56 protein-coding genes (2 of these 56 cut by a window edge) are annotated in these 57,671 nt (G+C 33.5%); 23 read left to right on the top strand and 33 right to left on the bottom strand.

All coding sequences use genetic code 11. The features are described 5' to 3' along the window. From LZZ90_RS08325 to LZZ90_RS08260, 14 genes are all read right to left on the bottom strand, one after another. Window positions 1-226: the 5' end (the start) of a PBSX family phage terminase large subunit gene (locus LZZ90_RS08325; RefSeq protein WP_237790230.1), read on the bottom strand. 944 nt of this gene lie to the left of the window's left edge; the window shows 226 of its 1,170 coding nt (coding positions 1-226); it begins with the start codon at window positions 224-226; the stop codon falls past the left edge of the window. Further along, a complete protein-coding gene (locus tag LZZ90_RS08320) occupies window positions 226-777 on the bottom strand; it encodes a hypothetical protein (protein WP_237790229.1) in 552 nt (183 codons plus the stop codon). Before LZZ90_RS08320 ends, LZZ90_RS08325 begins: the two co-directional genes overlap by 1 nt. A 97-nt stretch (window positions 778-874) precedes the next feature. After that, on the bottom strand, window positions 875-1,384 hold the full coding sequence (locus LZZ90_RS08315) for a hypothetical protein (protein ID WP_237790228.1): 510 nt from the start codon (window positions 1,382-1,384) through the stop codon (window positions 875-877). Between the two features lie 48 nt (window positions 1,385-1,432). Next, on the bottom strand, window positions 1,433-1,768 hold the full coding sequence (locus tag LZZ90_RS08310; protein WP_237790227.1) for a hypothetical protein: 336 nt from the start codon (window positions 1,766-1,768) through the stop codon (window positions 1,433-1,435). A gap of 4 nt (window positions 1,769-1,772) precedes the next feature. After that, on the bottom strand, window positions 1,773-3,374 hold the full coding sequence (locus LZZ90_RS08305) for a hypothetical protein (protein WP_237790226.1): 1,602 nt from the start codon (window positions 3,372-3,374) through the stop codon (window positions 1,773-1,775). Next, entirely contained in the window at window positions 3,374-3,898 is a 525-nt protein-coding gene (locus LZZ90_RS08300) for a hypothetical protein (RefSeq protein WP_237790225.1), read from the bottom strand. The genes LZZ90_RS08305 and LZZ90_RS08300 overlap by 1 nt, the downstream gene beginning before the upstream one ends. After that, window positions 3,891-5,252, bottom strand: coding sequence for a hypothetical protein (locus LZZ90_RS08295; RefSeq protein WP_237790224.1), 1,362 nt, complete (start codon window positions 5,250-5,252; stop codon window positions 3,891-3,893). The genes LZZ90_RS08300 and LZZ90_RS08295 overlap by 8 nt, the downstream gene beginning before the upstream one ends. Next, window positions 5,252-5,662 carry a hypothetical protein gene (locus LZZ90_RS08290; RefSeq protein ID WP_237790223.1) on the bottom strand — a complete coding sequence of 137 codons (411 nt, stop codon included), beginning with the start codon at window positions 5,660-5,662 and terminating at the stop codon, window positions 5,252-5,254. Before LZZ90_RS08290 ends, LZZ90_RS08295 begins: the two co-directional genes overlap by 1 nt. A 103-nt stretch (window positions 5,663-5,765) precedes the next feature. Next, complete coding sequence (locus tag LZZ90_RS08285) at window positions 5,766-6,338, bottom strand: hypothetical protein (RefSeq protein WP_237790222.1); 573 nt, start codon at window positions 6,336-6,338, stop codon at window positions 5,766-5,768. Between the two features lie 82 nt (window positions 6,339-6,420). Then, the gene (locus LZZ90_RS08280; RefSeq protein ID WP_237790221.1) at window positions 6,421-7,467 is read right to left on the bottom strand and encodes a hypothetical protein; all 1,047 of its coding nucleotides are present in this window, start codon (window positions 7,465-7,467) and stop codon (window positions 6,421-6,423) included. 31 nt (window positions 7,468-7,498) lie between these two features. Next, a complete protein-coding gene (locus LZZ90_RS08275; protein ID WP_237790220.1) occupies window positions 7,499-8,644 on the bottom strand; it encodes an ATP-dependent Clp protease proteolytic subunit in 1,146 nt (381 codons plus the stop codon). A gap of 102 nt (window positions 8,645-8,746) precedes the next feature. Beyond that, on the bottom strand, window positions 8,747-9,514 hold the full coding sequence (locus tag LZZ90_RS08270) for a methyltransferase (protein ID WP_237790219.1): 768 nt from the start codon (window positions 9,512-9,514) through the stop codon (window positions 8,747-8,749). A gap of 29 nt (window positions 9,515-9,543) precedes the next feature. Next, window positions 9,544-10,008 (bottom strand): M15 family metallopeptidase, encoded by a 465-nt coding sequence (locus LZZ90_RS08265; protein ID WP_237790218.1) that lies wholly within the window; start codon window positions 10,006-10,008, stop codon window positions 9,544-9,546. 5 nt (window positions 10,009-10,013) lie between these two features. Continuing rightward, the gene (locus LZZ90_RS08260; protein WP_237790217.1) at window positions 10,014-10,433 is read right to left on the bottom strand and encodes a hypothetical protein; all 420 of its coding nucleotides are present in this window, start codon (window positions 10,431-10,433) and stop codon (window positions 10,014-10,016) included. 826 nt (window positions 10,434-11,259) lie between these two features. Here LZZ90_RS08260 and LZZ90_RS08255 point away from each other — a divergent pair. The 3 genes from LZZ90_RS08255 (at window position 11,260) to LZZ90_RS08245 (ending at window position 12,962) form a co-directional block, all read left to right on the top strand. Then, on the top strand, window positions 11,260-11,736 hold the full coding sequence (locus LZZ90_RS08255; RefSeq protein ID WP_237790216.1) for an NUMOD4 domain-containing protein: 477 nt from the start codon (window positions 11,260-11,262) through the stop codon (window positions 11,734-11,736). A gap of 274 nt (window positions 11,737-12,010) precedes the next feature. Next, window positions 12,011-12,739, top strand: coding sequence for a helix-turn-helix domain-containing protein (locus tag LZZ90_RS08250; protein ID WP_237790215.1), 729 nt, complete (start codon window positions 12,011-12,013; stop codon window positions 12,737-12,739). Window position 12,740: 1 nt separating this feature from the next. After that, the gene (locus LZZ90_RS08245) at window positions 12,741-12,962 is read left to right on the top strand and encodes a hypothetical protein (protein WP_237790214.1); all 222 of its coding nucleotides are present in this window, start codon (window positions 12,741-12,743) and stop codon (window positions 12,960-12,962) included. A gap of 89 nt (window positions 12,963-13,051) precedes the next feature. Here the strand turns inward: LZZ90_RS08245 and LZZ90_RS08240 are convergent, their stop codons facing one another. The 7 genes from LZZ90_RS08240 to LZZ90_RS08210 all read right to left on the bottom strand — a co-directional run bounded on the left by LZZ90_RS08240 (window position 13,052) and on the right by LZZ90_RS08210 (window position 21,392). Beyond that, window positions 13,052-14,050 carry a hypothetical protein gene (locus LZZ90_RS08240; protein WP_237790213.1) on the bottom strand — a complete coding sequence of 333 codons (999 nt, stop codon included), beginning with the start codon at window positions 14,048-14,050 and terminating at the stop codon, window positions 13,052-13,054. A 26-nt stretch (window positions 14,051-14,076) separates the two neighbouring features. After that, window positions 14,077-15,126 carry a hypothetical protein gene (locus LZZ90_RS08235; protein WP_237790212.1) on the bottom strand — a complete coding sequence of 350 codons (1,050 nt, stop codon included), beginning with the start codon at window positions 15,124-15,126 and terminating at the stop codon, window positions 14,077-14,079. 32 nt (window positions 15,127-15,158) lie between these two features. Continuing rightward, on the bottom strand, window positions 15,159-16,115 hold the full coding sequence (locus LZZ90_RS08230) for a hypothetical protein (protein WP_237790211.1): 957 nt from the start codon (window positions 16,113-16,115) through the stop codon (window positions 15,159-15,161). Window positions 16,116-16,313: 198 nt separating this feature from the next. Next, window positions 16,314-17,030: an imm11 family protein gene (locus tag LZZ90_RS08225; RefSeq protein ID WP_237790210.1), complete on the bottom strand. Its 717-nt coding sequence runs from the start codon at window positions 17,028-17,030 to the stop codon at window positions 16,314-16,316. Between the two features lie 3 nt (window positions 17,031-17,033). Next, window positions 17,034-19,058, bottom strand: a complete 2,025-nt coding sequence (locus tag LZZ90_RS08220; protein WP_237790209.1) for an AHH domain-containing protein — start codon at window positions 19,056-19,058, stop codon at window positions 17,034-17,036. Window positions 19,059-19,335: 277 nt separating this feature from the next. Continuing rightward, the gene (locus LZZ90_RS08215; RefSeq protein WP_237790208.1) at window positions 19,336-20,229 is read right to left on the bottom strand and encodes a DNA-processing protein DprA; all 894 of its coding nucleotides are present in this window, start codon (window positions 20,227-20,229) and stop codon (window positions 19,336-19,338) included. Next, window positions 20,226-21,392: a phosphoribosyltransferase gene (locus LZZ90_RS08210; protein ID WP_237790207.1), complete on the bottom strand. Its 1,167-nt coding sequence runs from the start codon at window positions 21,390-21,392 to the stop codon at window positions 20,226-20,228. The genes LZZ90_RS08215 and LZZ90_RS08210 overlap by 4 nt, the downstream gene beginning before the upstream one ends. Window positions 21,393-21,571: 179 nt before the next feature. On the opposite strand from LZZ90_RS08210, the gene LZZ90_RS08205 reads away from it, so the two are divergent. Both LZZ90_RS08205 and LZZ90_RS08200 read left to right on the top strand, forming a co-directional pair. Further along, on the top strand, window positions 21,572-21,712 hold the full coding sequence (locus LZZ90_RS08205) for a hypothetical protein (protein ID WP_237790448.1): 141 nt from the start codon (window positions 21,572-21,574) through the stop codon (window positions 21,710-21,712). A gap of 273 nt (window positions 21,713-21,985) precedes the next feature. Then, window positions 21,986-23,686, top strand: coding sequence for an RluA family pseudouridine synthase (locus tag LZZ90_RS08200; RefSeq protein ID WP_237790206.1), 1,701 nt, complete (start codon window positions 21,986-21,988; stop codon window positions 23,684-23,686). Here LZZ90_RS08200 and LZZ90_RS08195 read toward each other — a convergent pair. Further along, window positions 23,683-24,708 carry a low specificity L-threonine aldolase gene (locus LZZ90_RS08195; protein ID WP_237790205.1) on the bottom strand — a complete coding sequence of 342 codons (1,026 nt, stop codon included), beginning with the start codon at window positions 24,706-24,708 and terminating at the stop codon, window positions 23,683-23,685. The genes LZZ90_RS08200 and LZZ90_RS08195 overlap by 4 nt on opposite strands. A 48-nt stretch (window positions 24,709-24,756) precedes the next feature. On the opposite strand from LZZ90_RS08195, the gene prfB reads away from it, so the two are divergent. Further along, window positions 24,757-25,852, top strand: a protein-coding gene (prfB, locus tag LZZ90_RS08190; protein ID WP_237790204.1) for a peptide chain release factor 2 whose coding sequence is annotated in 2 segments (ribosomal slippage) — window positions 24,757-24,819 and window positions 24,821-25,852 — 1,095 coding nt in all. Because the reading frame shifts where the segments join, the coding sequence is not laid out codon by codon here. A 27-nt stretch (window positions 25,853-25,879) separates the two neighbouring features. After that, on the top strand, window positions 25,880-27,121 hold the full coding sequence (locus LZZ90_RS08185) for an outer membrane beta-barrel protein (RefSeq protein WP_237790203.1): 1,242 nt from the start codon (window positions 25,880-25,882) through the stop codon (window positions 27,119-27,121). A 73-nt stretch (window positions 27,122-27,194) separates the two neighbouring features. Here LZZ90_RS08185 and LZZ90_RS08180 read toward each other — a convergent pair whose 3' ends face one another. Together LZZ90_RS08180 and LZZ90_RS08175 are read right to left on the bottom strand one after the other, a co-directional pair. Beyond that, complete coding sequence (locus tag LZZ90_RS08180) at window positions 27,195-28,280, bottom strand: inorganic phosphate transporter (protein ID WP_237790202.1); 1,086 nt, start codon at window positions 28,278-28,280, stop codon at window positions 27,195-27,197. 26 nt (window positions 28,281-28,306) lie between these two features. Continuing rightward, entirely contained in the window at window positions 28,307-28,951 is a 645-nt protein-coding gene (locus LZZ90_RS08175; protein WP_237790201.1) for a DUF47 domain-containing protein, read from the bottom strand. A 180-nt stretch (window positions 28,952-29,131) separates the two neighbouring features. Here LZZ90_RS08175 and LZZ90_RS08170 point away from each other — a divergent pair, with 180 nt between their 5' ends. From LZZ90_RS08170 to LZZ90_RS08155, 4 genes are all read left to right on the top strand, one after another. Continuing rightward, a complete protein-coding gene (locus tag LZZ90_RS08170) occupies window positions 29,132-30,775 on the top strand; it encodes an acyl-CoA carboxylase subunit beta (protein WP_237790200.1) in 1,644 nt (547 codons plus the stop codon). Window positions 30,776-30,819: 44 nt separating this feature from the next. Next, window positions 30,820-31,950, top strand: a complete 1,131-nt coding sequence (locus LZZ90_RS08165; protein ID WP_237790199.1) for a DUF1566 domain-containing protein — start codon at window positions 30,820-30,822, stop codon at window positions 31,948-31,950. Between the two features lie 63 nt (window positions 31,951-32,013). After that, entirely contained in the window at window positions 32,014-33,642 is a 1,629-nt protein-coding gene (locus LZZ90_RS08160; RefSeq protein WP_237790198.1) for a M1 family metallopeptidase, read from the top strand. Between the two features lie 113 nt (window positions 33,643-33,755). Further along, window positions 33,756-34,178: a DoxX family protein gene (locus LZZ90_RS08155; RefSeq protein WP_237790197.1), complete on the top strand. Its 423-nt coding sequence runs from the start codon at window positions 33,756-33,758 to the stop codon at window positions 34,176-34,178. Window positions 34,179-34,272: 94 nt separating this feature from the next. Here the strand turns inward: LZZ90_RS08155 and LZZ90_RS08150 are convergent, their stop codons facing one another. Together LZZ90_RS08150 and LZZ90_RS08145 are read right to left on the bottom strand one after the other, a co-directional pair. Next, window positions 34,273-35,304 carry an AMP-binding protein gene (locus LZZ90_RS08150; RefSeq protein ID WP_237790196.1) on the bottom strand — a complete coding sequence of 344 codons (1,032 nt, stop codon included), beginning with the start codon at window positions 35,302-35,304 and terminating at the stop codon, window positions 34,273-34,275. Beyond that, window positions 35,304-36,218, bottom strand: a complete 915-nt coding sequence (locus LZZ90_RS08145) for a CPBP family intramembrane glutamic endopeptidase (protein WP_237790195.1) — start codon at window positions 36,216-36,218, stop codon at window positions 35,304-35,306. Before LZZ90_RS08145 ends, LZZ90_RS08150 begins: the two co-directional genes overlap by 1 nt. 101 nt (window positions 36,219-36,319) lie before the next feature. Between LZZ90_RS08145 and arsC the strand changes: the two genes are divergently transcribed. Next, the gene (gene arsC, locus LZZ90_RS08140) at window positions 36,320-36,661 is read left to right on the top strand and encodes an arsenate reductase (glutaredoxin) (protein ID WP_237790194.1); all 342 of its coding nucleotides are present in this window, start codon (window positions 36,320-36,322) and stop codon (window positions 36,659-36,661) included. A 96-nt stretch (window positions 36,662-36,757) separates the two neighbouring features. Next, entirely contained in the window at window positions 36,758-39,310 is a 2,553-nt protein-coding gene (locus tag LZZ90_RS08135; RefSeq protein WP_237790193.1) for a TonB-dependent receptor domain-containing protein, read from the top strand. 59 nt (window positions 39,311-39,369) lie between these two features. On the opposite strand, the gene LZZ90_RS08130 is transcribed toward LZZ90_RS08135, so the two are convergent. Beyond that, window positions 39,370-39,531, bottom strand: coding sequence for a hypothetical protein (locus tag LZZ90_RS08130; protein WP_237790192.1), 162 nt, complete (start codon window positions 39,529-39,531; stop codon window positions 39,370-39,372). Window positions 39,532-39,669: 138 nt separating this feature from the next. Between LZZ90_RS08130 and fumC the strand changes: the two genes are divergently transcribed. After that, on the top strand, window positions 39,670-41,052 hold the full coding sequence (fumC, locus tag LZZ90_RS08125; protein WP_237790191.1) for a class II fumarate hydratase: 1,383 nt from the start codon (window positions 39,670-39,672) through the stop codon (window positions 41,050-41,052). On the opposite strand, the gene LZZ90_RS08120 is transcribed toward fumC, so the two are convergent. Then, on the bottom strand, window positions 41,053-41,748 hold the full coding sequence (locus LZZ90_RS08120) for a DUF1003 domain-containing protein (protein ID WP_237790190.1): 696 nt from the start codon (window positions 41,746-41,748) through the stop codon (window positions 41,053-41,055). It abuts the gene before it with no gap. Window positions 41,749-41,759: 11 nt separating this feature from the next. Then, the gene (gene corA / locus LZZ90_RS08115) at window positions 41,760-42,842 is read right to left on the bottom strand and encodes a magnesium/cobalt transporter CorA (protein ID WP_237790445.1); all 1,083 of its coding nucleotides are present in this window, start codon (window positions 42,840-42,842) and stop codon (window positions 41,760-41,762) included. Window positions 42,843-42,912: 70 nt separating this feature from the next. Between corA and hutI the strand changes: the two genes are divergently transcribed. Then, complete coding sequence (gene hutI / locus LZZ90_RS08110) at window positions 42,913-44,148, top strand: imidazolonepropionase (RefSeq protein WP_237790189.1); 1,236 nt, start codon at window positions 42,913-42,915, stop codon at window positions 44,146-44,148. Window positions 44,149-44,212: 64 nt separating this feature from the next. On the opposite strand, the gene LZZ90_RS08105 is transcribed toward hutI, so the two are convergent. After that, a complete protein-coding gene (locus LZZ90_RS08105; protein ID WP_237790188.1) occupies window positions 44,213-45,088 on the bottom strand; it encodes a hypothetical protein in 876 nt (291 codons plus the stop codon). A 108-nt stretch (window positions 45,089-45,196) separates the two neighbouring features. On the opposite strand from LZZ90_RS08105, the gene LZZ90_RS08100 reads away from it, so the two are divergent. From LZZ90_RS08100 to LZZ90_RS08090, 3 genes are all read left to right on the top strand, one after another. Further along, window positions 45,197-46,228 carry a formimidoylglutamase gene (locus tag LZZ90_RS08100; protein WP_237790187.1) on the top strand — a complete coding sequence of 344 codons (1,032 nt, stop codon included), beginning with the start codon at window positions 45,197-45,199 and terminating at the stop codon, window positions 46,226-46,228. A 63-nt stretch (window positions 46,229-46,291) separates the two neighbouring features. Continuing rightward, window positions 46,292-47,554, top strand: a complete 1,263-nt coding sequence (locus LZZ90_RS08095; RefSeq protein WP_237790186.1) for a DEAD/DEAH box helicase — start codon at window positions 46,292-46,294, stop codon at window positions 47,552-47,554. A gap of 9 nt (window positions 47,555-47,563) precedes the next feature. Next, window positions 47,564-48,343 (top strand): phosphatase PAP2 family protein, encoded by a 780-nt coding sequence (locus LZZ90_RS08090; RefSeq protein ID WP_237790185.1) that lies wholly within the window; start codon window positions 47,564-47,566, stop codon window positions 48,341-48,343. Window positions 48,344-48,348: 5 nt separating this feature from the next. Here LZZ90_RS08090 and LZZ90_RS08085 read toward each other — a convergent pair whose 3' ends face one another. Continuing rightward, a complete protein-coding gene (locus tag LZZ90_RS08085; RefSeq protein WP_237790184.1) occupies window positions 48,349-50,586 on the bottom strand; it encodes an ATP-binding protein in 2,238 nt (745 codons plus the stop codon). 118 nt (window positions 50,587-50,704) lie between these two features. After that, window positions 50,705-52,396 carry an energy-dependent translational throttle protein EttA gene (gene ettA / locus LZZ90_RS08080; RefSeq protein ID WP_237790183.1) on the bottom strand — a complete coding sequence of 564 codons (1,692 nt, stop codon included), beginning with the start codon at window positions 52,394-52,396 and terminating at the stop codon, window positions 50,705-50,707. Between the two features lie 191 nt (window positions 52,397-52,587). Between ettA and LZZ90_RS08075 the strand changes: the two genes are divergently transcribed. From LZZ90_RS08075 to LZZ90_RS08065, 3 genes are all read left to right on the top strand, one after another. After that, window positions 52,588-53,340: a hypothetical protein gene (locus LZZ90_RS08075; protein ID WP_237790182.1), complete on the top strand. Its 753-nt coding sequence runs from the start codon at window positions 52,588-52,590 to the stop codon at window positions 53,338-53,340. Window positions 53,341-53,448: 108 nt separating this feature from the next. Further along, on the top strand, window positions 53,449-53,922 hold the full coding sequence (locus LZZ90_RS08070; protein WP_237790181.1) for a DUF1572 family protein: 474 nt from the start codon (window positions 53,449-53,451) through the stop codon (window positions 53,920-53,922). 177 nt (window positions 53,923-54,099) lie between these two features. Continuing rightward, window positions 54,100-55,347, top strand: a complete 1,248-nt coding sequence (locus LZZ90_RS08065) for a T9SS type A sorting domain-containing protein (protein WP_237790180.1) — start codon at window positions 54,100-54,102, stop codon at window positions 55,345-55,347. A 94-nt stretch (window positions 55,348-55,441) separates the two neighbouring features. Here LZZ90_RS08065 and LZZ90_RS08060 read toward each other — a convergent pair whose 3' ends face one another. Further along, window positions 55,442-56,200 carry an oxygenase MpaB family protein gene (locus LZZ90_RS08060; protein ID WP_237790179.1) on the bottom strand — a complete coding sequence of 253 codons (759 nt, stop codon included), beginning with the start codon at window positions 56,198-56,200 and terminating at the stop codon, window positions 55,442-55,444. 108 nt (window positions 56,201-56,308) lie between these two features. Between LZZ90_RS08060 and LZZ90_RS08055 the strand changes: the two genes are divergently transcribed. Both LZZ90_RS08055 and LZZ90_RS08050 read left to right on the top strand, forming a co-directional pair. Continuing rightward, window positions 56,309-56,593: a hypothetical protein gene (locus LZZ90_RS08055; protein ID WP_237790178.1), complete on the top strand. Its 285-nt coding sequence runs from the start codon at window positions 56,309-56,311 to the stop codon at window positions 56,591-56,593. A 137-nt stretch (window positions 56,594-56,730) separates the two neighbouring features. Further along, window positions 56,731-57,671, top strand: partial view of a carboxypeptidase-like regulatory domain-containing protein gene (locus tag LZZ90_RS08050; RefSeq protein WP_237790177.1) — the 5' portion only. It continues 586 nt past the right edge of the window; the window shows 941 of its 1,527 coding nt (coding positions 1-941); its start codon is at window positions 56,731-56,733; its stop codon lies off the right edge, out of view.

Below are 57,671 nucleotides of genomic sequence, written 5' to 3'. Positions count from 1 at the left end.
ACAAACCCATCTTGATGATTATATCTTGAAAGTCTTTATAAGCCCCACGTTTTAATACTGGGATTGATTCAGCAACAATTGAAATTAGTACTTCACGCTTTAAAGCATAAAGTATCAAATAGTGAAGTATGGAATATGTTTTACCCGCTGATGTTCCACCTTGCACTACCCTTATAGGTGCAGTCATTCCAGCAATTTTGGTAAATGCTGATGTAGGTGTAATCATTAGAATGGCAATTCATCATCTTCATTGTTATCAGTTGGTTCAACTTCTTTTTTAATTGGTAATGCTTCTGGTTTGATTTCAATGAACTCAGTATTCATTATTGATTCAATCAGTTTCTTTTGTTCATCAGAACTGGCAATGATATTGATTGTCGTTTGCTCATTTTTATTTGTGTGTTCAGAAATGTGTTTCAAGTTTAAATCACTAAACTTTCTTTCAAGTAACCATGCATATTTTGTCCAAGTCATGTTATTTTCATCTAACATTTTTTGACCTAAAGCTTGTTTCTGTCTGATATGTGCATACTCCATAAGTTCCAAAAATTCTTCACCAATTTCTTCATCTGGTGCAAACTTCCCGCCCTTCCAATTAATGAAGGTTCTTTTGTTAATTCTTTCATTTTTGGGTAAAAGTCTGTTTACAAGGAACAAAAGTTCGTTATCAGTTAAATATCTTAAATCTTCATTGTCAAGTACCGCTTTAAGTGCTGGTAACCAAACTTTCATTTTGAAAGGTCTTCCCTTTTCATTTTTATTTAAATTATCGTTCATATTTCCTTAAGCATTAAGTGCTTATTCAGAAAATATACCTTCTGAACTGCTGAATGTAAAGACAAAAAAAGACCGCTATTGCTAGCAGTCTTTAATGTTATTCAGATTTGTCATCTTCTTTTTTATCTTTTTCATCCTTCTTATCATCATTCAATTCATTTAAGTCTTTTTTGAATCCTTTTAGTTTTGAAATCATTTCTTTCAAGATTACCCAAATTGAACGATTACCATATTTCATACTGGTTTCATCCATGCTTTTGATTTCAATGTATATCCAAGCTCCACAAACAATCCTTGTAAATAGATTAATAGGGTCAAGAATTAAGAATTGATTAATCATAAACGCTAGTAATATTGTGGACATATAGAAAAATGATTTCGGTACAATATTGAATAATGAATTGCTTTTATAGGCTTGAATACCACCTTGTTTAACAGCAACGTAAATGGCAAATAATGTATCAGCAGCCACAAATAATGATGTGGTGATTAGCATTCCAGTAATTGGAGTTATGAATACTAAAAAAGTAGCAAATAACGGTGTTAATATTACTTTAGATTTATAAATTAGGGCGAAGAAAATATCTTGAATTGTTTCAACATTCATTGGGGTTTTAAAGGTTAATTTTGGTTTGTTATTATTCTAAAATAAATTTTAAATTAGATTTATTATTTGTCTATTTGACTGTCTATAAGCCGAAACATCAATACCTAATGCAGCTATTTTGTCGTTGCATTCATTTCTAAGGATATTTCGTTCATCGAGAATATTTTGAGGTATTTCCGTTCCTTCAATTATATGTTTTTGAATATGAACACGTAGTAATTCATCAATCTTCATTTCATATTCTTGTTCAATACTTGCAACAATATTTTGCAAATTTTGATTTATCTCATTTTCAATGATTTCATAATTTGCATCTTCTGGGATTTCTTCAAATGAAGCAACTTCATAATATCCCCCACTTGTTATGTATATTTTGTATTTCATACTTTTAAAAGTTTAATAAAAAATTAGGCTTTTCTGCTCCAAAACCAACATAATCCAAAACCAAAAGAACATCAGCTGAACCAGTTGAAATTGTTCTTTTTGATTGTACACCAAAAGCACCAAAAGAGTATGATGGTGCATTATTGGTTGTTATTGATACATTTAAAATGACGGTATTTGTTGATAGCTTTTTTAGCTTAAAATTTGTTTGTGTAGCACTAACAAAATCTATTAATAGAGCATAAAATTGGTCATTAATTAATGCCTCAGAAACAAATGAAGATGCAGTAGCAAGTCCAGTAGCAGCATTTTTACAATAAGCATAAGTACCAGTACTATCTGTTACCAAACAAGCTTCATTACCATGTACCCCTTGTAACCATCCTATTCTTGTATCTCTTTCTGTGAAAGTTCCATTGTGCATAAATTCACAATAAAATGACCCGCCAATTGGTCTAGCATTATACATTGACCAAAGTTGGTAACCAGAATTTATAGTTGTTTGGTGTTTAATTAAACCAGCTCCCTTTGTACTATAACTTTGTAAATTTTCAAAAGCCCCACCAGCAATAGAAGTCCCATTAAGTATGCCATTTCCTTGAGCTATGTAAAAATCTGAAAAACTCCATCTTGATTGTGTTAACGTTGTTGCTGGTGTAGGTTCGCTAATGCTTCTAAATACTTCATTAAACCCAGAACCATTAAATTGAAATCTAATCCTTCCATTGTTTTTTAACGTTGTATTGACTTGGTCTGTTAAAAAGAAAGGCAATTCAGCAGAAGTATCATTTTGTTTAAAAATAACATCGTGACCAGTATAGTTATAAAATAAATACTCTTTACCAAGAAATGGCGTTTGGTCAATCTCATGAACAAACTCATAATGAAATCCAGATACGGAAGTTAAACCAGTGCTAGTTAGTACAATTGTTGATTTTCCATTCACTTCAAATGATAATGATACACTACTCCCACTAATTGGTTCAACATAACTTCCCAAATATGATTTTCTTACATATTCAGTTCCAACATATATTGGTGTAGGTTCACCAACATGATTATCAGAAGCAGTAATCTGAGTTATATAAATAGCGTTTAATGGTAATACTGGAGCAGTACCAATATCTTCATATTCCACCCCAGAATATCTAACAATCTGATTATATTCATTGGCAATTATTAAATCTATTCTGCTTTTTCCAGAAGCAGCAAAGGGAACGTTAATTATTGAATTTAAAGTAGTTTGATAATTAGTACCGTTAATGTTCCATTGAGCTGGTTCAACCGTTAAAGTGTTACCAGTTAAGCTTATATTACCAATACTTAGTAATTGATTTTGACCATTAATTTGACTTAAATAATTAAATTGTTTAGCATAAATTAATGTTGCTAAATTATCCATCAAATCAGCTTGTGATGTATGATTAACCCCATTAACTTGAATTTGATTAAAATGGGTTGAACCCATCAATTGAAATCTTGTATCATAAGCGTTATGAATCGCAATTGATTCTGAACCTTGTTTGATACACATGAAATTCTTTGGATATGTTAAACCATTATATTTAAAAGTATTAGGGTTATTAGTTGTTTGAAATACTTGCATTATATTTTACGAATTCTAAATCTTCTTTCACTTACGGAAGTTGAACCACCACAAGTGTTATTTTTTCCCCATTTTGGAAACAAATCACTATTGCTATCCAAATACAGTTTTATAATCTCCCAGCGACTTCCAGCCAATTGCATTTGTTGTGTTGAAATGTCTTTCAACGTATTTCTATCAACTGGTTGTGAATCGTTTGAAAGCTTTGTAGTTGCTCCAAATGGTGTATGATTCACATTTGTAAGCAATACATATTTTGACATGAAATAATCAGCTGTAAGGGCTTTTAATCCATCTTGGTAATACTCAATACCATTATGGGTAAAAGTGCTTCCAGAAAGCAAATTTTGATAGTCTGGATTAGATAAATTAGCCAACACATCAAAGAAGAAATCAGACCCTAACCTATCTTTCAATTCAGTGATTTGGGCTTGTTCAATGATTGGGTTAATTTTCTTTTCATCAATCTTTTCACCAACATCTTTATAGGTTTTGATTTCCGTTGCCGTTACTATTTTATTCATTTGTTGGTTGAATTGGTTCTTGTGTTATTTTTGGGTTTCCAAGCATTTGTCTAGCTAATGAACTTTCAATTCCAAAGATTTCAGAAATGATTACAATACCGCTTTCAAGGTCTGTTAACCCTTGTGAAACTGATTGCTGGATTTGTAGTAATGCTTGAACACCACCGACTGAACCTTTTAATTGTGCTTGTGCTTCAAGTCTTTTTGCTTGCACTGGGTCAATTGATTGCGTATTTTCAATCTGAATAATTGGTATGATATTCCAATTTTTAGTTGGATTTATCGGTTGATGGAACTTGTTGAAGATTAATTTGAATGCTTCACAAATGATGTTTCTTTCTTCTTCTTTCTTTTCCCATTGTGTTAGTTTGGCTTCTTTAAGAAGTTCACCAGAATTTCCAAAAATTGAATTATCTGATTTGTTCACTAAAATTGCGTGAACATCAAATGCATCAATTATTACTTCCTTATTGGACTTATCAGTATATTCAAACTTCTTATCATCAATATTTGAATCAATATTTTGAATAATTAACTGTTCACTCAATACATCAGTTTCATTTTCTGCTTCCAAATGAAGAACCCCAGAACTATCTTCAGCACCTTTCAAATCTTCAATTGTTTTTACAAAATCATCACGTTCATTATCATCATCAAATGGCTTTGTTATAAACAATTTTGCTCCGAAAAATCCCTTTCTAAGACCCCCATTTTTAAATACTGAAGACTGATATTGTGAATCAGCATCAAGAATTACACAATCAATATCTGAAAGACTGTATAAATCACTGAAATCAGCCGTTAAATGAAGTATTTGACCTTTATATTTTGACCATCCACCAGCAGCTTCAACTTGTGCTTCAATAACCGATTGATTTGAGTTGAAACGGTCAATCAAAGTGTAATCATCCTTGTTGGTTTTCTTTGATTTCGATTTATCCCAGTTGTTGTAAACAACATATTTACCAGCGTAATTTTTTGAATCAGTTTTACCAATTCTAACATCAGTTGATGGTAATAAATCAACACTTATTACTTCAAATAATGCATTATAATTAACGTGTAAAAAGATGTTGTTTTGTTCCGAAAATTCCCTTGAAGTAATCCTAAGTAACTGGTTAATATTCAAACCTTTTTTACTTACAATTGGAGCATTATCTTTAGCAAATTCAAACCCTTTACCATAAATGTATTTACTGTTAATATCAACACATTGTTTAGCGGTAACACTAGACCCTATAATTGATTTTACAAGGCTTGGATAAGCATTATCATCACCCCAATTATGGATTCCATCGGTTTGGTTATATTTTATTGAAAGTCGATTATCGACATCTATTAATTTGATACGCATTATTCACCATCATCTTCAATTTTCATGTTATTGATAAGTTCCTTCCAATTTGATGGGTAGCTTTCAAACATTGAAATTCTGTTTGGGTTAACCGCTAAAAATTTCAAGCATAAATCAGCTGGTGCATACGTTGGTGAAATGAATTCATCAGCACCAAAATTGATTTGAACAACACCAATATTTGCTCTTAATTTGAATTCAGTATCATCAACTGGCTGTAATAGGATTTCCAATTTGGCAACACCATTTACAGCAAGCTTTTTATAGTAAGTTGGGAACTTATCTTTACAGCTTGCACACGTTTTGAATCCGTAAACAAACTTGTAATATTCAATTAGTTCTGTTTTATCTTCTTTGGTCAATTCATCCATTGGAATTGCCAATAATTCTGTTAGTCTTTCTACTGTCATATCGTCTATTTTTTTAATAAAAAAAGGTAGGTAGCTATTATGCTGACCTACCTTTAATTATACCTTCTGAAATACCTTTTGTAAAGGTAGATTTCAGTTATTGTTATGATAATTTGTTATCAAATTTTGCTTTAGTTGTTGAATAGTTGGTTTCATTCCAAATTAAGAAAGGATATGATTCACCGTAGTTTTCAACGCTTGCTAATGTGAATAATAATGCACCATCATTTTCAGCACTTGAATATGTACCTTCAGACATTTTAAGTCCGTTTTCAAGTCCAAATACTTTGAAAGCATCAACATTACCAGTACCTTTGAATTTAGTTTCAACGATTACCACATATTCACCTTCTAAAAGTTCTTTCATTCTTTCTGCATCATCAGCACCAGAACCAAAAATTCTACCAGCGAAATTGTGTGTGAACGTATCTAAACCATCGTTGATACTTACTTCTGACCCGACAGTTCCCAGCTGCTTAATCCATTCGATACCGTACCCAGTCGCACCGCTCATTAAAGAAACGTTTGTTACTGTAGCACCAGATTGAGTTACTGAAGTCCAATCAATATCAGCTCTATTTATTAATACTGCGCTTGTTTCTAACCCACCCTTTGCACGGTTCGCTGGGGTACAGTCATAAGCAATGTTTGCAGTTAGTTTACCTATACATGACATCTTATTTTAAAGTGTTAATAATCTTGTTATTTTGTGTAAAGTCGTTGGGGCTTGTTAGCCCCATCAACTTTGGTTTATTTTTTTAGTATGCTACAGAAATGAAGTAAGGTTCTAATACTTTAGCATCTAAACTGAAGATGTTTTCGCTGAAAACTTTTCTATCAGTTTTGTCATACCATACAGCCAATTCTTTGAATTCACCTTGTGAAAGTGTACCTACTGGAATGTTGCTTGGAATAGTGTAAACAATACGGTTTGGTAAGTTGTATTTTGTACCGTTATCCATGTAAGCAGTAATGTTTCTATCCATAAAATCAGCAACGATAATTTTCTTACCTCTATAAGTCATAACACCATCATTTATAGCTAATTGACCTACTGCATTTAAACCAGAAATTTCAAGTTTATCTAAGAAGTTATCATATACAGATTGAGTTACGATGAACATACCATCAGCGTGGTTTTTCAATCTTGAATCTGATTGATTGTAAACTTTTCTCATTGCTACCAAAGCTTCACCTTCAGCTAATTCTTGTGTAGTGTAAGTAGTTCCAGTGTTAGCTGCAATTGTTGCTCTTTGAATATCACCAGCAGTTACACCAGCAAAGATTTGTTTCCAAAGACCATCAACACCCTTGAAGAAAGAAGTATTAACACCGTTAGTAATTGTACCACCAGAAACAATGTTTTGTGCTGATTTATCCCCAAACCAAACTAATCTTAAAATAGTTTCATCCAATGCTTCTAACAATTTAGCACCTAAGAATTTGATTTCTTCAGAACCTTCAGCATCGTATTTGTTTGATTTAGTACCAAACGCTTTTAATAATTCTGGTAAGTCTTTTACACAGTAAGGAATTCTTACTTCGATTTGGTTATTTTCCCAATATTTTTGGGTGAAAACAATACCAGCTTCAGAATCTTGTGGTGTACAAGTACCGTTTGCTGGTAAACCTTGTAAGCCCATTGCTGATGCAAGTAAGATTTGGGTCTTCATGTCAATACCTTCAGCTACAGTGTGCATTGCTGAAAGTGCTGGATTAGAGAATACAGTTTCAAAGATAACTTTGCTTAATTCTTGTACTTCTCTAGGTGATAACGTTACGTTATCTAAGTTGAAATTTGCCATTTTTCTATTTCATATATTTAGCTTTTCGTTATTATTTTCTTTTGAAAGAAATTGTTGGTTTTTCTTGTTCTTTTGCCTTGATTGTTGGATTGTTTTCACTTGTAGTAGTTGTGTAATCTGAACCAATTGATTTTGCAAGGGCTTGAAATTTTGCTTCCAATTCAGCTTGTTTTTCAAGTGATTTATCAAATGCTTCTAAAAGGTTTGAAGCATCGGCTGAAGTCATCATTTCATCTAATTTTGATTGTAATTCAGCAACTTTAGCTTGAAGTTCTTCAATCATTTTATCCTTTTCAGCTGGGTCTGCTGGAATTTCATCAGCGTTTTCAATTCTTGCATCAGCTTCAGCATTTTCTGCTGGGTCAGTTGGTTGTGCATCTTCAGCTGGTTTGATTTCAGTTACAACACCACCTTTAGCAACCACGGTTGAACCATCTGGCATTAAGAAATCACCTTCAGCTGGTTGACCATCGACTGTTACTTTAGCATCAACACTAGCAACATCACTTGCTTCAAGGTCTGGAAATACTAATTCAACACCAGTTGCATCTTGAAGAACCAATTCAGCTTTGATACCATTCAATTTGTTCCAAATAGCATCAAGTTTTTTGGTTAATTTGTTCATTAAACTTTCGTTATTTTCATTTTCGTTATTGTGCAGTTTAGCCACCGCTTTAAGTGGTACTTCTAACCCAGTTGCAATGCCAAAATCAAGGCATTCATCAGCGTTTAAGTATGTTTCATTTTTAAGAAGTGAATGGATTGTTCCTTTATCGATTGATAAGGCATCAGTGTAGAAGTTAATAAGCCTATTTTCAGCATCTTTTAATCCATTCAAGTAATCATTGATAACAATTGAATCACCAACAACTTCCATCCACGGCAAGTGAATCATATACACTTGATTTGCGTTGTTTGGTATCAATCTTGTTGAACCAGCCATGAAGACTACGCTGGCAATGCTGTAAGCCATAGTTGTAGAAGTTGTAACTGGCTTTTCTTTGTCAAGGTTTTTTAAATAATCGTAGATGTCAAAACCATCTTCAACATAACCACCTTCAGAATGTACCTTTACAAGAAATGAAGTAGCAAGCGGTTGATTCTTTACTTGACGTACCACATCAACTAAAGTCGTATCAACACCAATTACACCGTTTATATAAATTTTTCCAATCATATAAACAACTGTACAGCCGTAATGGTCAGATGTAAAGGTTATGAGTTACTTTACATAGAATTTCTTATGTAAAACCGTAAAAAAACCAGCAAAAAGCTGGTTTTAGTTTTTGAAGTCGAAACATACAATTTCACATATCGGTGAAACACCCTTCCAATGGTCTTTATAAAAGCTGGTATCAATCCCACAATTGAATTCATAAATCAATCCCGTTTCTTTGATGAACTTTTCAACCTTTTTGGGTAATGATTTATAATAAGGATTGTACCCTTTAGATTTTTCACGTAAATCTTGATAAAATGGCTGTCCAGAATATAAGAATGGTGTTGAAGCTTGTGGTAATATGAAAACGCCATAATCAGCAATTTGTGAAGCAATATCAATGGTCATAAGGTCGAATTCAGAACCCTTATATTTCAAGTTTAAATCTGTTGGTAATCCAGTTTTGATTTTACCAAACGGTGGGTTGCTGATGGCTTGTTTAAAATGTCCAAATTCTTTGTAATCAAAGATTGAAGCGTTAATCCAATTAGCTTCTGGCAATAGCTTTTTACCAACTTCAACGTAGTTGGCATTCAATTCAACACACGTTATATCAGTACATCCGTAATAGTGATACGCAATGAATGATAACATTCCAATTCCAGCACACAAATCAATGGTTTTGGCGTTTCTATACATTTCAATTCCAAAATCCCTTGCAAGCCCAAACGGTGTAAAGAAAGCACCAGCTTCAGCATTGTTGTTATTTGCGCCTTCATTCCAGTTTTCAAAAACGAAAAGCTTTTCATCAAACGTTAATTCATCTTTTTGAAGATATTCAACCGCTTGATTGTGTTGTTTTATCTGTTGTTTGGTAAGCTTTGCCAATTCTCATAATCGTTAATCTTCTTGTTATTTTAAATAATCACATAACCGTTTTTATCTCGTTTGTATTTTGAAAGAATACGCCAGTTATTGAAGCCGATTTTATCAAAATGTGGCATATCTTTGAATCCACCAGTCCAATTACCGCCCCATGACCAGCCATGTTTGGCAAAAATCTTTACGCATTCATCCCAATCAGCAACTTTATCACCATCCCAATCTTTTGCAGTGTCCCAACTTGCTGTTTTGCCGTCAATTATTAGGACAATGTCCACGGCAAAACCATAGTTATGTACCGATTGACCGCCTTTAGCGTTGGTTACTTTGGGTTTTTGGTTGAATAAAGCATCTTGTTCAGCAAATGTTCTAAGCCCTTGTGAGATTCTAACTTGTGAACGTCCGTTTAAAACCTTGTTACATTCGTCAATAATGGTGTTCATTTCTTGACGTACCAATGGATGCAACAACGCAATTCTGTTTTTTGTTACGCTATCCATTGTGATTATTGAGTTATGAAGATTTCAGCCAAAACCATTGAAGAAATAAGTTCAATTGTTGGTTGTAATTGATACGTTGAAGCGTTTTGAACTGGTTTTTTGAAGACAATGGACATTTCAACACCAGCTTCAAGAGTGTTGTATTGTCTGTTTAAGATTTTGGTAGGTTTTAAATTTAAAGAGTACTCAATTTCACTTGAATCATGTCCAGTTAATTCAGTGTAGTCTTTCAACTGGTTATTTATGTTGATATTGATTTCAAGTTCAATTTCTTTATCTAATTGGTCAAAGTAATTGATGCAACCATACCCCACTATATCCAGTTGAATGGTTTCATTGTCAATTTCATCGTATGTTATGCTGAAAGGTTTGTATTTACCAACGTTTGGTAAGAACATTTGCCCTTTTGAAGTTGTCTTAATCATAAAGTATTCATTTATGATAAAACTTACACTTGAATAGGCTGTATGTAAAGTCTTTTTAGACCTTAATTTTCAAGTTGAAGGTACTTTTGTGTTTTTGGGTTGAAGTTGTCTTAAACAGCCTTATTTTCATTCTACGAATGGCTGGCGGGCTGGGTTTCCTTCCCGTAGGGGTTGAAGTTAGCTTTACCTTCGGCAGTTGATGTGGTGTACTATTTTTCAGTTGATATGATGAAGGCTTCGCCATATATCCCTTCGGGAAGTTGAAGTATGTTTTTAGTTGAAATGGGATATTATCTAAAGTTGATAATATGAAGCTACGCTTCTAAATATTAAGTAAGTTGAAATGAGATTAGTAAAATTGAATAAATTCTATTTTAAAGAAATTGATATGAAGAAACACATTTCAACTTAAATGTAATTTGTAGTAATTTGTTTATATAAAAGTTATTTAATATTTATCTAATTATTTTCTATTAATAATCTACTCTTTATCTACTTATGAAGAATCATTTTTGACAGTACCCCGAATCATTTTTGACAGTACCCCGAATCATTTTTGACAGTACCCCGAATCATTTTTGACAGTACCCCGAATCATTTTTGACAGTACCCCGAATCATTTTTGACAGTAACCATTCTGAATTTAAAACACCCATTTCAACTGGAACAAATAAAAAAAATTCAATTTACCTTGATGCGCTTTAATAAAAGTAGTAAGGTTGCCAAATCAAGAATATTCAACTTGGAAACTAGAACTTATAATAACATTTTTTGAACTTATACTTTACATATATGATATCAGATAGTATACTTATAAAAAAAACTTATGAAAGAAATTTGGTTACCAATTAATGGATATGAAGGGTTATATGAAATAAGTAATCTGGGTAATGTTAAATCAATTAGATTTAATAAAGAAAAAATATTAAAAGCTAATGATGATAGTAGAGGTTATTTATATGTTGGGTTACATAATAATGGTGTTAGTAAATATGTTAAAATACATAAATTAGTTTTTAACACCTTCAATAATATTTTAGAATCACCAAAAGGTTTTGTTGTTGACCATATTAACAGTGACAAATCGGATAATACACTAATAAATTTGAGATTGATTTCAATTAGGGATAATATTAGTAAAGAAAGAATAAATAATACTGGTTATAAAGGTGTTGTAAAAAAGGGTTCAAGATTTGCAGCAAAAATTGGTATAGGTAAAAAAACAATTCATCTAGGTACATTTGATACACCCCAAGAAGCGAATAAAGTTTACCTTGAAAAAATAAAATTATTAATGAATTAATGATTAACACTTTTTAGATTGAAATAGGATTGACAAAAATTGAAATTAGAAGTAAAATTGAAAATATGGGGTAACTAATTAGTACTGGCGATTACGTAGGAAAAATTTTTTATCAAATTATTTTTCATTTTTTGGTTTTTTGGAAAAAACCAAATATTTATTAAATACAAACAGTAAAGTTTTAAAAATCCTTGGGTGCTGATAGGTAGCTCCTATCAGCTTTCCTTACCAAGTAAAAATTAGGAGCATAACAAATAAGGAAATATGATTATGAATGAAAACATTTACCAACAATGATGAATTAACTTTCACAAAAAACTACACAAAAATCTTAGCTTGTAAAGCATTATGTCCAACTGAGAAACTTATAATTGCACGTGTTTTATCGTGGCAACAAAATGATTTGATATGTAAACAATCAAATGCTACTTTAGCCAAAGAACTAGGGTTAAGCATAAATACTCTAAAAGGCGCAATCAAAAGATTAAATCGAACACCATTTTTCAAATCTGAAGAAACTTCTGCAACCAATGAATATGATTCTTGGATAAATAGCAAAGAAATGATTATTGATGAAGTTGCTTTATTTGAATTTGTTTCATCTGGTGCTGCTAAACCTAAAGCAAAAAAACAAGCCAAAACACAAGAAACAATTAACCCAGCTGTTAATTCAATTGAAGACATGGCTGACCATCAACCAGAAAATCAATCAATACCAGAACAAATTCAACCAAAACAAGTTGAACAAGAAGATGATTTTAAAGCGGAATTGGATGCTTCTGAAGATATTTACGTAAGAATAAAAAAACAAGGATATTCAGATATTGAGTTTAAAAATAATTATGGTCAAGTCTTTTATATTCCAAATATGTTTTTAGAAAATTGGAAAGACATTTCAACAAAAAAAGGTCTAATCAATAAGATTAAAAATAGCAATAGTAATCTTCAAAAGTACTTTGATTATGACTTATACAAAATAATAGATAATTATTACCAATCTTAAAATGGAATCTTATGAAAAACTAAACCGATACCATCAATTTCTTTCAGAATTTGATTTTGATAAAATGGATAAACTGGATTTTATCTTTTATCAAACGTTCAATAAAGACCTATACTCTAAAGAAATTGAACCGCTACTTAAAAAGCTAACTGAAGCCATCGATGATGCAAAATTTATGATTGAAAAAGATTGTCAGAAAGCATTAAAAAATTATAATAATTAAGATGGATTTTGATTACCGAACGTTAGCAGTTAATTCAATTATAATTTTTCTTGAATCGGATGAAAAAACACATTCTCTCGAAAAATAAATTAAATTTCATGTACATCATTTTCATTTTCTAAAAGGTAATAATAATATCCAATTCCTTTAGGGGTAATTATAACATTACTAGAAGTATAAACTTGTACTTCATCATTATTACCTTCATAGAATGTTATTAATTCTAAATTTTCTAAAGATATTGAATTAATAAGACTAAAATTTGTGGTCTTATCAATATCGCCTTTTAAGACAGTTGAAACCATATTAATAAAAAAATTCTCTTGTTTATTTATTTTCATAATTTCAATATCACTCTGTTGTACATGAAAACTACCGTCAATTTGTTTGCCAATATATAAATCAAAATTTTTTAGTTGCAAACTAGTTTTAACATTACGATGAAAATAATAAGTATTTGAGCTTCTTAACGATATCGTTTCTTTATGCAAATTTTGAATTTCAACATCTTTAGCTATTAAATTTTCGTTTATTCTTTCAGTACTATTCTTTAGCGATTCAATATCAGAATCTTTTTGATTAATTAATTCATTAGCAATGATATATTTTTGGTTTGCACCATCTAAACTTAATGCAAGTTGTTCTTTATCATTATACAATACAGTATTTGAATTTTTTAATTCTGTAACTTCATTAAAAAACTTATCTCTATTTATTATTACATCATCATATAATTTTCTTGTAACATATAATTTGCTTAACGACTTGAAATACAATTCTGGTATAATTCTATTTTCAACCCTATAAACAAACCATCTTGTGATTACAATTAACCCATAAGATATAACCATAAATAACAAAGCAAGACCAACGTTTATTAATAACTCAATCCAGAAATTATACTTTGCACTGAAATAATTCCAAATAAAAATTTTCTTATCTATTAAAGTACAATCTTCATCAAAATTGACTAATGTGTATAATAATTCCCAGTTTCTATAAGCCCAAACTATAATCAATGTACCAAAAAATGGATTGGTAAATTTGCTTCTTATGTTTGAAAATAAAGATTGTAAAGCTTCATTCATGTTATTAAATTTAAATTGAGATTGAACTACTTGGATTTTATTAATTCAGTGTTTAAGCAAAAACCAGTTTCTTCATTATAATCTTTAATAAATTTGATTTTCGTCCATGTTCTATATCGTTTTTCAATAGTAATTTCAATACCAATTGGAAGTGTTGCAACAGTCTTAGATGTTTTATCACCTCTTTTTTTCACATGAATTACTTGTTCAGTTAATATAGTTTCACTTTTTGGTATTATCTGTTCGGTTTTAACTTCATTGACGTTACTACTTGTCTCTATATTTTTAACTATAAAGTAAACTATAAGTCCAGAAATAATACTAGAAATGATACCTACTGTTAATCCAACGGTGTATTGATTATATACAAACTTTTCAAGCTTTAATAAGAATTCATTATAAATTTCTTCATAGGATGTCTTTCCTTGAAATAATTCTTCTATTGTTTGATTAGCAATTGAAAAAATTTCTTCATTTCCTTTTGTTAATTCAGCTGCTTCAATATCTGAATCTAAATTTACTGAGAGAGCAACGCCATCGACTAGTGTTGAATTTTCATCAATTATAGATAAACCTATCAATTTATCTAAGTTATCATTGAATTTAGAATACTCACTAGAACCTTCAATTTTTTTCTCTTTAGTAAAAAATTCTGGATACGTTTCACGCCAATTAAAAGTATCAAATTTAGCACCGCTAGTTATTAATGTCTTAATCTTTGTAATATCATGATGTGATTTTAAAGCTTCTTCATGATTTTTTAAAAAATCACGAACAATATCAATCATTGATTTACTAATTGGATTAGAAACTGGCTTATAGAACTGCATTTGATTCATCATTTCTACTACCCTTCCATAAGCAACCTTTACTGAAGAATCAAAATCTTGGGTTCTTAAAGAATTAGCCATTGCTGTTACTGCTGGAACTCTATAATCAAAAGCAGATAAGTTTCTTTGCGTTACTAAATCAATCGGTGATTGTGATGAAAATGCACCAGCTAAATCAGCAATACTTTTTGCTCTATTAAATTCCCCAGTTGATTCGCCAATTTTTCTTAAAAACTCTTCATCCATAACCAATATATTTTAATCTTTAAAAATACGTTTTATTTAACAACCTTCTGTTTATTTACATTTGTGATTGAATCAGCAATTTTATTTTCTTTTATTGCTTTGACTTTATCAATTGAATCTTTAATTCGTTTGGCGTTTTGAAGATTAGCGATTGAATCTTTAACAAACAGCTTTCTTTTTTCTATCTCATTACATGAATTATCATCAAGCAAATCTTCAAACTTGAAAATTCTAATATCAGTTAGTTCTGTTCTACCTTCTTTTTCTTTAGATGGTTCCCTATGTCCCACAAATATGTATTTATCATTTGCGTAAAGAATTTCCATCTTTAACGTAGGTTCAACGCTTTTAATTTTGCATTCCAAATTTTGAATATTATTCAATTCTTTCGGTAACATAAACGCATGATGGAATGCTACTATAAAATATAAAAAACACATAAATTCAACCAGTATATAAAGTAGAATAAGTAAATCTAATTCCTTTAATCTTTTTTTCTTATCAAGAACCCAATTTTCTTCAAAATAATGCCATGATACAAATATCAAAAATGACAATAAAATATTTACTGGTAGAAAACCGAATATTGAAATTGTGTATTCAATGTTATTAATAAAATAACTAGATACACGTACCAACAAAAAAATCAACCCAATGTATATAGCAAAATAAATTACACCTTTCCATTGGCGTTTATTGTTCACAACATTTAAACTTGGTTCTTCATCTTTATCAGTTTCTTTTTCTGCTTTTTCTTTTAAAGTTTTAAATAGAAAATATATCCAGTAAACTGATAACGACATAATCGAAAGTATCAACAATACCAGAAGACCATCTGGTATCATTTGAGTCACAGAAAAGAATCGGATAAATGAAAATGAAATACTTGAAAGCTCAATTATTTGCCATAAACCACCTAATAACGGTGGTAAGATTATTATCAAATTCAAATTATCTTTTACAAAATCAAGATGTTTCTTGAAGTCCATTTTAGTATTAATTTTAATTTACTAAAATAAGCCATTTCTTATAAAACTAGAAAATTAATAATAAATGAATTCTGAAAAAATGCTTACAAAAAGAATAACCAAAATTAAATAACAATACATTTTCTACTCTTTTCAATTTTATCAAATTATTTATCCAAAATTGAAATTAAAAAAGGGAGCATTTAGCTCCCTTTCATTTTATGCTTTACCATAAACTTTTTCCCTTTCACCACCTTGAAGCCATTCATTAATTGAAAGTTCTAATGGTTGAAATTCTATACCAGTACATCCAGAATCTTCAATTTCTTTTTTAAAAGTTTCAGAAACTACATATTTACCACCGTCCTTAATAAAAAAGAAATCTTCTTTAACATTCTCATTTATATAAATTTTATCTAACGTGACTACTTCCATTTTATCATAATGAATTTTAGACACTTTAACGAATTCATCTACATTCTGTACTTCAATTGATTTTCTTTCCGTACCCCCACCTTCTTTTTTAACTCCAACACTAATTTTAGTTTGAGTAAAATCAATAATGTCTAAATTAAAGTCATAAACATTTAGCAACCAATAATCCCTATGTTCAATACCATCTTTATAGACCGAACATTGAAAAAATTGCAATCTAGTCTTTCTCTTACTTTCCAATAGATTTTTAAATTTACTACTAATCAATTTTGTAAATGAAAAACCTATAACTGAATTAGTTGATATTAAATCTGTTAAATTAGATTTTGAATGTAACAACGGGTTAGCTACTATTGGTTCTATATCAATCTTTTCAAAATGGAATTTATCAATAAACATGGGGTCTTCCCATACATCACAATGATAAATAACATCTTTAACTTGTGGGTTATGTCCTAATATTTTTTTATCTAAAGAATCTTGTATAGAATAGTACCTCATGTTTTAAAAATTTAACTCGTTTATAGGAGTATTTGGATTGTTTTGAATAGCTGTTCTTACTTCTTGTATTATTTCTGTAACTTTATCATAACACTGGTTTGGCGTAGCGTTTGGAAAGTTAGTTGAAAAATCATTAAGCTTTTGACCAATTATTGCATCATAATGAAAATGACTTCCGTTATGAACTGCACCACTCAAAGGTATTCCATTTAATGCTTCATTCAAATGAAAAGCATTTTCAGATTTAGCAGCCTTTTGAACAACTCTATGAGTTTGCTTATTTAATGGTATGATATGATGTCCCTTATTTGCGTTGCCAGTCAAAAGTCCTAAAGACTTTCTCAATTGCCTTCTACATGTTGATTCACTACCAAAATAAATAATATTATTTGGTAATACTCTCCAAGTTAATTTAACCTTTGAACTTATTGAAACAACATTATCGACCCTAACTGCATATTTTACTCCGACTGCTGCCCAACCAGCAACTGGAACAGAACTTGCTAAACTTAATGTTGCATTTACATTATCACCTTCAATTAAATATAATACTCCATTTGCTAAATCAGCTACTTCACCAACGACTGGTACTAAACCGAACATATCAAGTGTAATATGTACAAACTCTTTTGAAGCATACCAATACACTTTCAGCTCTCTCTGCCAAGCTGGCAAATTATTCCATTCTGGATGCATTGCTCTTACAACAGCACATTGGATTGTAAAATGAATATATAACGGGTCATTAGCTAACATCGCATCATTATAAGCTGCAATGTCTAAATCCATATACCCATCTACAGCATTCAAAAAATTATCATCTAACTCATTATATATTTTATCTTCATCAATTGACTTCTTAACAAATTCAAGTGTATATTCTTCAGAGTTAATTTCACTTTGTGCAAGTGATTTTATTTCTGTAACAACATTTACTGCTTGTTGTGTGGGATTATGCAAATAATAATTAAACGTCCAATACTTAAACCTTGCGACAGAAGTATTAGTCCAATTATACATATTTAAGCTTAATTGAAAAGTATTAAAATTAGTTAAAGAAAAATTAATTGCGTCTTTATTAGCTTGATTTAAAACATTCCCATTATTTCTAACAAAGTCAACAGTAGCCGCATGCATCCAATAATATTGGTTATTAGTTCTATACCCTCTAAAAATTGGATTTAATTGTAAAAAGTAACCTACTTGAGAAGATAATTGAAAATCTTCATTTGATAAATCTGGTTCCCCTTCATAAGGGTTTGGAATAAAAATACCTTCTAAAGGGTCACCACTACTGCCACCACCATTTCCAGTAGTTGGTGGTGGTGTTGTTGGAGTACCCCCAACATTAATTCCACCATTATCTTCAGCTCCACCGCCAGTACACCCTTCCCCAATTAAAACAAAGACTTGTTTCATGAGTTTTTTGCCATTTGAATCAAAACATTCTGGGTTTTCACTTGGTGTAACTAATTCCCCTTCACATTTCTCAACTTCTGTATAATATCCAATTTGAAAACACGTATCTTTTACAAAATTCTGATTACCAAAATCATACTTAAAGACATCAATACTAACAACAGAATCGTTAAAATTTGCATTAGGGTCGATATCCTCAAGCGGTTTATTCAAATTAAACTTTGTTAAAACAACATTAACTGTACCATCTGGATAATTATTAAAAACAATGTTTTCAAAATAGTTTAATCCAAAATCTTGCTTAACCTTAAAGGTGAATGATTGAAATCCATCTTCTCTTTCAACAAGGTTAACGTGCAAAGAGTCTACGGAATAACCAAATAATTCACCTCTAGCATTTACAAGATTCTTTTTTGATTGAATTTTTTCAATTGTTCTGTAAGCTTTGAGATTTATTTTCTCAACTTCTTTAAATGTTATTGTACTAGATTTAAAACCTTTCTTTTCTTTTTGAATTAATTCAACTTCATTATCTCTTTCACAACTTGACAACGCAAGAGATATTATTGAAATAAAAAGCAGTCCAAATAATTTGATTTTTTGTTTCATCTAATTGAGTTTTTACTTTTTCATTTTACATTATTGGGGCTGAAAAAGAATTATTAATACCCTATAATTCCCAAACTAAATTGTAAGACTTTTATTGTTACAAATAAATGAAAAATCTTATAAAAAATAATTTAAAAATTTGACGCAAAGTATTGCTTAAACAAATAAAAGCATATCACTAAATTTAGTGATTAACACTCCCGAAATTTAGTGATATTCAATTAAAATCATATGACACCTCAATAGAGATTAAAGTGAGAAAAACATCACTGAAATTTTAAAGGTCAAAATTTAGTTGTTCTTTTGAATTCAATTTATTCATCATTTCAATAAATGAATCCTTATCACTAAAAATTGATTGTAAACTATGTGGTTTATTTATCAAATAAGTAATTCCAGAATATTGTTCTAATTCACTTAACATTGGTGTTGGTTTGAATAAACCAATTTTTTTGTGGTAACGTTTTGCAAAATCAATTGTGTGCATAGTTCCAGAATCAACACCCATTTCAATTGGAACAACTATATCTGAAAACGCTGATTGAAGTCTATTTCTTTGAACAAAACTTTTATTACCACGATTAACACCAAAGATTAATTCAGATACCAAACAACCACCGCTATTTAAAATATCATTAGCCAGTTTATAATTTGAAGTTGGGTAAATAGTATCTAATGCATTTGGCAAAACAGCCATTGTATATTGTTTATTTTGCACAGCCTTTTCATGTGCATAAGTATCAATTCCTAATGCCAAACCAGAAACAATTCCATATTCTAATTCATTAAACCAATCAACAATTTCATAGGTGATTTTCTTAGCAAACTTGGAAACCTTTCTACTACCAACAACAGCCGACAATTTATCTAATTTTAGAATTCCTTTATAATAAATAACAAGCGGTGAATCATTGATTCTTTTTAAAGATTCTGGGTAATCATCATCGTAAAAAGTAATTGTCTTTACGTTGTAATATTCTAATTTTTCAAGTGCCAAATCAGTTTGCGAATAAGCATCAAGAATATCCTTTTCTGTAAGCAAATGTGTTTGAATCATTGAATGCAATAATTCTTCAAACGTATTATTAACATCAGCATAAGCTTTAATAACTTTGATGTTATAATTCGTTATGTATTTTAAAAGAATTATTTCTTTAAGTTCTAATTTCAAGATACTAAATGTTTTAATGATTCAATTAGTTCATCAGAATAATGTGGGTTAATTGTTCCTCTAACAGTGGTAAAATTACCAATTCTTTTATAAGTATAACCAACTTCACAAACGTCACCATCTAATTCATAATTATAAATTTTATAATCAACCCTAAATTTACCTAAAGCAATGAAAATAATTTTGTTCACACCAGCCTTTTTTAATAAATGTCTAACAGCTTCACAAGATGTTCCATGATTTGTAAAATCATCAATTATACATACATTTTTACCATAAATTAAATGACTGATTGCTGGGTTCACAATAATTGAATCAAATTCAGAATCACAACCATTTTCAACACGCCTAGTTTCACTCATAGTTTTTCGAGCAACAGAAGGTTTATGTCTAATCAAAATATCTTCTTTTTTAGGCGTTGATTTAAAAGACATTCTTAATACTTCTTTGAAGGTTTTTAATTCAACATTTTCAGCAGCTGTTGATGATGGGTAATAACCCCAGTAGTTGATTTCACTTGCTTCTTTAAAAATTTGGTAAACGCTTATCAAAGCATAAATTAAAAATGGATTTCTAAATTCTGTTAGTCCTTCTTTTAAATAATCCCTTAATTTATCACCAATTTGTCTGACCGTTTGATTATTTTCTCTTAAAGTCATTGCGTTTGTTAAACCATAAAGTTTGGTATCTTCATCAACTTGCAAAGTATAATACCATGGTTTATTAATATTAAGAAAATGGTCAATAAAGAATCTTAATCTATCAGCATTTAAAATACAAATTCCGTATTTATTAGCATAAATTCTATCTTCTGGATTATTCTGTTTAGCATAATCAGCAGTTAATAAAATAAGCTTAGAATTTGCAGCTAAAATAAAATCATCTTCTTTTGCCCCTAATACAAGCATATCATTATAGGCTATACCTAACTTGTTATTAATTGCTTGAATCAAACCAGCACCTTTTCTACCACCACCGTTAACTTGAAGTTTATAGAAATCATCTGGAATAGCTTCCAATTTTTGTTTATGAATTGAAAGTATAACAACTTTGTTTTGTTCATCCAAACTTTCAAAATGGTGTAAAACTTCTTTGATTCCATCAAAGTAATTTCCAGTTGCTTTATCAATTATCGCATCAATAGATGTTATCAGTAGTTTCATTATGTCTTTTTTTCAAAAATAAGAAAATATTGATAAATTAATATTAATATGTAATAGTATTTATGGGTAAATTCTAATGAATAATCAATGATTTAATTTAGGCGAACATTAAATAATAATTTGATACTTTTGTAAAATATTTTAAATCAAAATATAAATCGATATTTTATAAAAATAAAATGAATTTACAAGTAATTAAAAATCAGTTAGTTGAAAAATATTTTAAAAACAGCCATTATAAAAATGTAAAAGAGGCAGAATTAGGCGCCGTAGCCAAAGAAGGCATGCCAAATATTCCGGGAATGGATTTGTTTAAATAAATAAAAAAAAGGCCGTCTTAAAAAAAACAGCCTTCTTGATTAACCAAGTCTGAAAAACAAACCTTATTTCAGAACTGACTTTGAAAATCAATTCTTAAAATTGCAGAAAAAAATTAGCTTTATACTATTTGCTCAACAAAAGAAGTCAAGCAGATACAATTTTCCTAAAAAAGCAAAGGTTTTTTTAAAATTCTGGGACACAAGTAGTTTTTCTGGGGACGAGCTGAATTATCACTTAAAAATTCCAACCGGAAAACAAATGCAGTTTGAATAATGGATCAAAACCAGATACAACATAATCCTTGTTTTACATCTTTTCAACAAGATGTTACTTCGTATTCAATTCCGGAGCGATTTACGTTTCCTTTTTATTACGAGCCACATCCATTGGCTGTTTTAGCTTCAGAAGAACTACAACAACACCTTAAAAATCAAGAAGAATGGAGACATAATTTCGGTTTAGATGAAGACCAGAAAGGTTTGGTGATTGGAAAAATGTTTGGAGTTTTGGTAGTCCGTAACAGGCAAAACGAAATTGGTTATTTGGCAGCTTTTTCAGGGAAATTAGCGGGCCAAAACAATCATTCTTTATTTGTTCCGCCTGTTTTTGATATGCTTACAGAAGGTGGTTTCTTTAAAAAAGAAGAAGATATCCTCAATAAAATAAACGCTGAAATTGAAGCGCTTGAAAACAATTCACAATTTATAGCATTGGAACAACTTTTAGCTAAAGAAACTGAACTTTTCAACGTTGAATTGGAAAATTACAAAAAACAAATCAAAGCTTCAAAAAAGGAACGAAAAGCAATTCGTGAAAAGGCAGTAAATGATAATCTGGATTCGGTATCGTTCGAAAATCTTCTGGAAGAATTAAAAAAAGAGAGTTTAAAGCAGGCTTATTTCTTAAAAGATTTTACACGTCAATGGGAAGTTCGGTTAACTGAAACTCAAGAAAAAGTGGAAATTTTCACAAACCGCATTTCATTTTTAAAAGAAGACCGCAAAAACAAATCCAACGCGCTCCAACAACAACTTTTTGAGCAATACAGTTTTTTAAATGCTTGCGGAGAAACCAAAAGTCTTTTCGAAATTTTCAAAAATACTGTTCAGGGAAAACCTCCTGCCGCTGCGGGAGAATGTGCTGCCCCAAAACTTTTGCACTACGCCTATCAGCATCAGTTAGAACCGATTTGCATGGCGGAATTCTGGTGGGGTCAATCCCCAAAATCAGAAATCAGAAAACACGGCCACTTCTACCCTGCTTGTCGCGGAAAATGCGAACCGATTTTAGGACATATGCTTGAAGGCTTAGAGGTTGATGAAAACCCGATGCTTGTTAATCCGGCTGATGGTGTTGATATTGAAACTGTTTATGAAGACGATTACATTGTCATTGTAAACAAGCCTGCAGAGTTTTTATCGGTACCGGGAATCAACATTCAGGATTCTGTCTATGAGCGAATGAGGTTGAAGTATCCAAATGCAACCGGACCTTTAATTGTTCATCGTTTGGATATGTCAACTTCAGGTTTAATGCTTATTGCTAAAAACAAAGACGTTCATAAAGCACTTCAAAGTCAATTCATAAAACGAACAGTAAAAAAACGTTATGTTGCATTACTTAATGGATTAGTTTCAGCAAATGAAGGAGAAATTAATTTGCCTTTACGTGTAGATTTAGAAGACCGTCCACGTCAATTAGTGTGTTACGAACACGGAAAACCGGCAAAAACACAATGGAAAATTGTTTCTCAAAACGAGAATAAAACCAAAATTCATTTCTGGCCGATAACCGGAAGGACACATCAACTTCGTGTTCATGCTTCGCATTCGTTAGGACTGAATTGTCCGATTGTTGGAGATGATTTATACGGAACCAAAGCAGATCGATTACACCTACACGCCGAATGGCTCGAATTCAAACACCCAATAACCAGAGAAATTGTTACGTTTGAAGTAGCTCCAGAATTCTAAAGCTCGAGTTTCTGCAAGGCTTCCATCACGTAATCGTGCATTACTTGTTTATAATCCAAGTGAGTTACGATTCGTAATTTCCCTCTTCCCATAGAACTGATGTAGATGTTTTTCTGTTTTAATTTTTCCATCAAAAGATTCTCGTCAAATTGAGGTTTCACGGAGAAAATAAGGATATTGGTCTCAATCGGTTCCACTTTATCGACCCAATACAACTGCTGTAATAATGCACCAATTTCTTTGGCTCTTCGGTGATCTTCTTCCAGCCTTCCCACATTGTGTTGCAAAGCATATAAACCGGCTGCAGCCAAATACCCTATCTGACGCATTCCGCCACCCAAAACTTTACGGATTCGTAAGGCTCTGTGAATCGTTTCCTTATCACCTAAAAGCAAAGAACCAACCGGAGCGCCCATTCCTTTAGATAAACAAACTGAAATCGTATCAAACAACTCCCCATACTGCTTAGGATGCTGACGTTTAGCCACTAAAGCATTCCACAAACGCGCTCCATCCAAATGGTATTTCAGGTTGTTATCGATACAAACTTTCCTGATTCTTTTTAATTCCTCTATATCATAACAAGCTCCACCTCCTTTATTGGTGGTATTCTCAATACAAACCAAGGAAGTCTTTGGATTATGATAAAATTCCGGATCTGTCAAATGCTCTTCAACTTGAAGTGATGTAATCATTCCTCTGTTTCCATCAACTAAAGAACAGGAAACACCACTATTAAACGATGCTCCACCGGCTTCATACAAATAAACATGTGCCCATTTATCACAAATTAACTGATCGCCAGGCTGAGTATGTAATTTAATTGCTGCTTGATTAGCCATAGTTCCCGAAGGAAAAAACAAAGCCGCTTCCATTCCAAATAAGTCTGCAACCGTTTCCTCAAGTTCCACAGCTGTAGGGTCTTGCCTGTACACATCGTCACCTACTTTGGCACGAAACATATACTGCAACATTTCCGGTGTTGGTTTGGTAACCGTATCACTAACTAAATTTATTTCCATATTCTGAAAAGGAATGTCTATTTTTGTGGGTATAAAATTATGATTTTTATGGTAAATACAGAACAGATTAAGGATATTATTGAGCGCCTTGGTGCGTTAAGGAGGTACCTTTGACATCGATAAGAAGCTTATCGAGATAACCAACGAGGAGGAAAAAACCTTCGCTCCCGATTTTTGGAACAACGCTAAAGAGGCGGAAATCATTGTGCGCAACCTTCGATCCAAGAAAAAATGGGTGGAAGATTACGAAAAAGGCAACACTATGTCTGAGGAACTTCAAATCATTTATGAGTTCTTTAAAGAAGGAGATGCTTCTGAAGAAGAGTTAGACAATCAGTACCACAATACCATTTTACATATCGAGAATCTGGAATTCAAAAACATGCTTTCCGATGAAGGAGACAGCATGAGCGCCGTTTTACAGATTACAGCCGGAGCCGGAGGAACAGAAAGTTGCGACTGGGCGTCTATGCTTATGCGTATGTATTTAATGTGGGGCGAAAAACAAGGGTACAAAATCAAAGAACTGAACTTTCAGGAAGGTGATGTGGCCGGAATCAAAACCGTAACTCTAGAATTTGAGGGCGATTATGCTTTTGGCTACTTAAAAGGTGAAAACGGAGTGCACCGATTAGTGCGTATCTCTCCGTTTGACAGTAATGCAAAACGCCATACCTCATTCGCTTCGGTTTATGTTTATCCTTTGGTTGATGATACTATTGAAATTGAAATCAATCCTGCAGACATTGAAATCACAACATCCCGTTCCAGCGGTGCAGGTGGACAGAACGTTAATAAGGTTGAAACTAAAGTTCAGTTATTTCACAAACCAACTGGGATTCAGATTCAATGCTCGGAAACGCGCTCTCAACAAGATAACAGAACAAGAGCAATGCAAATGCTTCGTTCTCAGTTATACGAAATCGAATTGAAAAAACAATTGGAACAGCGTGCCGACATCGAAGCAAGTAAAATGAAAATCGAATGGGGGTCACAAATACGTAACTACGTTATGCATCCTTACAAATTAATCAAAGATGTTCGAACCAGTTATGAAACCAGCGATGTTGATGGAGTAATGAACGGAAATCTTGACGAATTTTTAAAAGCCTATCTAATGATGATGGGACAAAAAGAAGAGTAAACTCAGCATTAATATTAATAAAAAACAATGAACAAAAACTTTTACCTACTAATTTTATTAGCCCTTTCTAATTTAATCAATGCCCAAACACGATTTGAAAAAGGTTATTACATCGATAATACCGGAAACAAAACCGAAGGCTTGATAAAAAACCTTGATTGGAAAAACAATCCTACATCATTAGAATTCAAAATTACCGAAAGTGATGAACCAAAAGAACTGACAATCAATACCGTTGCTGAATTCGGAATTGATAATGCTTCAAAATTCGTTCGTTTCGACATTGATATTGAACGTTCTAAAACCAGATTATCTGATGTTTCCATTTCAAGAGAGCCTGAATTTAAAAATGAACGTTTATTTTTAAAAGAACTCGTTTCCGGAACGGCAACTTTATACAAATATGAAGAAGCGGATATGGTAAAATTCTTTTTCACATCTAACGGAAGCCCAATAAAACAGTTAGTTTACATTCCTTACAAAGCAAGTTATGAAGACACAAGGAATATTGCAGGATTAGGCATCAATGATATCTTATACAATGAAACCTACAAAAGACAAATCTGGACGTTTGTAAAAAAAGAAAATACTTCGCAAAGAAGTATTGAAAATTTAAAATACAATGAAGATGATTTAACCAAATACTTTTTAGACTATAATGGCATTGATGTTAAAAAAGTAAAAGCCTCTTCAAAAGGAAAAAAAACTTATTTTAATATAAAGCCTTCAGTTGCCTTAAACATGGCTAAAGTTAATTTTAATTATGAGAATTCTAGTGTACTTTACAACGATATTGATTTTGATTTCAAAGATACTCCTTTAAGTTTTGGTTTTGAATTTGAAGCAATCATGCCTTTTAACAACAATAAATGGTCTGTATTTCTTGAACCAAATTATATGAGTTTTAAGTCGAATACAACTGAAAAATATTATTCTTATACATTTGAACGTAAATCTGAGATTAAAATGTTTCAACTTCCTATAGGAATAAGACACTATTTCTTTTTAAATAACAATTCTAAAATATTTGTAAACCCGTTTGCAAATGCTCAGTTTATTAGCAAAAAAAGTTACGTAAGAGATTTAGAAACTCGAACTTTTGATCTTTCATTCGGTCTAGGTTTAGGTTTTGCCTACAAAAAAATGTTCTGTGAATTAAGACATTACTTAAGCTCAAATATTTCTCCATATGTTATTACACAGATGAACTTCAGTAATACTTCTTTTGCTTTAAAATATGAAGTATTCTCTACCAAAAAGAAAAGCTAATTCGCTTTAAATATTTAAAACAAAAAATCCCGATGCAAACACATCGGGATTTTTATTTCATGAAAAAAATATTCTAAATAAATATCTTTAATAAGTAGTACATAATTCCTGCAATGGCAGCTGATACCGGAATCGTTAAAATCCAAGCCCATAATAAGCTGATGGTAACTCCCCAACGTACCGCAGAAACACGTTTTGTAATTCCAACCCCGATAATAGAACCGGTAATTGTGTGCGTTGTAGAAACCGGAACTCCTAAATGCTCTGTAATATATAACGTTGCAGCACCCGCAGTTTCAGCAGCAACACCTTCTAAAGGCGTTACTTTTGTAATTTTAGAACCCATAGTTTTGACGATTTTCCAACCGCCACTCATGGTTCCCATAGCGATTACAACGAATGAAGCTAAAGGCACCCACCACCAAAAATCATCATCAACAAACAATTTAAAACGTTCTTTAGATTCCGCAGCCATATAAACCGCATCACCTAATTTCATTTTATAACAGATAACCGCAGCTCCGATAATACCCATTACTTTCTGAGCGTCATTTCCTCCATGTCCTAAACTAAATAGTGCCGAAGAAACCAACTGCAATTTCTTGAACCATTTATCGGCTTTGTGAGGATTTGCCTTTCGACAGATATTCAGAATGAGTATTGTTATCAGATAGGCCATTATCATCCCGACCAAAGGTGCACAAAAAATAAACAAGAAGGTTGGAATAACTTTTGCATAGTTGATAACATCAACAGTTTCTCCATTGATAACTGCAGAAAGCGCACCGGCATGTGCCAATGCTGCTCCCATAAAACCTCCTAATAAAGTATGTGATGAAGACGATGGAATCCCAAGTTTCCATGTTACTAAATTCCAAACAATTGCCGCAATCAATCCGGCTAAAATAACCTCAAGAGTAATGAAGTTCTCGTCTACCGATTTTGCAATCGTGTTACCAATTTTAAATTCTCCAATCCAATATTTTGAAATAAAGTAAGCGGCAAAATTAAAAACTGCTGCCCACAACACCGCCTGAAACGGGGTCAAAACCTTTGTAGCAACAATCGTAGCAATTGAATTGGCCGCATCATGGAAACCATTGATGTAGTCAAAAATCAATGCTAATACAATGATTATTATAAGTAGTGTAAAATCCATAAGATTAATTTCGAAAAGAAACCCGATTACGAGTGTTTAACAACGATAGACTCCAAAACATTCGCTACACCTTTACATTTGTCGGTAGCTGTTTCCAATGAAGATAACACTTCTTTGTACTTAATGATGTTCTTAGCATCGGTTTCATTTTCAAAGATGTCAGCAACAGCTTTATCGAATACGTTATCCGCTTTGCTTTCTAATTTGTTGATACGTTTACAAGCATCGGTAATTGCTTTCAAATCGTTCATACCTTTCAAATCCTGAATCGCTTTTGAAATTAACTGACAAGCTTCAAGGTTGATCTCCGTTAATTTACGGATGGATTTTGTGATTTTTTCAACTTGATACAAACGCATTCTGCTTGCTCCACCGTGCATATAATCAGCAACATCATCCATTGCTTTAATTAACGCGTGAATATCTTCACGATCGAATGGAGTAATGAAATTGCGGCTTAACTCAAGGTGTGTTTTATGAGTTATTTCCTCAATATTCGCTTCTAATTCTTCAATTTTCTTGTAATAATCTTCTCTTTCGTTTTTTGGAGCATTAACTGCCTCATGAAGTGTGTCTGCCAATAACGTTAAGTTTGAAGCAGCTTGTTCGAACAATGGAAAGAACTTTTTGTCTTTCGGTACCAAAAATTGGAAAATACTGTTTAATGACATGTGTGTGTTAATTTGTTGCTGCAAAAGTACCGGTGCAATGTTAAGTTAATGTTAAGTTAATAACAATTCAAGTTTAATAATACAGGTGAGAAACTGTATCAATTCGCTATTTCACAGAACAAAAAGGTTTTGTATTTTAGCCAACCAAAATTAACAAATCAGTATAAACAACGAACTAAAATGGACTTAAACTTCAACAAAAACGAAGATCATAACAAACTTTTGCTTTCCGATTTAAAACAACGTCTGGCCAAAGTAAAACTGGGCGGAGGTGAAAAACGAATCGCAAAACTTCACTCTGAAGGTAAAATGACAGCCCGTGAGCGCATTGAATATTTATTGGATAAAGGCTCCAAGAGTATTGAAATTGGCGCTTTTGTTGGAGACGGAATGTATAAAGAACACGGAGGTTGTCCTTCCGGTGGTGTAGTTGTTAAAGTTGGATATGTTAACGGAAAACAATGTGTAGTTGTAGCCAATGACGCAACGGTTAAAGCTGGAGCCTGGTTCCCGATCACGGCAAAGAAAAACCTTCGCGCACAGGAAATCGCAATGGAAAACAAGTTGCCAATCATTTATTTAGTGGATTCGGCAGGAGTTTATTTGCCTTTACAAGATGAAATTTTCCCTGATAAAGAGCATTTCGGACGTATTTTCAGAAACAATGCCATTATGAGCAGCATGGGAATTACACAAATTGCCGCTGTTATGGGAAGTTGTGTTGCCGGAGGTGCTTATTTACCAATCATGAGCGATGAAGCGCTTATCGTGGATAAAACGGGAAGTATTTTCCTTGCGGGAAGTTATCTAGTGAAAGCTGCCATCGGTGAAACAATTGACAACGAAACTTTAGGTGGAGCCACAACTCACTGTGAAATTTCAGGAGTTACCGACTATAAAGCCAAAGACGATAAAGATGCATTAGATACTATCAGAAATATTGTTGGCAAAATTGGTGATTATGACAAAGCCGGTTTCAACAGAATTAAAGCAGAAAAACCAGCTTTAGATGAAAACGAAATCTTTGGAATCCTACCAAAATCAAGAGCGGAACAATACGACATGATGGAGATCATCAAACGTATGGTCGATAATTCTGAAGTTGATGAATATAAAGCTGGCTACGGACAATCTATCATCACAGCTTATGCCCGAATTGATGGCTGGGCTGTCGGAATTGTGGCGAATCAACGTAAAATTGTAAAAACAACAGGTTCAAAAACCAAACCAAGTGAAATGCAGTTTGGCGGTGTAATTTACTCTGATTCAGCAGATAAAGCTACTCGTTTTATTGCTAACTGTAATCAGAAAAAAATTCCATTGGTATTCATTCACGATGTAACCGGATTCATGGTAGGATCAAAATCCGAACATGGCGGGATTATTAAGGATGGAGCTAAAATGGTGAATGCTGTTGCCAATTCCGTAGTTCCAAAATTCACTGTTGTAGTAGGTAACTCTTATGGAGCGGGTAATTATGCTATGTGTGGAAAAGCGTACGATCCTCGTTTAATTTTCGCGTGGCCAAGTGCAGAATTAGCTGTTATGGGAGGCGCACAAGCTGCTAAAGTTTTATTGCAAATTGAAGAATCTGCAATGAAAGCCCGTGGAGAAGAAATCACACCAGAGAAAGAAGAAGAACTGTTCAACAAAATCAAATCGCGTTACGACGAACAGGTTTCCCCTTATTATGCAGCTTCCCGTTTATGGACCGATGCCATCATTGATCCGTTAGATACCCGAAAATGGATTTCTATGGGAATTGAAGCGGCTAACCACGCTCCTATTGAAAAACAATTTAATTTAGGGGTGATTCAGGTTTAATCCGTTACTCTATACTTAACCAAATCCAAAACAATCATAATTAGATGAGAAAGCTTTTATTTTTATTTATTATCCCGATATTTTTTTCGTGTTCGAAAGACGAAGCTCCTGCTGCTCCGGAACCTGTAACTTTGACTACAAATCCTGCACAAAACATCAGTGGTTTAGATGCAAAAATTACAGGTACAATTTCTTCAATGAATGGCGTTAGTGGCAACATAGGTGTTTGTTGGAGTGAATCTCCCAATCCAACTTTAGCAGATTATAGCGCTGCTTCAGGCAGCAGTACCAACGAAATCGTGAGCATCATTACTGTAAACAAATCTAACACCTTATATTATGTTAGGGTGTTTGCACAGATCGGGAATGAAATAAAATACGGAAATACGATAACGTTTACCTCTCAAGCTATAATTACTTCCGTATTGGCTACTGATATTTTAACAACTTCTGCATTATTAAGAGGTTATTCAATTGAATCTGCAAATTTTGATATCGCTCAAAGAGGTTTCTGTTACAGTACCCTACCAAACCCTACAATTACCAACAATATCAGATATACCTCGGGTGGTGAAGGATATTATGAAGTAACCGCTACTGAGTTACAACCAAATACCACCTATTACGTACGCCCTTATATCAAAGAAGATTTTGGTGCAGTACATTATGAACAAGAGTTCACTATCAAAACAACAGGTTATACTGGACCTGGAGGCGGTTATGTAGCTTATGACAAAGGGGAATTCACCAATGGCTGGAGGTATTTGGAGATCAATCTAACCCGACTTCATTACAATTATCCAACAACATGGGATGCAGAATGGGGATGTTCCAGCTCCTTTTTAGGACAAACTTCAACTGCTATAGGAACTGGGCTTGAAAATACCCAACGAATTATCAGTACTTGTGGTTCGGCAAATTCAGCTGCAAAGCTTTGCTCCAATGCTGTTCTTAACGGTAAATCGGATTGGTTTTTACCTTCAAGAGATGAAATGTTCACCATAAGAAAGTCATTATTAGGAGTTAACGTAGGTTTTGAAAATTCCTGGACTTCATCTGAAATATCAATTTCAAGTGCCTATGTAATTTATTATGATACTTTTAATTCTGAATACACCTATAGAGACAGTAATAAAAGTTATTCCTGGGCTGTATATGCTGTAAGAAGATACTAAGGTAACGTAACAATATTATTAAATCCGCTACAAATGGTTAGCGGATTTTTTATTTCTGTATCTATGAAAAACATTTTAAGCATTAGCTTTTTAGCTTTAACATTACAGCTTTCAGCTCAAAATTTCACCAGAAAAGACAGTTTACAAGGTGGATTACGACCGGAACGCACAAGTTTCGATGTACAACGTTATGATTTAAACATCAAAATAAATCCAGAAGAACGAACTGTTGCCGGATATAACGATATCACTTTTAAAGTAATAGAGCCTACTTCCAAAATACAAATCGATCTTTTCGAGAATATGAAAGTGGACAGTGTTGTCTTTAACAAGAAACAATTGACTTATAAAAGAGACAATCATGCCGTATTTATAAATCTGCCTGAAAAGCTAAGTCCGGGTAAAGATGGAAAACTTCGCTTTTATTATTCCGGAAAACCGGTCATTGCAAAACGTGCTCCTTGGGACGGAGGTTTTGTTTTCACTACCGACACTCAAAACAAACCTTGGATCGCAGTGGCTTGTCAGGGATTTGGAGCCAGTTGCTGGTATCCTGTAAAAGATTCCCAAAGCGACGAACCGGATTTTGGTGCTACAGTAAAAGTTGCAGTGCCTAATGGATTAATGAACATTTCCAACGGACGCTTTTTAGGTTCGGAGGATTTAAAAAATGGTTATACCCGTTGGGATTGGGAAGTAAAAAATCCTATCAATACTTATGATGTGACCGTAAATATTGGTGATTATGTTCACATAAAAGACAATTACAAAGGCCTGGATTTGGATTATTATGTTTTACGCGCCAATGAAGAAAAAGCAAAAAAACATTTTGAAGCCGATGTAAAACGCATGATGGACTGCTTTCAGTCTAAATTCGGAAAATATCCTTTTACGGAAGACGGTTATAAATTGGTGGAAACGCCTTATTTAGGAATGGAACATCAGAGCGCTGTGGCATACGGAAATAAATATCTAAAAGGGTATTTAGGCATGGACAGAAGCTTTACAGGCATAGGCATGAGCTTCGATTATATCACAATTCATGAAACCGGTCACGAATGGTTCGGAAACAGCATCACAGCCAAAGACATCGCCGATATGTGGATTCATGAAAGCTTCACCACCTATTCCGAATGTGTTTTTGTGGAATGTACCTTAGGGTATGATAAGGCTCAACAATACGTGAACGGTCAAAAACTGAACGTTCGAAATGATCGCCCTATTATTGGAAACTACGGTGTAAACAGTGAAGGCTCTGGAGACATGTACGACAAAGGCTCCCTTATGTTGAATACAATCAGACACATTATTAATAACGATGAGCTTTGGTGGAAACTGCTTCTTAAATATTCCGAAACCTATCGTCATAAAATTATCGACACCAAAACTGTGGCAAACTTTTTCAATAAAGAATCCGGCTTGAATCTGACTCCTGTTTTCGATCAATATTTGCGTTACAAAGATGTTCCGGAATTGGAAGTGCGTCAGAATAAAAAATATGTTGAAGTTCGTTGGAAAACCGATGTTGCTAATTTTTCTATGCCTGTTGAATACACTTATGAAGGAAAAAGAGCAAGAATAAATCTTACCAATTCGTGGACGAAATTATCCAATAAAGCTAAAACAAACTCTATTGAATTTGATAACAAAAAAATGTTTTTTACAATAAAAAAACAAACCATAAACAACTAGTAAACAATTACATACAAAAATTCACTTTGTCGATTTTAACCATTCGTTCAACGAGAAAATTACACCAATTTATTTCTTATTGATAATTTAGGGTAATTCAAATCGACACTGCTATGGATACTGTAAAAAATTTAAACAAGTGGGCCAATGCACATACCAGCTATCCTCTGGATTTATTGCGTATTGCTTTGGGAATTTTTTTAATCATCAAAGGTATTTCGTTCATTACCAACAGACAATACCTGCATGAAATCATGAATCAGATGTACAGTTTCGGAAGCGAAATGCTGATGGTACATTACATCGCCGCAGCCCACATGATGGGCGGATTAATGATTGCATTCGGTTTGTTAACGCGTTGGTCTATATGGGCTCAGCTTCCCATCTTAATTGGTGCGGTTGCCGTGAATTTCATCGGCACCTTTAACGTTCAGAATTTTATTTTAGCTTCAGTTACATTAATACTTTGTATCTTCTTTTTATTCTACGGAAGTGGAAAACATTCGGCAGATTATTATTTTAAGATGCAACAGTAAAAACAATTTTTTTAGGTCTTACTATAACCACAAAGCAAGCTTAACCTTCGTCGTATGGGCGATGTGAACATCAAAAGGCAGCTTTGTGGTTTTTTTATGCAATAGACTCAGCTCGTTTGATTTTACCGGTTTCAGTTTCAATAAATTTGGAAACAAAGATGATTTCTTTTGGCTTTTCATATTTATTCAAATGCTCAAATACCGAATGGTCCAAATTAAAGGATTCGCTCTCAATGACAAGAACAAGCTTTTCTCCTAAAGCCGCATCTGCTTTACCGGTCACAAAAAAACGATTCATAATTTTTCCGGCCAGCTTCTCCTCTATTTGTTCAGGGAAAAGTTTGATTCCGCCGCTGTTCACTACGTTGTCAAATCTACCTAACCATACAAAGTGCTCGTTGTCTGTCAATTCTACAACGTCATTGGTAATTAATTCTTCACTACAAACCCTTGGCGCTTTAATGGTCAAACAATTTCTGTTATCTATTGAAAAAGTAACACCCGGTAATGCAGAAAAAGCTTTTTCCTTAATATTTTTTGCTGCAATATGTGTTATGGTTTCGGTCATTCCGTAAGTTTCAAAAACTTCTGTATCGGAATTTTTCAATTTCTCTGCCAATAACGGATTCAGCTTTGCTCCACCAATAATAATCTTCTTAACATTTGAGAGTTTTTCAAGCGAATTTTCTACCTGAAAAGGCACCATTGCAACAAAATCATAAATAGTATCATTAAAATCCAGAGGATTGGAAGTTGGTCGAACATAATCCAGTTCCCATCCCAAGGCCAAAGCACGAACCAGCATCATCTTACCCGCAATATATTGAACCGGAAGACAATGCAAGGCACGACTTCCTTCATGTACATCAAAAAAAGCACCTGTGGCTTTTGCAGATTCCAACATAGCCACTTTTTTCAACTCAATGTTCTTTGGTTTCCCCGTTGTTCCTGATGTTCTTAAGGTTATTGAATCTGAATCATCAAACCATTCCAGAATGAATTTTCCTAAATGTTGTTCATGTTCATCAGAATAACTAATTAATTTTGAAGCAAAATCACGCAATTCCTCAATAGTGTAATGGGATCCGTTTAATTGAAACTGTGGATGTATTTCATTGATATTCATTATGCTTCATTTGTATTAATAACTTCTTCTTTAATCAATTTACCAAAAAGACGTTCCTGCCAATTATTCCAGTTATACTTTTTAGCAAAAACAAAAAGCAAAATCGGAAAGATTACAAAAACCGGAATAATAACATCAAGCCCTGCTGAAGGTTCTGAGATATCCTTTAAAACAGACGGTGTTTGAAAAGCAGTCCAATCAGCCGTAACTAAAAGCGCAGTAACTAAATTGTTTGCTGCGTGAAAACCAAGTGCAAGTTCCAAGCCTTCGTCCATCAGCGTTAAAATCCCTAAAAAGAAACCTGTACCTATGTAATAAATCAGGATAACATGCCCCAATTTGCCTACTTCAGGGTTTGCAATATGCATTAACCCGAATAAAACGGAGGAAACTACAAACGGAATCAATCTTGTGTTAGATAGAACTCCAAGAAATTGCATTAAGTAACCTCTAAAAAAATATTCTTCAAAACTTGTTTGTAACGGAACTAGTATAATAGCTAAAATCAAAAAAACGAAAAATTTTGAAGTATCGAAATTGACCACAAAATCTTCAGGTTCAGCAAAATAAACTGCAAGAGTCATGATTGCAGTAATAGTTCCCCATAAAGAAAAAGAAAACAAAATACGTCCCCAATCTATTTCTTTTCGAGAAGTTGTTAAACTCGTAATGCTTTGATTATGAATAAATTTAACCCAAAACAATAATCCCAAGCACATTAAAGATAAAGGTCCAACTAAAATCACAAACATTAAGTTTTCACCAAATTGAATTTTCATTTGATGCATTAAATCTTCGGTATTAACATCTTGAGTTGAAAAGTAATTAACGATCATTAAACCGAAAAACCCTAAAAGTATGGGAAGATATAATATGCTGTTGAAATTTTTCTTTTTGATTTGTTCTATAAACATGGAATTCAGTTTGAACTATTAGTAAGTATAAAGTAGATTTTGTCACCTCTAATTTACTCCATTTTTCAATTGATTGCGCTATTTTTGCAAAAATTTAAACCATGATTACCATCTATCATAACCCGAAATGCAGCAAATCTCGTGAAGGCGTTTGTTTTCTTGAAGAAAAAGGAATTGAATTCGAAACGTTTAAATACTTAGACGAGAAAATTACCAAACGTGAGCTTACTTCCATCATCAAAAAATTAAAAATAAAACCAATTGAGCTGGTTCGTACTAAAGAACCGCTTTGGAAAGAACAATTCGCAAACAAAGAACTAACTGATGATGAGATAATTAACATCATGCTAAAAAATCACGTTCTTATCGAAAGACCCATAATCATAAACGGTAGAAAAGCGGTAATTGGTAGACCCATAGAGCGAATACTCGAGATAATTTAGAATGATTAAAGGCTTGTTTTAACAAAGATTTGTGATTTCACCCTTAAACCGCAAAGTAATTTTGCAGTCTAAAGAAGAAATCAAATTAATCATTTCATGAAAAAAATTCAATCAGTAATAGCCATCCTATTGCTTTTGACAAGCTTTTTTTCGTTTGCTCAGCAAAGACCGCAAACCCCAAAAGTAAAAGTTAGCGGTAAAGTAATCGAAAAATCGACCAATCAACCTTTGGAATATGCCAGCATTTATGCACAGAACACAAAAAACACTTCTCTTGTTTCCGGCGGAATGACCGATAACAAAGGAGAATTCACTTTTGAAGTTCCAGCAGGCGTGTACTACATAAAAATTGAATTCTTAGGTTTTAAAACTGTAGAATTTAAAGATAAAGCTATTACTTCTGATTTGAATCTTGGAGCTATTGCAGTTTCTGAAGATACCAAACAATTGGACGAAGTTTTGGTTATTGCTGAAAAGTCTACGGTAGACATCAAACTTGATAAAAAAGTATACAATGTAGGGAAAGACATGACCGTAAAAGGCGGAACAGCTAGTGATGTGTTGGACAATGTTCCTTCAGTTTCTGTAGATGCAGACGGAAATGTTAGTTTACGAGGCAATGAAAGTGTTCGAATCCTAATTGATGGAAAACCATCGGGAATGATTGGAGTAAACGTTGCTCAGGCCTTAAAACAACTTCCGGCAGATGCTGTTGAAAAAGTTGAAGTAATCACTAATCCCTCAGCACGTTACGATGCAGAAGGTGGTGGTGGAATCGTGAACATCATCTTAAGAAAAGGAAAAGCTCAAGGGATAAACGGAAGTGTAACCGGAACGGTTGGTCATTATAAAAATTACGGGTTGAACGGTAATGTAAACTTTAGAGGCGATGGTTTTAACTTCTTCACCAACATTGGTTATCAGAACAGTGAAAACCCTGGAAATACAAAGAAAAATACAGAATACACAAATCCATCGGCTGGTTCTCCTAAATTTATTGATGAATTCAGAGAAAATGAAAGACAGCGTGAAGGACACAATGCAAATTTTGGGATGGAATGGTTTTTAAACAAATCTACAACCTGGACCAACTCGATTTCCTTTTCAAGAAACGACGGTTCTAATCCGGAAGATGTAAATTTCTACAATTACGATGAAAACAGAAATTTGATAAGCATCCGTAATCGTTTTAACAACCAAACGAACAACAGTAGAAACTTAAACTACTCGTCAAATTTAACTAAGAATTTCAAAAAAGACGGTCATAAACTAACGGCAGACATTTCATTTTCAACCAATTACGACAACGATTTATCTACGATTTCACAAACTTCCACAAATAGTGCAACACCTGCTTCTATAACAGGTACGTTCAACAATCAGAAACAAAATAGAAGTCTTTTCCAAACCGATTACGTTTTACCAATTGGAAAAGGTCAATTTGAAGCCGGTTACAGAGGTGATTTTTCAGAAACTTTAACCGATTACAGAGTAGAGGAAAATGTTGATCCTATTACAAATTCTGGTACGATTAACCCTGATTTTACGAATTTCCTTCAATACAAAGAAAAAGTAAATGCATTTTACACACAGTATGGTAGCAAAGTTGGGAAATTCAGTTATTTACTAGGATTGCGTTTCGAGGATTCCAACATCGATGTGAATCTTTTGGGAACCAACGAATTGCACAACAAACGTTATAACAACTTTTTCCCTAGTGCATTCTTAACTTATGAAATTGGCGAAAAAACCAACGTTAGTCTTAATTACAGCAAAAGAATAAACCGTCCAAGAGGAAGATTCCTAAATCCGTTCTCAAACTATTCGAGTGACATCAGTTATTTCAAAGGAAACCCTGAAATCAATCCTTCTTTTACAGATGCATTTGATATCGGATTTATGAAACAATGGAAAAAGCTTACTTTCAATACTTCGGCTTACTTTAACAGAACCAGAGATTCTTTTCAGTTCATTCAGAGAGAATCCGGCAAATTTGCTGTAACCGTTGTTGACGGAGAAGATATAGTAGATCCTATTACCGGAAACATAACTGTTATTGGAGGTCAGGACAGCCGAGTTCCTGTAATTGAAAGTACTCCTATCAATCTTGCTACAGAATACCGTACAGGTTTTGAATTCACTTTGAATTATACCCCTTACAAATGGTGGAGACTTAACGGGAATTTCAATTTCTTCAGAAACGAAACACAGGGTAATTACAGTTATGTTAACTATCTAGGTAATTTAGTTACTACAGATTTGAACAATGTAGCTACTTCTTGGTTTACTCGTATCAGTTCCAAAGTTACCTTACCTTACGGAATTGATTGGCAAACCAACGCAACTTATAACGCGCCTCAAAAAAACGCACAAGGAAAAAGCCAGGGGATTGCTTCGGCTAACTTAGCGTTCAGCAAAGATATTTTAAAGGATAAAGGAACGATCGCATTAAATGTGAACGACGTATTCAATTCAAGAAAAAGAATTTTCGACAGCAACTTACCGGCAGCTACAAGCCACACGGAAATGCAGTGGAGACAACGTCAGATTAACTTATCATTTACCTATCGCTTCAACAAGAAGAAAACCGAAAAAGAACGTCCGGTTAGAAACCAAGGCGACAATGGAGATGATTACATTGGCGGTTAAGCATAAAAAAAGTCCCGAATTCGGGACTTTTTTATTTTTGGTAAATAATTAGCATCTAATTATTCGTTGCTTTTACCGCTTCTTTTCTCTTTGTACATTTCCCAAAGAGCGCCGCCTAACCAGTAAAACACAAAGTTTACTAAGAAAAGCATCAACCAGAATCCTGTTAAAAAGATTCCTAAGAAAAGTAAGAAGCCTAAATACTGTTGAAAATCAAACATGTTTTCCGGAATTTTATGATTTCAGGCCAAATATACGCGTAAATATCTGCTTCAGCAATACTTCTCTTAAATTTATTTTAATAGATTTTCATAACCATTTGATTATGTTTAATTTTAACAATCATAAACACAACAAAAATGGAATTCCGTATAGAAAAAGACACCATGGGCGAAGTAAAAGTCCCTGCTGAAAAATACTGGGGCGCACAAACCGAACGCTCCCGCAACAACTTTAAAATTGGCGGTGCAGCCTCCATGCCAAAAGAGATTATTGAAGCTTTTGCTTTCTTAAAAAAGGCAGCAGCTTATACCAACCACGATTTAGGGGTGCTTCCGAAGGAAAAACGCAATGTCATTGCAACAGTTTGTGATGAAATCCTTTCCGGAACGCTAAGCGAAGAATTTCCGCTTGTGATCTGGCAAACGGGTTCAGGAACACAAAGCAACATGAATGTAAACGAGGTAATTGCAAACAGAGCACAGGTTTTAGCCGGAAAAAAAATTGGCGAAGAGCCCTTCATCAAAGCTAATGATGATGTTAACAAATCGCAATCTTCCAACGATACCTTCCCTACTGCCATGCACATTGCGGCTTATAAGATAATTATCGAAACTACAATTCCGGGTATAGAACAATTAAGAGATACGCTGCAAATCAAATCGGAAGCATTTACTAATGTGGTTAAAATAGGAAGAACTCATTTGATGGACGCCACTCCGTTAACACTCGGTCAGGAAATTTCCGGTTATGTTGCCCAATTGAATCACGGGCTAAAAGCTCTTAAAAACACTTTATCTCATTTATCCGAATTGGCTCTTGGCGGAACTGCAGTAGGAACCGGTTTAAATGCTCCCAGAGGCTATGATTTTAAAGTTGCCGAATACATCTCAAAATTCACAAATCTTCCCTTTAAAACAGCCGATAACAAATTTGAAGCTTTAGCAGCTCATGATGCAATGGTGGAAACACACGGTGCTCTGAAACAGTTAGCAGTCTCACTGAATAAAATTGCAAACGATATTCGAATGATGGCCTCAGGACCAAGAAGTGGAATAGGTGAAATCTTTATTCCTGAAAACGAACCGGGTTCATCAATAATGCCCGGAAAAGTAAACCCAACACAATGTGAAGCTTTAACGATGGTTTGCGCTCAGGTAATGGGAAATGATGTTGCCATAACCATCGGAGCCACACAAGGTCATTACGAACTCAATGTTTTTAAACCAATGATTGCTGCCAACTTTTTAGAATCGGCGCGTTTAATTGGTGATGCTTGTGTTTCCTTTGATGAACACTGTGCACAGGGAATCGAACCTAATTACAAACGAATCAAAGAGTTAGTTGACAATTCATTGATGCTGGTTACCGCTTTGAATACAAAAATCGGTTATTATAAAGCCGCTGAAATAGCGCAAACAGCACACAAAAACGGAACGACTTTAAAAGAAGAAGCGATCCGTTTAGGCTATGTTTCTGCGGAAGATTTCGATGCTTGGGTAAAACCGGAAGATATGGTGTAATTATTTCTTTTCGATTTTACTGATGATGTCGTTCATCATGTCGATTTGCACTTTTTGAAGCTCAATAAGCGATTGTTCCTGATGCAGGATTAAATGATCGATTTTTTCGTGCAACATCCTGATTTCCAATTCCGATTTTAGGTTTACCATATAATCGTTTTTGGCACGCTTACGGTCTTTTTCTTCCTGTCGATTCTGACTCATCATAATTACCGGAGCCTGTAAAGCGGCTATACACGAAAGAATGAGGTTCAGCAATATGAACGGATATGGGTCGAATCCTTTGTTTAACAACAGAAACACATTGGCAAAAATCCACAAAATCAGAAAAAACATAAAAGAAATGATAAACGTCCAGCTTCCTCCAAATTCAGCCACTTTATCAGCTACCTTCTGACCAAAAGTGTAATCGGTGTTATCTTCTTCTAATTGCGGAAGCAACGATTGTTTGTTTTTGAGCGAAGAGATCACAGTTTTTTCCAGTTCGTTTAATTCATCAGCTTCTTTAAGCAAGAAGCTTGAAATGTATTTTTCTCTGAAGAAATTAAGTTCACTAATGGAAAGCACACTGTCCAAATTAAAGTCTGGATACTCGTCTTTTATGCAATTGAATATGGATTTGCGGATCATTTTGGCATAAACGCAATCTGCCATCGGAAATTCCTGTCCGGATATAGAACTGACAAATGTTTTCATCTTTTATCGAATTAAAACCATTTTTTCTTTTTGAAATAAAAAAGCATTCCCACAACCAGTAAAAACATAATTCCCAGAATAATAAAATATCCGTTTTGCCAGCGCAATTCCGGCATATTATCGAAATTCATCCCATAAATACCAACAATAAACGTAAGCGGAATAAACACTACGGAAACCACGGTTAAGGTTTTCATAATCTCGTTCATTCGTTGGCTTTGCGCCGAAAAATGAAAATGTGAAGCACTGTCTAAAGAATTTAAATCGTAATCAATCTGTTCCAAAAGCTCTAAACATTTCTGATGCAAACGGGCAAAAAAAGTATAATTAGCCGTTTCAATACCATCGTATTCGTTATCGTCCTGAAAACTTTTTAAACTGAATAACGCATCACGCAAAGGAACTATCGCACGCTTTAAAAAGTTAAGATTTTCACGATTGTTCTCAATTCGGATCAAAACATCTTGTCGGTGATTGGTTTTGGCCTCGACCATTAATGCCTCAATTCTGTCTTCATAATTTTCAATAGTGATGTAGAAATTCTCCATAATAGCATCCAGCATCAGATAAAGCAAATAATCGTTTTTCTTCTTGCAAACTATCCCGGCATTCATACGGATACGTTCACGAATGTGTGTAAAGAAATCGCTTTTTTTCTCCTGAAACGAAACCAAAAGATTCTCTTTCAAAATAAAGCTGATTTGCTCCACGCGGATAGAACTCAAATCATCTGCAGGCAAAATCGACTTGATGCTGAAGAATAAGGTATCGTGAAGTTCTTCCATTTTTGGACGACGTGTAGTATTGAGAATATCACCGATAATATAAGGCTCAGTATTCAACATTTCGCCAATATCTTTAATCAGATTTACATTGTGCAATCCATGAACATTCAGCCACTTAACATCATTTACCTGATTTACATCGTTAAGTTCCGATTTTACTTTATCCAACTGAACACTCTGATATTCCTCATAGCGGTTTTCATCATAAACAAAGAGTTGCATCGCTACCGACTCATTCTTATGATTCCCGGTATATTCGTAAAAATTGGGTTGGGCTTTACGGCCTTTTTTATACTTAATCTTTCTCAAAACCGAATAATTTGTCATAAAGATAGGAGTTTTTGAAATTCCATTTTACATTTACACAAAATTTCAACTAATGAAAATCCTTATTAAAAACATAAAAGAACTTTTACAGGTTCGGGAAGAAAACATTGATAAAGTTAGCGGTTCAGAAATGGCCGTTTTACCAAAAATTGAAAACGCTTTTTTACTTATTGAAAATGAAAGTATTACCGATTTTGGAACGATGAACAATTGCCCTGAAGGTTCTTTTGATACTATAATTGATGCGGATGGAAAAACCGTTTTACCAACTTGGGTAGACAGCCACACCCATATTGTTTATGCCGGAAACCGCGAACAGGAATTTGTAGACCGCATCAACGGACTCAGCTATGAAGAAATTGCCAATCGTGGCGGCGGAATTTTGAATTCAGCCAAAAAACTTAATGAAACATCCGAAGAGGAAATTTACAATCAATCCAAAGCGCGTTTAGAAGAAGTAATGCAACAAGGAACCGGAGCCGTTGAAATTAAATCCGGTTACGGTTTAACGGTTGAAGGCGAACTAAAAATGCTTCGTGTGATTAAAAAATTAGCGGAAAACTATCCGATTAAGATTAAGGCAACATTTTTAGGAGCACATGCATTTCCTAAAGAATACAAAGAAAATCATTCTGCTTACATCGATTTGATAATCAATGAAATGCTTCCTAAAATAGCCGAAGAAAACCTAGCAGAATACATTGATGCTTTTTTAGAAACCGGCTATTTCTCTGTGGAAGAAACCGAGCGCATTATGGAAGCGGGAAAACAGTACGGATTAACGGCAAAAATCCATGTGAACCAATTTACGGCAATTAACGGAATTGAAGCTTGTGTAAAACATGGAGCGCTTTCCGTAGATCATTTAGAGATTGTAACCGATGAAGATATTGAGGTTTTGAAAGGAAGTAAAACCATGCCTGTTGCCTTGCCAAGCTGTTCTTATTTTATCAGTATTCCTTATACACCTGCAAGAAAAATGATTTCAGCCGGTTTGCCCTTAGCCTTAGCTACCGATTTTAATCCGGGAACTACTCCTTCGGGAAACATGAATTTTGTGGTGGCGACCGCTTGCATTAAAATGAAAATGACTCCAGAAGAAGCCATCAATGCAGCTACAATTAATGGAGCTTATGCCATGGGAATTGAAAAAACACACGGAAGTATTACAAAAGGAAAATCGGCCAGTTTGATTATTACCAAACCGCTTACCTCCTATTATCAGTTACCTTATGCCTTTGGAAGTAATTTGATTGATCAGGTTATCATCAACGGAAAAATGATTTAGATATTCGTTAAAAGGAAATAAAAAAGGCTGTCATTTCTGACAGCCTTTTTATCTAAATAAGTAATTATCTTAAAGTGAAGGAGGTTTTAGAAACCAATTCCCCTTTGTCGAAGATGTTTACAAAATAAGTTCCGCCCTCGATATCCTTAACCGGTAAATCCTGAGCTACCTGAACCGTTTTGTTTTCGTACTTAACCGATTTTGTAAAACTGTATGTTAAAGTTTTATCACCGAAAGTTTCTGTTTTCTTCTCTCCTAAAACATTGTTTTTAGAATCGATAACCTGAACATAATAGGTTTTATCACCCGATTTAGCAATTTGATTCTCAGCAATCATAAAGCTGATTTTCAAAACATCTGCTCTGCTTGCCTTATCCGTATCAATTTGTTTTCCGGAACTTCTTTGTTTAACTGCTGTAGTCTGAAGGTTTAAAACTGTAAGCTTAGAACCTTTTTCAACCGTTTTTGCAAGATTGTCATTTTTAACAATTAAAGTATCTCTAACTTTTCTGGTGTCTTCTAAAACAACTTGTGTACTGTCTCTCTGAGTAGTTAAAACAACATTTTGCTTTTTAAGCGCATCGTTTTCTTTCATCAAATTGTCCATTTCACGTTTTAAACGCAAATAATCGTTTTTGAATTTTGCCATCGCAGCAGCATCACCTTTTGATTTTTCCAATTCAGATTTTAACTGGACTAGTTTTTCTCTTTCGGCAGCCAACTCTCCGGAAATTGAAGTATTTTCAGCAATAGCTTCGTCATATTTTGCAATTGAAGCCTGTAACTCCTCACTTAATTTTTCTTTATCCGACATAAGTTTGTTCTCAGAAGTCTGATTATCAGTACTCATTTTGTACATATAACCTAAACTTCCTAATAACAACAATGCCAAGACAACAATGATCGCTTTTAAACTCGAGTTACTTTTTTGGTTTTCCATGGTATTTAGTTTTTTTTCAAATTTAATTTTTTTTTTATTTCTAACTAATTCCTAAACGAAAGTTTTATAGAAAATAGTATTTTTGAATACTCTTTTTTTTAAAACAATATGGAGAATCTCATCCTTTTTACATTAAATGATCTAGCTAAAATAACCAGTCATCGCAGTGGTGAAATCAAATTTGGGGAACGCATACAGACGGTTCCAAAAGGAATGGATACTTATGAGTTTTTAGAGTCCAGCGATGCCGAATTCGTTTTACTTGGAATTCCGGAAGATATTGGAGTTCGTGCAAACCTTGGCCGACCTGGTGCCGCTTCTGCCTGGAAAAGCACCTTAAAAAGTATCGTAAACATCCAGCATAATAAATTCTGTAAAGGCGGACGATTAATTATTTTAGGTACAATCGATGTTTCGCAAGACATGGAAGCTATTAATGAGTTGAACCCTTCCAATAAAGACGAAAAAAAACAGCTTTTTAAATTGGTTGAAAAAATCGATAAAGAAGTTTCACACCTTGTATGCCAAATCATCAAAGCCGGAAAAACACCAATCATTATTGGAGGCGGACACAACAACGCTTACGGAAACATTAAAGGCCTTGCACTTGCTAAGGGAAAACCGGTCAATGCCATCAATTTTGATGCCCATACCGATTTTCGCCCTCTTGAAGGACGTCACAGCGGTAACGGTTTTTCTTATGCGTACGAAGAAGGTTTTCTAAAAAAGTACTTCATCTTCGGTATTCATGAAAATTACACTTCAAAAAGCATATTGGAAAGCATTAAAAAAACAGAAGAAAAAGTGGGGTTTAACACCTATGAACAAATAGCGGTTCGTGGAGAAAAAAACTTTACAACCGAGCTTGGTGTTGCCGAAAAACATATTGCCGGAGAATCTTTTGGAATTGAAATTGATTTGGATGCTGTGCCAAATATCCCAAGTAGCGCCATGACTTTCAGTGGGTTTTCTGTTGAGCAACTTCGTCATTTTATTCATTATTTTGGTAAAAACCCGAATGCTTCTTACATTCATATATGTGAGGGAGCTCCGGATTTGGCCTTTGAGAAAAACAATCATTTGGTAGGAAAACTGATCGCTTATTTAATCACCGATTTTATGAAAGCAAAATCAGAATAAAACTAAAGTCAATATTTTAAACTACTTTTGTAAACGATAGTCTTTAATCACTATCGTTTTTTTATGAATTTTACCGAGCTCAACTTAAGCAGAAATATACAGGAAGCAATAACCGAAGAAGGCTACACAAACCCAACTCCCATTCAGGAGCAATCCATTCCGATTATTATGGAAGGGACGGATTTGGTAGGCTGTGCACAAACCGGAACCGGAAAGACTGCAGCTTTTGCAATTCCTATTTTGAATCTGTTGCACAGAATTGTTGGTTCTGCCAAAAAAGTAAAACATATTCGCACCTTAGTAGTTACTCCTACAAGAGAATTAGCTATACAGGTTGGGGAAAGTTTCGATACTTATGGAAAATATACCAATGTAAAAACGTTGGTTATTTTTGGTGGAGTGAATCAGGTTCCACAAGTTAATGAATTAAAACATGGTGTAGATGTTTTAGTAGCAACCCCGGGGCGTTTACTGGATTTACACAAACAAGGTTTCATCGATTTAAACCATTTACACCATTTGGTTTTAGACGAAGCCGATTTGATGCTCGATATGGGATTCATTAATGATGTGAAGAAAATCATTAAGCTTACTCCCGATAATCGTCAAACGTTGCTGTTCTCTGCAACTATGCCTTTTGCAATTCGTGAATTGGCCGATACTTTTTTAACCAGACCCGAATATGTTTCGGTTACACCGGTTTCCAGTACGGCAGAAAAAGTAAATCAGAAAGTCTACTTTGTTGATAAAGAAGATAAACGAAAATTGCTTTATCACATAATTGAGGAACAAAAACTTGAAAATGTTTTGGTTTTTGTACGTACAAAACATGGTGCAGACAATGTGGTAAAAGCCTTGAAAAAGCAAAACATCAATGCGGAAGCTATTCATGGCGATAAATCACAATCGGCAAGACAGCGCGTTTTGGATAGTTTTAAAAACAAAGAAACGTCTGTTCTAGTTGCCACTGATATTGCTGCTCGTGGTATTGATATCGAACTTTTACCTTATGTAATCAATTTTGATTTGCCTAACATTCCTGAAACCTATGTACACCGAATTGGTCGTACCGGACGAGCTGGAAATTCCGGTTTGGCTATTTCATTTTGTGGAAAGGACGAGAAAACCTACTGGCAGGATATTGAAAAATTAACCCGTCAGAAAGTAAAAGTAGTTAATGATCATCCGTTTCCCTGGAAAGAAGAGGTCAAAAACCCTGATGCGAAACCAGATCTTAGAAACAAGAAAAAGAAACCGGAGCAGAATGGATCTAACAAATCAAGAAAATCTGAAGGTTCAAAGAAAAATAAAAAGCGTTGGTATTGATACTTTGATATGAAGCTGAAACATCATTTAATCTGGATAATTGCCCTGATGACATCTTTACAGGCCGTTGCTCAAAATGCAATTGATAAGGATTCTGTTAGTGTTAAATCTGAGGTATTGGTTTCTGAGAACCTAAAGTTCAATTATAAACAACTTATTATTCCCACTGTTCTTATTAGTTATGGAATAATTGCTTTTGATAACAACGAATTACTGGGATTAAACACCCAAATTAAAGCGGAAGTTGCTGAGCATATTGATGAAAAAATTACTATTGATGATTTTTCCCAATACGTTCCGGCAACTTCTGTTTACCTATTAAACAACCTCGGAGTAAAAGGAAAAAACAATCTAAAAGACAGAAGCATCATAATCGGAACTTCCTATCTTATTGTAGCTGTAAGTGTTACAGGTTTGAAACACGCTACAAAAGTTGAAAGGCCGGACGGTTCTTCTTTTAACTCTTTTCCTTCCGGTCATACCGCAACAGCGTTTGCCGGTGCCGAATTTTTATGGCAAGAATATAAAGACACCAGTTGTTTCTATGGAATTGCAGGATATTTAGTTGCTTCAGGAACCGGTTTATACAGAATGCTCAATAACCGACATTGGCTAACCGATGTTGCTGCCGGTGCAGGCATTGGTATTTTAAGTACCAAAATTGCCTATTGGACTTTCCCGTATATTAACAAAGTCTTTGTGAAAAAACAAACAAAAACAAGTGTAGGAATGCTCCCTTTTTACAATGGAAAACAAATAGGTTTGGCTACTGTGATTTCACTGAATTAGTAAAATCAATTTAAATGCTTATCTGCGATTGATTGTATCTTTTCGTTTTTGTTACTAAGATTTACGATCATTTTATACAATTGGTTCGGCTGAAAAGGTTTAATAATGATTTCATTGATCTCCGATTCCTTAACCTGTTGCTGAATTTCCTGCGGATTAAATGCTGTCAAAGCTATTATCGGGGTCGAAATCCCTTTTTCACGTATCAGTTTAGAAGTTTCAAAACCATTTATTTTAGGCATATTGATATCCATAAGAATCACATCAAACACTTCGTTCTCCAGAATTTCCAGAGCCTGATAACCATCATCAACAATAGTACTTTCAAAGTGGCGGATATCAAGGAATTTTTTTGTTACAATCTGATTGATTTTATTATCTTCTACAACTAATATCTTATAAGTGTGTTCCAGTGAGAAATCCACATCAACATTTTTAAGAACTTCATTTCGTTTATCTTCATCAGTATCAAAACCAATAACAAAAGTCATTTTTGTTCCTTTTTTAACTTCACTTTCAATTTCAATATCACTTCCGAAAAGTTTCAGTAGTTTTTTTACTATCGACAAACCTAAACCGGTTCCTTGATAATCATCTTCCCTACGTTCAATCTGAACAAACTTCTCGAAAATACGCTGCTGATCTTCTTTTTTGATTCCGATACCGTTATCGATAACTTCAAATTTTATAAAACTGAAGGTCGCTTCACTGCGAATTTGCCTAGCCGTTATTTTCACTTCACCATTACTGGTAAATTTCAAAGAATTGCTAATCAGGTTCATGAAAATTTGCGACAAACGCACCTTATCCCCTATTATGAATTCCGGAATGTTGTCATCGATCTCCAAAAGCAACTCATTATTGCTTTTAACGGCCATAAACTGCAAGCTGTCAGCAATGGAATTCAGCTCATCCGACAAATTAAAAACGCTGTTTTCAAGCACAATTTTCTTTTCTTCAATTTTATAGACCTGAAGAATGTCGTTTACCAGAGAAAGAAGGTATTTAGCCGAAAACTTTAACGATTTGATGTAATTACTTTTGGCCAATTCTTTATGCTCATCCATCAAGATATTAGTAATACCGACCACGCCATACAAAGGAGTTCTCAATTCATGACTGATTGTCGATATGAATTGTGATTTTAAACGGGACGCTTCTTCTGCTTTTTCTTTGGCAATTAAGAGTTCTTCATTTGCTTTACGAAGTTCTCGATTGTATTGTGTACGCCTTTTATTATTTTGATAAAGAGAATATACATAGAGACCAATAACCAAAAAGATACCGACAAATAAAGCAACTACTGCCTTAGATTGCTGAAACGACTTTTCATACTTTTCCTTTTCCTGCTCTATTTTACTGATTTGGCGTTTGTATTCTTTCAGCTCAAGATTGTTTCCAGCCAATTTAGTACTGTTGGAACGTTCTTCGTTATAAATTTTATCTTTTAAATAGTTGTATTTATCTAAATACAAATAAGCATTTTTAAAATCTCCTATTTTTGAATAATAGCGCGAAAAATCATCATATACTTCGGCTGCATGCGTTTCCAGAAATTGAGGTTTGTCTTCATTACAAAGTTGCAATGCTTTTTTAAAAGAAGCTTCTGCTTTAGCATTTTCATTTCTAAACGAATAATAAGAACCGTAAAGTGAATTCAAACTTATATTTGCCTCTAAATCTTCAGATTTAAGCACAATTGGTTCGGCCGTTTTTAAATAAGGTAATCCGTTTTTATAATCTTCAATGGCAAAATAGGCAGTAGTAATGTTTAGGTTGGTAAACATTATTTCGTAAGGATCATTTAGCTTCTTAGAATAAACAAGGGCTTTTTTATAGTTATTGATTCCTTTTTTAAAATCAATTTTACGGAAAGTATATATATTTCCAAGGTTGTTATAAAGATAATCTTTAATAGTATCGTTATTGACTCTGTTGGCATAATCTAATCCAACGGTATAAAACTCAATTGCTTTTTGATAATCTGAAAATTCTTCAAAATTGAGCCCGATTAAATTATAGGATTTAGCGATAAGCAGATTATTCTTAAGCTTATGTGCTTTTGAAAGTGCTTCTTGTGCAATCTGAAGGGATCGTGCGCAATCAAGATTCATCAAATGGGTTCCGGCTTTTCCAATAAGTTGAACCACCTCTTTCTCAGCAGGTTTTTTCTCTTGAGAATTAACCAGTTGTGAGCCAAAAAAGAAAGCTACTAAAAAAAGTATTTGAAAAGATTTAACCATTTATGATTTTAAAACTGCACAATTTAAGAAACAGCTTTCAAACCACAGAGAAAAAATTTGATATAAATTAACTTTTTTGTTAAAAAAAAAACGCCCTTAAAAAAGGACGTTTTCAATATTAATCTCGAATTAACTTCTTGTATTTCAATCGTGTAGGAGCAACATCCCCTAAACGTTTCTTTCTGTTTTCTTCGTAATCTGAGAAACCTCCTTCGAAAAAATACACTTGAGAGTCGCCTTCAAAAGCAAGAATATGCGTACAAATTCTATCTAAAAACCATCGGTCGTGAGAAATTACAACGGCACATCCCGCAAAGTTTTCCAAACCTTCTTCAAGGGCACGAAGTGTGTTAATATCTAAGTCGTTGGTTGGCTCATCCAATAACAAAACATTCCCCTCTTCTTTTAAGGTCATGGCTAGGTGCAAACGGTTACGCTCACCGCCTGATAATGTATTTACTTTCTTGTTCTGATCGCTTCCTCCAAAATTGAAACGGGATAAATACGCTCTTGAGTTTACCTGACGCCCTCCCATCATAATGAGTTCCTGACCATCGCAGAAGTTTTCCCAGATGGATTTATTAGGATCTATATTAGCATGAGTCTGGTCTACATAAGCAATTTTCACCGTATCTCCTGTTGTAAATTCACCACTGTCCGGCTTTAGCTCATCCATGATCATTTTAAAAATCGTGGTTTTACCTGCACCGTTCGGTCCGATAATCCCAACAATACCTGCCTGTGGCAAAGTGAAGTTTAAATTATCATATAAAATTTTATCTCCATAAGATTTAGCAACACTTTTAGCATCAATTACATTAGTCCCCAAACGCGGTCCGTTAGGGATGTACAATTCTAATTTTTCGTCCAGTTCTTTCTGATCTTCATTTAATAAACGGTCGTAGTTTTGCAAACGTGCTTTTTGTTTGGTCTGACGTCCTTTTGCTCCTTGTCTTACCCACTCCAACTCGCGCTCTAACGTTTTACGACGCTTTGAAGCAACTTTCTCTTCCTGCTCCATACGTTTAGATTTCTGATCTAACCAAGACGAGTAATTTCCTTTCCATGGAATACCTTCACCTCGATCTAACTCAAGAATCCAACCAGCTACATTATCCAAGAAATAACGGTCGTGCGTTACCGCGATGATCGTTCCTTGGTATTGCTGTAAATGTTGCTCTAACCAGTGTACTGACTCCGCATCCAAGTGGTTGGTAGGCTCGTCCAATAACAATACGTCCGGCTGTTGCAATAACAAACGGCATAAAGCCACACGACGACGCTCTCCTCCTGATAATACTTTAATAGGAGTATCAGCATCCGGACAACGTAAAGCGTCCATTGCAATTTCTAATTTGGTATCGATTTCCCATGCACCGGCTGCGTCAATTTTATCCTGTAAATCCGCCTGACGATCCATTAGTTTCTGCATCTTATCAGCATCTTCATAAACCTCAGGAAGCCCGAACATATCGTTAATTTTATTGAACTCGTCCAGAATCGCCATAGTTTCGGCAACTCCTTCACGAACAATTTCAATAACCGTTTTGTTTTCGTCCAATTGTGGTTCCTGCTCTAAATACCCAACAGTATAACCCGGAGCAAACACAACATCACCTTGGTAATTCTTATCAACCCCAGCAATGATTTTTAATAATGAAGATTTACCTGAACCGTTTAAACCTAAAATACCAATTTTGGCACCATAGAAGAAACTTAGGTAAATGTCTTTTAGAACCTGTTTGTTTGTAGATGAGTAGGTTTTACTCACGCGTGACATGGAAAATATCACTTTCTTATCATCAGACATACTATATCGTTTTTTGTTTTATGACTACGTTTTTTACAAAAGTGTACAAATATACATAATATAGAAGATTTGAGGATTGTTACTTTATAATTTAAAAATGCATGTTTTAAAAACAAACTAAAGAAAATTCTTAATTTTACGCAATTAACTTTAGATTGCTGCGTTTTAATAAGGCAATACTAACTGTCAAATTGTTTTTAAAAACATTACACAATATTAAAGTATATATAAAAATATCAGTCTTAATCTCAGCGCTTTTTTTGATCTTGGCCGGTTGTTCAAACGATGACACAAACTATATCACTGTAAAAGGGAAAGTTATAAGAGAAGCAAACGGTGAAGGAGTTCCTAATCAAAAGCTTACCTTGAGAATGAAGAAGATTAATGGAACTGGCTATTGGTCATATACCACTGAAATAGATTCAAAAGAAGTTATCACAGACTCCAACGGAAATTTTAACGTAGCTATGAATAGTGACAGCAACATATCTGTTTCGGTTTCTAAACAAAATGACGATGATTATACAGGAATTGAATTGACTAATTTCAACCCTGCTAATGATATTGTTTTAAAGGTAAATAAATTTATGAAGTTTAAAATTTTTGTAAACAACACCTCTCCTTTTGATGCAAACGATTACATATATATATCTTTTTTCTCCGGAAACAATCAAAGCGTTAGAACAAAGATTGAAAATTTTGGGATAGCAAATATTTTTTATCCGCAAGATGACCTTCCTGGAGGAGGAAGCTTTGAAGGACACGATGAAACAGCTTGGAGAGGAGTAAACGTTAATTCTATTGTCTACTACAATGTACCTGAAAACGCAACTGACACCAAAATATTTTGGACTAAACGAAAAAACGGAATTGAAACCAATGGCTTTACAAGTGATATTCCATACCAAATTGACCAGATAAACGAATATCATTTTGATTACTAAAATAAATATTTGGAACTGTCTGAAAATTTCAGATTTATAGAATACTATTTAAAGCTTAACAAAAATGTTTTATATTAACATAAAGCAAAACATAAGCAATTTAATAACATGCAAGACGACATTCAACAAATAGCAAACCGATTTAAAGAAGTTATTTTAAATGGAACTTGGATAGCCAATACCAACTACAAAGACCAGCTCTCAAATTTAGATTGGAAAACAGCAACAACTGAATTCCAATCGTTAAATACAATAGCTGTTTTAGCTCAACATATTCATTATTACATAAATGGCATCAATACCGTTTTTAAAGGTGGAACACTTGATATTAAAGACAAGTACAGCTTTGATTTCGCCGCTATAACTTCTCAAGAGCAATGGACTGCTTTTTTAGATCTTTTTTGGAAAGATGCAGAAGAATTTGCCTTTTTAATTGAGCAAATGCCTCAAGAAAAGCTCAAAGAAGTTTTTGTTGATGAAAAATATGGAACGTACCAACGTAATATTGATGGAATAATTGAACATAGTTACTATCATTTAGGGCAAATCGTTTTGATTAAAAAAATTTTAAACGATAATTAGACTTTCGAAGTTTTTACGATGTTGGTGATTTCTAAAAAATATAAGTATTTGCTTAAAAAAAACATCAATATTCCTATTTATTTAAGTATATTTGAACAAATTAAAAACCTAAAATGGTGAACATATTTTAGGACATGAAAGCAGACTAACCCAAATTAGCAATACCAAAACTAACCTATGAAAATTAAGCATACAAACAAAATGACATTTAAAGATCCTAAAAGTATGCTATGGAAAATAGCATCCCTATTTATTGTCACTTGTTTTACAGGCATACATAGTTCAAATGCACAGTACACAACAATACCAGATGCAAACTTTGAACAAGCCCTAGTCGATTTAGGAATAGATACGATGAATGGAGATCATAAGGTACTAACATCTGCAATTAGCGGAGTAACAAGTTTAAATATTAGCAATAGAAACATAGCTGATTTAAGCGGAATAGAAAATTTTTATTCTTTACAAACCCTGGATTGCAGTAATAACCCTAATTTGATAAATTTAAATTATTATGGACACTACTCCACATCTCAGTTTGATACTACCTACTATAGATCTCTTACAACTTTGAATGTCAGCGGATGTACTTCTTTACAAACTTTAAAATGTTATTTGAATAGAATTACAAGTTTAAATGTCAGTGGATGTATTTCTTTAACTACCCTTCGATGCGATGGAAACAGATTGACAAGTTTAAATCTGAACGGATTACCTGCTTTAACTCATTTAAATTGTGAATATAACGAATTAACAAATTTTAATGCCAGCGGATTGAATACTCTTACATTTTTGAATTGTGCCTCCAACCAAATGACAAACTTAAATATCAGCGGATTGAATGCTCTTACCATCTTACAATGTGGCTATAACAGACTGTCAAGCATAGATTTGAGCGGATTAAATGCTATTACCATCTTGGATTGCAGATTAAACCAATTGACAAGTTTAGATGTAAGCGGATTGACTGCTTTGACTGTGTTTTATTGCAATGTTAACCAACTTTCAAATTTGAATGTCAAAAACGGAAATAACACTAGACTTACTGATGTTTTTTTTAGAGGAAATTATAATTTACAATGTATTCAGGTAGATGACAAAGCCTATTTTGATGCAAGATGGTCTTTATTAAAAGATGAAACTGCAAGTTATGAAACGGATTGCTCGACTATGGACACAGAAACGATGGTTTTAGAAAAAATGTCAATTTACCCTAATCCTATCAAAGAGGAACTACATATTGACAACATAATGTTGCAACAAGTCACAGTTTATGATCCTTTGGGTAGGTTGGTTCATTCGGCTTATTTTGATAATGTTTCCAACAACAATACAATAAATCTTGGTGGTTTGGCAAAAGGAAACTACTATATTTTCATCGAGGCCCAAGGAGTCAATAGAGTTAAAAAAATTATTATTGAATAATAGCTCTAAGTCCTCGTATTGCAATAAAATTGTTGTTTAAAAAATTTAGCCAATAATTAGATCACTGACCTTTGATTTTATCTTTTTGGTTGCTTTAAAAAACATCCAATTCTTTTATTTGATTTTTGTACTGCGAAGGAAGTAAAACACTTTTTACAAGCTTATCAAGTTTTAATTTTCGGCTCATTTTATACATTGGTACAATTTGAGTTAACAAAGCAATAGTATTGAATTCAAGTAATTCTTTTACTCGCAGTGGAACAACCAATTTCTGTGCTTCAAGCAAAACCTTATAACGCACTGCTCCTAAATGTTTTCTATACTGTTTGAACAAATCTTCAGTATAATAACTCTTTACCAAATTATCTCTTAAATGCTGTTCTCTTATTGACAGCCAAGCTACATACGTTTCAGGCAATTGTTTTAGTCCCATCCTTTTTCCTACTCTATAAAATACATTGTAGACCTCTTCCTTTTCTTCTTCTGTCAATTTCTGCTCAAGTAATTCATAGGCTGCTATCGAATAATGTATCAACATAAAGAGCACATCTCTATACGCCCAGTCCGGAATGGAAGTTCCACGACTTTTCTCTACTGAAGAATGAATTTGACTCATAAGATCAATTGCTTTGTTTGCATCTTCCGTTGAGGCAAAAACTATTTTTCTTGCATAACCAACTGTGGAAAACAATCGTCCCAAAGGATCCGATGGCAGCTTTCCTGTAAAATAGAGCCAATCGACAGCTTTGTTTAGTGCAAACTCTGCAGAAGCACCTGCAAAAATAAAAAGTATGGTATCACCCTTCCCCCATATCTTTCTAACAATCGAATTCTTTTTTACAAATAATTCCATAACAACAATTTATTTAGGGTCAAAAAAAACATATAAAAAGTACTTTGTATTTCAAAGTTAATTATATTTGCTTAATTATTACTAACATTTTTATTAAAAATCATCATTATGAAAAACAAAAGAATTATTGGGATTATTTTGACGGTGGTAATTTTGTTACTGATTCTATTTATTGCAATGCAGTTCACAAACGAAGTTAACTGGAGCTTAACTGACTTTGTTATTGCCGGAACTTTATTACTTGCAACAGGGTTATTATGTGAATTGGTTATTAGAAAAATAAAAAACACTAAATACCGTATAGTAATTTGTACAATCTTAGTAATTGCACTCATTATACTTTGGATTGAACTTGCTGTAGGCATCTTCGGCTCCCCTATTGCGGGTTCTTAATAAACAACAGGTCACGTTAAAAAAAGTTAAATTTAAAACAACCTTCATAACCATTAATAAATGTAAGTTATTTTTTATACATTTGAATTTAAAATCGTTTTATAAACTGTAAAACCGAAACGATAAATAAAATCAAGATGATAAAGAACTTAATTACCCTTTTTATTTTAATTCTAGGCTTAAAGACAGCCACTGCACAAAACCTTACTGCAAAAGTTATTGATTCCCATAGCAGTGAACCGCTTGCTTATGCCAATGTTAAAGTTAACGGCGTAACAGATTTAGTTACCAATAATGAAGGCTTTTTTAATTTTAACGAAAACCAGTTAGGCGAATCTGCAACTATTAACGTATCGTACATTGGTTATACTAGTTTACAACTTTCAATTGAAGACTTAAAAAAACAAAATTTAATTATTAAGCTTTCTCCTGTAAGTTTCGAACTTCAAAACATGACAATAAGTAATGTAAAACCAGATCCGTATAAAGTTATTGCAGAAGTAAAAAACCGTCTTAAAGAGAACTACAAATCAAAACAGGTTTCTACTCAACGTAAATTATTTTTCAGGGAATCATCAACATTTAAGCCTTCTATATTAAATATTGAACTCGATAAATCTACTGGTTTTAGCAAAAAGCAATTAAAAGATGTTAATGCAGATCTGGAAAAATTCACAGGTAAACTTATTAAATATCCGCCTCAAGGATATAAAGACATTCTTTGCAATTATTATTACGGAAAAAAAACAAGTAAAGAAAATAAAACCTTTTTCGTTCCAAAACTCGAAGTTATCAAAGCAACAAACATAAGCGGAAATGAAAGTGCAAGTTCTTTGGAAGATATGGAGGATATAGGAACTTCAATCATCTTAAAACATCTTGATACCACAAAATTTTATCGGGTTAAAAGCGGTCTTTTTGGTTCCCGAGATACTATTTCTTTGAGCAAAACCTATAATGACAAAAAAAACAAAAAGAAAAAAGAACTGTCTAAACTCCAAAACAGTAAAAACCACATCCAATCTTTCTTGCAGCAACAGCGTTTAGACAATAAGAAAATGGAGTTCATATCAGATTC

The organism is Flavobacterium sp. SM15, from assembly GCF_022012335.1.
Classification (GTDB): Bacteria; Bacteroidota; Bacteroidia; order Flavobacteriales; family Flavobacteriaceae; genus Flavobacterium.
The sequence above is the reverse complement of the archived record's forward strand: the minus strand, read 5'-3'. Positions and strand labels throughout refer to the sequence as shown.

Coding starts and splice junctions, on each gene's coding strand:
- LZZ90_RS08060 (WP_237790179.1), bottom strand. CDS start 56,200: ATGGAATTATTTGTAAAAAAGAATTCGATTGTTAGAAAGATATGGGGG.
- LZZ90_RS08150 (WP_237790196.1), bottom strand. CDS start 35,304: ATGAATATCAATGAAATACATCCACAGTTTCAATTAAACGGATCCCAT.
- LZZ90_RS08275 (WP_237790220.1), bottom strand. CDS start 8,644: ATGATTGGAAAAATTTATATAAACGGTGTAATTGGTGTTGATACGACT.
- LZZ90_RS08155 (WP_237790197.1), top strand. CDS start 33,756: ATGGATACTGTAAAAAATTTAAACAAGTGGGCCAATGCACATACCAGC.
- LZZ90_RS08210 (WP_237790207.1), bottom strand. CDS start 21,392: ATGAAACTACTGATAACATCTATTGATGCGATAATTGATAAAGCAACT.
- LZZ90_RS08320 (WP_237790229.1), bottom strand. CDS start 777: ATGAACGATAATTTAAATAAAAATGAAAAGGGAAGACCTTTCAAAATG.
- LZZ90_RS08300 (WP_237790225.1), bottom strand. CDS start 3,898: ATGAATAAAATAGTAACGGCAACGGAAATCAAAACCTATAAAGATGTT.
- LZZ90_RS08065 (WP_237790180.1), top strand. CDS start 54,100: ATGAAAATTAAGCATACAAACAAAATGACATTTAAAGATCCTAAAAGT.
- LZZ90_RS08280 (WP_237790221.1), bottom strand. CDS start 7,467: ATGGCAAATTTCAACTTAGATAACGTAACGTTATCACCTAGAGAAGTA.
- LZZ90_RS08195 (WP_237790205.1), bottom strand. CDS start 24,708: ATGGAAATAAATTTAGTTAGTGATACGGTTACCAAACCAACACCGGAA.
- LZZ90_RS08100 (WP_237790187.1), top strand. CDS start 45,197: ATGGAGAATCTCATCCTTTTTACATTAAATGATCTAGCTAAAATAACC.
- hutI (WP_237790189.1), top strand. CDS start 42,913: ATGAAAATCCTTATTAAAAACATAAAAGAACTTTTACAGGTTCGGGAA.
- LZZ90_RS08245 (WP_237790214.1), top strand. CDS start 12,741: ATGGAATCTTATGAAAAACTAAACCGATACCATCAATTTCTTTCAGAA.
- LZZ90_RS08165 (WP_237790199.1), top strand. CDS start 30,820: ATGAGAAAGCTTTTATTTTTATTTATTATCCCGATATTTTTTTCGTGT.
- LZZ90_RS08225 (WP_237790210.1), bottom strand. CDS start 17,030: ATGAGGTACTATTCTATACAAGATTCTTTAGATAAAAAAATATTAGGA.
- LZZ90_RS08170 (WP_237790200.1), top strand. CDS start 29,132: ATGGACTTAAACTTCAACAAAAACGAAGATCATAACAAACTTTTGCTT.
- LZZ90_RS08055 (WP_237790178.1), top strand. CDS start 56,309: ATGAAAAACAAAAGAATTATTGGGATTATTTTGACGGTGGTAATTTTG.
- LZZ90_RS08290 (WP_237790223.1), bottom strand. CDS start 5,662: ATGACAGTAGAAAGACTAACAGAATTATTGGCAATTCCAATGGATGAA.
- LZZ90_RS08090 (WP_237790185.1), top strand. CDS start 47,564: ATGAAGCTGAAACATCATTTAATCTGGATAATTGCCCTGATGACATCT.
- arsC (WP_237790194.1), top strand. CDS start 36,320: ATGATTACCATCTATCATAACCCGAAATGCAGCAAATCTCGTGAAGGC.
- LZZ90_RS08070 (WP_237790181.1), top strand. CDS start 53,449: ATGCAAGACGACATTCAACAAATAGCAAACCGATTTAAAGAAGTTATT.
- ettA (WP_237790183.1), bottom strand. CDS start 52,396: ATGTCTGATGATAAGAAAGTGATATTTTCCATGTCACGCGTGAGTAAA.
- LZZ90_RS08145 (WP_237790195.1), bottom strand. CDS start 36,218: ATGTTTATAGAACAAATCAAAAAGAAAAATTTCAACAGCATATTATAT.
- LZZ90_RS08310 (WP_237790227.1), bottom strand. CDS start 1,768: ATGAAATACAAAATATACATAACAAGTGGGGGATATTATGAAGTTGCT.
- LZZ90_RS08230 (WP_237790211.1), bottom strand. CDS start 16,115: ATGGACTTCAAGAAACATCTTGATTTTGTAAAAGATAATTTGAATTTG.
- LZZ90_RS08180 (WP_237790202.1), bottom strand. CDS start 28,280: ATGGATTTTACACTACTTATAATAATCATTGTATTAGCATTGATTTTT.
- LZZ90_RS08085 (WP_237790184.1), bottom strand. CDS start 50,586: ATGGTTAAATCTTTTCAAATACTTTTTTTAGTAGCTTTCTTTTTTGGC.
- LZZ90_RS08205 (WP_237790448.1), top strand. CDS start 21,572: ATGAATTTACAAGTAATTAAAAATCAGTTAGTTGAAAAATATTTTAAA.
- LZZ90_RS08185 (WP_237790203.1), top strand. CDS start 25,880: ATGAACAAAAACTTTTACCTACTAATTTTATTAGCCCTTTCTAATTTA.
- LZZ90_RS08200 (WP_237790206.1), top strand. CDS start 21,986: ATGGATCAAAACCAGATACAACATAATCCTTGTTTTACATCTTTTCAA.
- LZZ90_RS08135 (WP_237790193.1), top strand. CDS start 36,758: ATGAAAAAAATTCAATCAGTAATAGCCATCCTATTGCTTTTGACAAGC.
- LZZ90_RS08160 (WP_237790198.1), top strand. CDS start 32,014: ATGAAAAACATTTTAAGCATTAGCTTTTTAGCTTTAACATTACAGCTT.
- LZZ90_RS08260 (WP_237790217.1), bottom strand. CDS start 10,433: ATGATTAAGACAACTTCAAAAGGGCAAATGTTCTTACCAAACGTTGGT.
- LZZ90_RS08250 (WP_237790215.1), top strand. CDS start 12,011: ATGAAAACATTTACCAACAATGATGAATTAACTTTCACAAAAAACTAC.
- LZZ90_RS08285 (WP_237790222.1), bottom strand. CDS start 6,338: ATGTCATGTATAGGTAAACTAACTGCAAACATTGCTTATGACTGTACC.
- LZZ90_RS08305 (WP_237790226.1), bottom strand. CDS start 3,374: ATGCAAGTATTTCAAACAACTAATAACCCTAATACTTTTAAATATAAT.
- LZZ90_RS08120 (WP_237790190.1), bottom strand. CDS start 41,748: ATGAAAACATTTGTCAGTTCTATATCCGGACAGGAATTTCCGATGGCA.
- LZZ90_RS08255 (WP_237790216.1), top strand. CDS start 11,260: ATGAAAGAAATTTGGTTACCAATTAATGGATATGAAGGGTTATATGAA.
- LZZ90_RS08220 (WP_237790209.1), bottom strand. CDS start 19,058: ATGAAACAAAAAATCAAATTATTTGGACTGCTTTTTATTTCAATAATA.
- LZZ90_RS08235 (WP_237790212.1), bottom strand. CDS start 15,126: ATGGATGAAGAGTTTTTAAGAAAAATTGGCGAATCAACTGGGGAATTT.
- LZZ90_RS08265 (WP_237790218.1), bottom strand. CDS start 10,008: ATGGATAGCGTAACAAAAAACAGAATTGCGTTGTTGCATCCATTGGTA.
- LZZ90_RS08240 (WP_237790213.1), bottom strand. CDS start 14,050: ATGAATGAAGCTTTACAATCTTTATTTTCAAACATAAGAAGCAAATTT.
- LZZ90_RS08130 (WP_237790192.1), bottom strand. CDS start 39,531: ATGTTTGATTTTCAACAGTATTTAGGCTTCTTACTTTTCTTAGGAATC.
- LZZ90_RS08315 (WP_237790228.1), bottom strand. CDS start 1,384: ATGAATGTTGAAACAATTCAAGATATTTTCTTCGCCCTAATTTATAAA.
- LZZ90_RS08175 (WP_237790201.1), bottom strand. CDS start 28,951: ATGTCATTAAACAGTATTTTCCAATTTTTGGTACCGAAAGACAAAAAG.
- fumC (WP_237790191.1), top strand. CDS start 39,670: ATGGAATTCCGTATAGAAAAAGACACCATGGGCGAAGTAAAAGTCCCT.
- LZZ90_RS08295 (WP_237790224.1), bottom strand. CDS start 5,252: ATGCGTATCAAATTAATAGATGTCGATAATCGACTTTCAATAAAATAT.
- LZZ90_RS08095 (WP_237790186.1), top strand. CDS start 46,292: ATGAATTTTACCGAGCTCAACTTAAGCAGAAATATACAGGAAGCAATA.
- LZZ90_RS08105 (WP_237790188.1), bottom strand. CDS start 45,088: ATGGAAAACCAAAAAAGTAACTCGAGTTTAAAAGCGATCATTGTTGTC.